The organism is Crossiella sp. CA198 (assembly GCF_052078295.1).
Taxonomy (GTDB): Bacteria; Actinomycetota; Actinomycetes; order Mycobacteriales; family Pseudonocardiaceae; genus Crossiella.
In genome coordinates, this window is record NZ_JBQJIM010000007.1 from 54,118 (window position 1) to 110,716 (window position 56,599).

Genomic DNA, 56,599 nt, shown 5'->3' on the forward strand with positions numbered 1-56,599 from the left:
AGTTCGGCCAGCACCAGCAGCGCGGCCTCGATGGAACCGGTCACCGGGCCCGCGGTCCACAGGTTGCCGTCCCGGACCACCTGGCCGCCCTCGACCGGGATCGCGCCGACATGTGGCAGCAGGTCGGTGAGGTGGAAGTTCGTGGTGGCCCGCTTTCCGTTGACCAGTCCGGCCAGGCCGGGCAGGAACGTGCCGCCGCAGATCGCGATCACGTGCTTGGTCCTGGCCGCCGCGGTGGCGAAGAAGTCGATCACCTCCGGGTCGGTGAGGACCTCGCCGGGGATCGCGCCGACGGCCAGCACGTCCAGTTCCGCCGGGCAGTCGGCGAAGGCGGTGGTGGGCACGGTCGGGAAGGTCGGCAGGCCCAGCACCGGCTCGCGGTCCTTCCACAGCAGGTGCAGCTCCACCTCCGGCTGCATGCCGAACACGGTGTGCACGCCGAGGATGTCGAACACGAAGTAACCAGGGGAAACGAGGATGCCAACGGTGAGTTTCGCGGACACGCGGTCCTCCAAAAGCCGACGGATCTATCAGTCAGACTGTAAGTTAGCCTGAAAGTGGGCTCGCTGGCACCCCCGGTAGTCGCTAGCCTCGGGACACCGCCTTCCGGGAGGTTTCATGCGCAGGCTGACCGTCCCGATCCTGTTGCTGTTCGCCGCGGCGGCCTGCTCGGATTCCGCGCCACCCGGCCCCACCGCCGGCTCGACCAGTGCCGCGACCGAGGCCCCGTCCCCGCTCACCGGACTGCCGGCGCCTGCCGGGAAACCAGTGCTCGCGGTCAAGATCGACAACCTGGCCGCGGCCCGGCCGCAGACCGGGCTCACCCAGGCCGACCTGCTCTACCTCGAACCGGTGGAAGGCGGGCTGACCCGGTTCGTCGCGGTGTTCAGCTCCCGGCTGCCTGCCTCGGTCGGGCCGGTGCGCAGTGCCAGGGAGACCGATCTCGAACTGCTGCAACACTTCCAGCGGCCCGCGCTGGCCTACTCCGGCGCGGCGGCCGAGGTCGCCCAGCGGATCGCCGCCGCCCCGCTGATCCCGCTGTCGCCGGACAAGGCGCCCGGCGCCTACACCCGCGACTCCCGGCGCGGCGCCCCGCACAACACCTACGCCGATCCGGCGAAACTGCTCGCCGCCGCCCCGGGCGTGGGCGCGGTGCGGGACATCGGGTTCCGGTTCGGCCCGGCGCCCGAGGGCGGTACGGACACCACCCAGCACGTGGTGCGGTACCCGGCGGCCGTGGTGGCCCTGGACTACAACCCGCAGGACCAGCGCTGGCGGGTCGGCCTGGACGGCGCGCCGCTGGCCGCGGCCGAGGGCGGGGCGGTCACCGCGCGCACCGTGGTGGTGCAGAAGGTGATCGTGCGCGACTCGGGGTCGCACGACAGCCGGGGCAGCGGATCGCCGTTCGCCCAGACCGTCGGCTCCGGGGAGGCGATCGTATTGCGGGACGGGCGGTCCTATCCCGGCCGGTGGTCACGCCCCGCCATCGACGGCGGCACCACGTTCACCCAACCGGGCGGTCAGCCACTGCCCTTCGCTACTGGACCAATCCTGGTGTTGCTTGTACCAGCATGAACGGTGTGACGCAGCACCTATGAGGCCGATCGGGCGATGACTTGCCGGTAACTGGGGGCTGGCGGGTAGATGTGTTGTCCGGCAAGGGAAGTCGGGGCGGCCGGTGGAGGATGGGTAGGTCGTGATGCAGCACAGTGTGGCCCAGCAGGATGGGATGGCCACCCGCGAGGATCTCCTGGCCGCGGCCAGGAAGGTGGTGGAGTTGTTCGTGCCGGACACCATCGCCGAGATGCTGGAGGAGATCCAGCGCCGCCCGCGCAACCCGGTCGTGCCGAGCCAGGCCACGGCTGTGGACTGACCCGGATTCCGTTGCGGCGCAACGGTCAGCGCAGCGTCGCGTAGGCCGCCGCGAGCCGCCGCACCCCCTCGCCGAGTACCTCGGGCGCGGCCGCGCCGAAGGTCAGCCGCAGGTGTGGGGCCGGTGGTTCCGCCGGGTACCAGGGCCTGCCGGGGAACACCACCACGCCGTGTGCCGCGGCCGCGGTGGTCAGCGCCTGGTCGTCCACCCAGTCGGGCAGCCGGGCCCACAGGTGCAGTCCGCCGCGCGGCACCACGGCCAGGGTGAACTCGGGCAGGTGCCGGGCCAGTGCGGACAGCAGCGCGTCCCGGCGGGCCAGCAGTTCGGTGCGCAGGGTGCGCTGGTGCCGGGCCCAGGCGGGGGAGGCGACGAACTCCAGCGCGGCCTCCTGCAGCGGACCGGAGACGAAGAAGTCGTCGGCGACCCTGGCGCTGCGGATCCGCGCGCCCGCCGCGCCGCGGGCGCCGATCGCGGCCACCCGCAGACCGGGCGCGCCCGCTTTGGTCAGTGAGCGCAGGTGCACCACATGGCCGTGCAGGTCCTCGGCGACCAGGGGCGGCGGGTGTTCGCCTTCCAGGACCAGGTCCCTGGCCCAGTCGTCTTCCAGGATGAACGCCCTGGCGGCGCGGGCGGCGGCGAGCACCTCGGCGCGGCGGTGCGGGGCGAGCACGGCGCCGTGCGGGTTGGCGTAGGCGGGCTGGCAGTAGAACACCCTGGCGCCGGTGCGCTCGAACGCGGCCGCCAGGAGGTCTGGTCGCACGCCGTCGGCGTCGACCGGCACGCCGACCACGCGCAGGCCGAAGGTGCGGGCGGCGGCCATCACGCCGAGGTAGGTGGGGGCCTCGACCAGCACGGTGTCGCCGGGCACGCACAGTGCGCGCAACGCGGTGCCCAGCCCGGACTGGCCGCCGGGGCAGACCACCATGTCCCCGGCACGCAGCGCGCCACCGGCCTGCCGGGCGAACCAGGCGCGTAGTTCGAGCCTGCCCTCCACCGGGCCGCGTTCCCAGGCCGAGGGCCGCCGGGCCGCCCGGGACAGGGCCGCGCCGAGCGCGTTGACCGGTTGCAGTGCGGCGTCGAGGTAGCCGGCGGTGAGTGTGATCAGTTCGGGGCGGGGCATGGCCAGGAGTTCGGGCAGCGCGTCCTCGCCGGAGCGGCGTTCGCCCAGGGCCACCGCCTGCCAGGACAGGTCGGCCACCTCGGTAACGCCGGCGACGCGCGCGGCCACGTAACTGCCCTTGCCCGGCCGGACCTCCACCAGCCCTTCGCTGGCCAGCTGACGAATCGCCCGTTGCGCGGTGACCGGCGAGATGTGGTGCCTGGCCATGAGATCCCGCACCGAGGGCAGCCGCGCGCCCGGCGCGGCGGCAGTGACGTGCGCCCGCAGCTCTTGGATAACACGACGCGCGGCGTTATCGTCATTCATGAGGGACAAGAGTAACGTTATCGGCCAGAATCGGATAACGGGCGGCTTCCTGCTCGGCGCGCTGGGTGTGCTGGCCTTCAGCCTGTCGCTGCCGATGACCCGGCTCGCGGTGGCCGAGTTGAACCCCTGGTTCGTGGCCTTCGGCCGGGCCGCGGTGGCCGGGACGCTGGCCCTCGGCTACCTGTGGATCACCGGCTGGCAACGCCTGAACCGGCAACAGGTCAAGCGGTTGTTGCTGGTCGGACTCGGTGTGGTGGTCGGCTTTCCGCTGTTCACCTCGCTCGCGCTGACCGTGCAGACCGCCTCGCACGGCGCGGTGGTGATCGCGGTGCTGCCCGCCGCCACCGCGGTGTGGGCGGTGCTGCGCGCGGGGGAGCGGCCGACCGGCCGGTTCTGGCTGGCCAGCGGCGCGGGGCTGCTCGCGGTGCTGGTGTTCGTGGCCACCGCGGGCGGTCTCAGCGGCGGCTTCGAGGCCGCGGACCTGTTGCTGCTGGCCGCGGTGGTGTTGTGCGGACTGGGTTACGCCGAGGGCGGCGCGCTGGCCCGTGATCTCGGCGGCGCGCGCACGATCTGCTGGGCCCTGGTCGTCTCGCTGCCGCTGACCGTGCCGGCCACCGTGTTCGCCGCGCTGCCGATCGTGCCCGCTGCGGTGAGCTGGCAGGCCTGGGCGAGCTTCGGTTACGTCAGCCTGGTGTCGATGTTCCTCGGCTTCTTCGCCTGGTACGCCGGACTCGCCCGCGGCGGGGTGGCCAGGGTCGGTCAGGTGCAGCTGGCCCAGCCGGTGCTCGGCCTGGGCTGGGCGGCCTTGCTGCTGGGTGAGGAGATCGGCGTGTTCACCGCGGGCATGGCGGTGGTGGTGCTGTTGTGCGTGGTGCTCACCCAAAGGAGCCGCGCGGTTACTCCTCCGGTGCGGGTCGATCGACCGTCACCACAGGTGGCACAACGGTTCTAGGGTTGCTCTCAGCGGGTGGGGGGCGAAGAGGCGACTGGGGGTTTTCTTCGCCGAGAGCCGCTGAGACGTCGTGGGTCCGGGCGGGACGCACGACGAGACGGTGGCGGTGGCCGCGTGTGCCCACTCAACAGGCACACGCGGCACCATCCACCGGGTTCGGCGCCGCGGCCGGCTTCCGGGTCAGCTTCGGGCGTGAGGTCGGCCTCACTCCCAGCGGCTACCGGCGTTCGCGGCTGGCTCCCAGGGGCTAATCTGCACAGTCATGGAGGGCAACCGGCCGGGTCCGGCCCCGGACTGGGCGATCGAACGCGAGTTCCGCCGCTCGGCCCTCCGGTTCTCCTTGCTTGTGCGCACAGTCGTGCTGGCCTGCGCCGGGGTGCTCGCCCCGCTGTCCGCGCCCGATGACCTCGCCGCCACCATCGCCGCCGTCCTGGTCGTCAACGCGTGGAACCTGGTGCTGTGGCGGGCGCGAGGTCGCTGGGTGCTGCCGGTGGACCTGGCGGTGCTGACCGCGCTGTGCCTGGCACAGGGGCGGATCGAGCCGGCGGCCGCGCTCTCCGACGGGACCAGCTGGGTGCTGGTCATGGTGTCGGTGGTCGCGGTCAGCTGGCAGTGGCGGGTCCCGCCCGCCCGCGGCGCGCTGGCGGCGGCGGTGCTGGTGCTGTTCGTGGCCTACTCCGGCGGGGTCGCGCTGGTCGCCGACTGGGAGACCGGGATTCCCTACGGGCTCTGGCTTTTTGTCGAGGCCGGACTGGCCAGGCTGCTGTTCGTGCTGGTGTGCCGGGGCGCGCGGGCGGCCGACACGGCCACCGCCCTGGCCGCGGCGGCGCAGCGGGACGCCGAGGTCGAGGCGGCCCGCAACCGGGAACACCGCGAGTACCTGGCCACCCTGCACGACACCGGCGCGGCCACCCTGCTGATGGTCGGCATGGGCGTGGCCGACCGGCCCGAACCCTGGCTGGCCGAACAGGCCGCCAGGGACGTCGCCGCGCTGGCCACCCGCCCCGAACCCGACCAGGAACCGGTCCAGCTGGCCGCGGTCCTGGTGCGCGCGGCGGAGGCGGCGCCGGTGGCGGTGGACGTGCGGTTCGAGTACCAGCCGGTGGTGACCGCGGCGGTGGCGGCGGCACTGGAAGGCGGGGTGGCGGAGGCGTTGCGGAACGTGCACCGGCATGCCGGAGTGGACCGGGCGGCCCTGGTGGTGGCCGGGGACGCGTCCCGGGTGGTGGTGGAGGTGCGGGACGAGGGGGCCGGGTTCGCGGTGGGGGAGACCTCGGCGCAGCGGCGCGGGCTGACCGGGTCGGTGGTGGCGCGGATGCACCGGGCAGGCGGGCGGGGGAGTGTGCGTTCGGCGCCGGGGCAGGGCACGACGGTGCGGTTGGAGTGGCCGGGATGAGCCGCCGCCCGCGAACAGTCGAGTTGGCCCAAGTCGTACGACCAGTTGGGCCAACTTGGCGTACGACTTTGGCCAACTCGACGTTGGTGGGGTGGCGGTGAGCGGGCGGGCGGGCGCGGCCGCGGTGTACCTGCGTGGGTTGCGGCTGGCCACCGTGCTGATCACCTTCGCCGGGCTGCTCGGGCTGGCGCTGCCGGTGATCATCGCGAACGCGGAGGTCTACCGGTCGCTGACCCTGGAGCTGGTCGCCTTCGGCATCCTGTTCGCGGTCGCGGTCTTCTGCGCCCTCCGCGCCGATCCCGGCCGCTGGCGCTGGCCGCTGCTGGTCCTGGTGTTCGGCGCGGCGCTGCTCGCGCTGACCGGGGTGCCGCCGGAGCTGATCGTGAGCCGGGCCGAGTGGTCCTTCATGCTGCTCGGCTGGTTCGGCGTGCTGTTGTTGCTGGACAAGGGGATCGGCGCGGTGCTGGCCTTCCTGCTGGTGCACGCGGTGCTCAACCTGGCGCAGCTGGTGCTGGTCGGGCAGGCGGACCGGGCCGCGCTGGTGGGGTTGCTGATCGCGGGGGTCACCGTGTTCGGGTATCAGCTCGCGGTGGCCTTCGCCGCCGCGATGCTGCACCGGATCGCCGCCGGGGCCGCCCGGACCGCGCGGGCGGAGGGCGCGCGGCGGACCGCGGCCGCGATCACCCGGGAACTGCAACGTGATCACGAGGAGCGCTACGCGGCGCTGTCCCGGACCGCGTTGCCGCTGCTGGTGGACCTCGCCACGGGCCGGGCCGATCCCGGCGACGAGCGGGTGCGGCGGCTGGCCGCGGTGGAGGCGGCGCGGATGCGGCGGCTGTTCGCCGAGGGCGATGACGTGGACGATCCGCTGCTGCACGAGCTGGCCGCCTGCATCGACAGCGCGCAGCGCGGCGGGGTGAGCGTGCAGCTGGCGGTGCGCGGGCCGCGGCCGCCACTGGAGCTGGCGGTGCGGCGGGCGCTGACCGAACCGGCGCTGGCGGCGCTGGTGGCCGCGGCCAGTACCGCCAGGGTGACCGTGGTCGGTTCGGCTAACGCCGTTACGGTAAGCGTGGTCGCCGACGCGCCGGAGCCCGTTCCGGTCGCGCAGGCCGACGGGGTCGTGGTGACGAACCTGGTGAACGCGGATCGGGTGTGGGTGGAAGCCAAGTGGCGAGCGCAGAACTGATCACCGCGGTGGTGGTGGACGACCACCCCGCGATCGTGGCCGGCGTGCAGGCCTGGTGCAGCCTGGCCGACCCGCCGATCGAGGTGCTGGCGACCGGGCCGACCCCGGCCGCGGCCTGGACCGATCCTGGCGCCCAGGCCGATGTGGTGGTGCTGGACCTGCACCTGGGCCAGACCGCCCAGCCCGGCTACGGCGACCTGACCCGGCTGGTCGACGCGGGCCGCCAGGTGATCGTCTACACCATGCGCGACGACGCGGAGACCGCACTGTCCTGTGTGGACATCGGCGCGTTCGCCTACCTGACCAAGGCCGAGGGCCAGACCCACCTGGTCGCCGCCATCCGGGCCGCGGCGAACAACCTGCCCTACACCCCGCCCGCGCTGGCGGGCGCGATCGGCGCGGACACCCGCAGCAGCCGCCCGAGACTGGCCCCGCGCGAGGCGGATGTGCTGATCGAGTGGTTCACCTGCGAGTCCAAGGAGATGGTCGCGCAGAAGCTCGGGCTCTCCGCGCGTACGGTGAACACCTACATCGACCGGGTGCGGATCAAGTACGCCAACGTCGGGCGCGCCGCCCCGACCAAGGCGGCACTGGTGGCCCGCGCCATCCAGGACGGCCTGGTTGCCTTGGAGGACCTGTGATCCAGCGTTGGAACCCCGCGGTGATCGGCCCGCCGGTCGGCCAGTACAGCCACCTGGCCAGTGCCCCGGCCGACCACGAGCTGCTGTTCATCGCGGGCCAGATCGGCTCCCGGCTGGATGGCACCATGGCCGCTGACGCGGAGTCCCAGACCCGGCAGGCGCACGAGAACCTGGCCGCGCTGCTCGCCGCGGCCGGCGGCGGTCCGGAACATCTGGTGAAGATGTTCACCATGGTCGCCGGGACCGAGCACCTGCCCGCGGTGCGCGCCGGGCGGGTGGAGCTGTTCGAGAAGTGGTTCCCGGACAAGGACTGGCCCGCGCACTCGCTGATCGTGGTGGCCGGGCTGGCCGCGCCGCACATCCTCATCGAGGTGGAGGCGGTCGCCGCGATCCCGCGCGGGTGACCCGGCCGCACCAGCGCTACCGGCCGCCGCCGCGGTCCAGCGGGCCCCAGTCGGCGTGGAAGTCCGCGACCGTGCGTTCGGCCGCGATCAGGACCTCCTCGGCGATCCACGCCAGTGGCCGGTCGCAGCGGGCCAGCGGTTCGTTGTCCGGGCCGCGCCCCACTTCGACGCCCTCGAACAGCCAGGGGCGCACCTGTGGACCGCGCTGTTCGCGCAGGTGGCGGTAGTCGTAGAGCCTGCGGGCCACCCACACCGGCAGCGGCCGGTCCGCCCACCAGTCCTCCACCGCCAGCGGGCTGGCGGACAGGCCGGGCAGCTCGACCCCGGTCAGCTCGTCCCTGCTGACCGAGCCCTGATCGGTCGCCGGACCCCGCGACCAGCGCAGGTACAGCTCGCCACGGTGCCGCTCGACCACCTTTGCCAGCTCGTCCAGGCTGGTCAGCACGGGTAGTTCAGCCTCCATGCGCAGAGGAGTTGCCCGAGATCGGGGTGGGTACTCCTGGCCGGTGGATCCCGTTCGGGCACTGCGCCAGATCGCCTTCCACCTGGAGCGGGCCGCCGAGCCCAGCTACCGGGTGCGGGCGTTCCGGCGTGCCGCGGCCACCGTCGAACCGCTGACCGGGGAGGAACTGCGGGCCCGGGCGGCGCGCGGCACGCTGACCGAGCTGCCCGGCATCGGCAAGGTCACCGCGGGCGTGATCGGCGAGGCGCTGGCCGGTCAGCGGCCCGCCTACCTGACCGCGCTGGCCGGGACCGCGCCGGAGATCGGCGGCGGCACGGAGTTGCGGCGGGCGTTGCGCGGGGACTGCCACACGCATTCCGATTGGTCCGACGGCGGCAGTCCGATCGCGGAGATGGCCGAGGCCGCCCGCGATCTGGGGCACGAGTGGATCGCGCTCACCGATCATTCGCCCCGGCTGCGGATCGCCAACGGCCTCTCCGCGGACCGGCTGCGGGAGCAGCTCGCGGTGGTGCGAGGGCTCAACGAGCGGCTGGCGCCGTTCCGGATCCTCACCGGCATCGAGGTGGACATCCTCGAGGACGGCTCGCTGGACCAGGAGCCGGACCTGCTCGCCGAGCTGGATCTGGTGGTCGGCAGCGTGCACTCGAAGTTGCGCATGCCCGCGCCGGAGATGACCGAGCGGCTGTGCGCGGCGGTGGCCGATCCGCACCTGGACGTGCTCGGGCACTGCACCGGACGGCTGCTCACCGGCCGGGGCCGCCCCGAATCGGAGTTCGACGCCGAACGGGTCTTCACCGCCTGCCGGGCGCACCGGGTCGCGGTGGAGATCAACTCACGGCCGGAGCGGCTGGATCCGCCGCGGCGACTGCTGCGGGCGGCGGTGGAACTCGGCTGTGAGTTCGCCATCGACTCCGACGCGCACGCGCCCGGCCAGCTCGACTGGCTCGGCTTCGGCTGCGCGCGGGCGCTGGAGTGCGGGGTGCGCGCGGACCGGGTGATCAACACGCGGACGGCGCGGCAGCTCACCCGGTGGCGCGGTCGTCTCTAGAGGTCTTCCTCATCCAGCGGGACCGGCCGGTGCTGGTCCAGGACATCGGCCGGATCGGCTTCCAGCGGGTGCACCTCGATGAGCGGATCCGGCTCTTCCGGGACTACCCCGGTGTGCTGGGCCACGGCGTCGGCCTCGGGGACTTCCCCGGTGGGGTGGTTCATCGCCTACCTCCCGTCCGCGGTTCTCGACCCTGTCCCCCAGGGCGGTTCCCGATCATGCCGACCGGCAAACACCAGGTGCTGAACCCCGCCAACTCGGGTAAGCATGCAAGATGGCGACCGAAACGCGGGAGATCGAGCGCAAGTACGAGGCGGCGGAACCACTGGCCCTGCCCGATCTGGGCGGCCTGCCAGGGGTCGCCGCCCTGCTGGGTCCCGACGAACTGGCCCTGGACGCCACCTACTTCGACACCGCCGACCGCCGCCTGCTCGCCGAGGGCGTCACCCTGCGCCGCCGCACCGGCGGCGACGACGCGGGCTGGCACCTCAAGCTGCCGCTGGGCCAGGACACCCGCGAGGAGATCCGCCTGCCGCTGGGCCGTAACCGCAAGGTCCCGGCCGCCCTGGCCACCCTCGTCCGCGCGCACACCAGGGGCGGCGAGCTGACCCCCATCGGCCGCCTGCGCACCACCCGCCGCCGCTGGCACCTGGTCGACACCGAGGGCGCGGTGCTGGCCGAGGTGGTCATCGACGACGTCAGCGCCCAGACCATGGGCGAGTCCGCCACCCTGGACACCTGGCAGGAAGCCGAAGTGGAACTCGTCGACGGCGACCTGACCCTACTGTCCACAGTGGACGAACGCTTCGCCGCGGCAGGCGCCCGCCGCAGCACGTCCAAGTCAAAGATCGGCCGCCTCCTGGGTACCCCGCCGCACCCGGTCTTCGCGCACACCCCACCGCGCCCCCTGACCAAGAAGTCCGCCGCCATCACCGTCGTGCTGGCCTACCTCCGCGCCCAGGCCGCCGCCCTGGTGGCTGGCGACATCCTCATCCGCCGCGACAAGCCGGACGCCATCCACCAGATGCGGGTCGCCACCCGCCGCCTCCGCAGCACCCTGCGCGCCTACGGCAAGGTCATCGACCGGGAACAGACCGGCCGCCTCTCCGACGAGCTGAAATGGCTGGGCGCGGTCCTTGGCGAGGCGCGGGATCTGGAAGTCCTGCACCACCGCATCAGCCAGCACATCCAGGACACCCCGGATGACCTCGTCCTCGGCCCCGTCAAGGCCAGGGTCGAGGGCCACTACCGCCAGGAGTTCGCCGCCGCCCGCAAGAAGGTCCTCGCCGAACTGGACGGCCAGCGCTACCTGGACCTGCTGTGCCTGCTGGAGTTCGCCCTCTCCGAACCCCCGCCCACCCGGCTGGCCACCCACCCGGCGAAGGACGTCCTGCCCCAGCAGGTCCGCCGTGCCTACCGCAAGCTGGACCGGGCGATGACAGCGGCCGCGACCAAGGATGGCCCGGAACAGGAACTGGCCCTGCACGAGGCCCGCAAAGCGGCCAAGAGAGCCCGCTACGCCGCCGAAGCGCTGGAACCGGTGTTCGGCAAGAACGCCACCCGCTTCCGCACCCGAATGAAGAAGCTGCAAACCCACCTTGGCCACCACCAGGACGCGGTAGTGAGCCGTCAAGCCCTCCGCGACCTGGGCAGCCAAGCCCACCTGGCCACCGAGAACGGCTTCAGCTACGGCCTGTTCCTTGGCCGCGACGAGGCACGAGCGGCACAGTCCCGCACCGAACTCCCGGCACTGTGGCGCAAGGCTTCGGCGAACAAGCTCCGGAAGTGGCTCCGCTAGCAGCGCCTGAAGAGCAACCCCAAGCTTGTCCAGGATTGGACCCTGGACATTGTATCCAATCGGTGCCAGGATCCGGCCACACCGGATCCCGTCCGCCGTTGGCCGGGATCGGACCTGGCAGCGGGCTGCCCGCCGGTGGCCCGAGATGGGAGTCATTGGTGACTCGTCCGAAACCCCGCTGGTCGCGACTGGCCGCACCAGCCGTCTGCGCCCTACTCCTGACCTGCGCCTTACCCATCTCCGCCGTGGCGGCCGAGGCCGTTCCGCTCCGCCTCTACGCCAAGCCCGGCGGCGCCACCACCGGCGACTGCGGGCAACTCGCCACCGCCTGCGGCCTGGACCGGGTGCTGGCCCGGCAGCGAGAGCTGACCCCCGCCCTGACCCAGGACCTCGTGGTGTATTTCGACGGCGGCCGCTACCAGATAACGGAGCCCAAGACACTCGGCGCCGCGGACTCCGGCAAGAAGGGCCACCGGGTCATCTGGCGCAACCTGCCGGGCACATCACCGGTGCTCAGCGCGGGCATGCCGATCACCGGGTGGACCAAGGACCAGGACGGCCTGTGGCGCGCCGACGCCAAGGGCCTGGACTTCCTCCAGCTCTACGGGCTCGGCCAGCGGTTCACCCGGGCTCGCAGCCCCAACACCGGGTTCGTGCGGTCCAGCCTGATCCGGGTCAAGGACCAGCGGGCACTGCGGATCAGCGTCCCCGGCGCCGCGCTGCCGGCCGGGGATCCCGGCGGCCTGGACGGGGCGCACGCGGTGGTGCAGTTCACCTGGCGCCAGCTGCGCTACCGGATCGACTCCGTCGCCACGGCCCCGGACGGATTCCGGCAGGTCGTGCCGAAGTCTCCGGAAGGGATCACGAGCCCCGTCGGCACCGGCGGCACCCTCGAGGTCGCCCCCCATGATGAGGTGTGGTACCCCGAGCAGCGGTACGCGACCTTCTTCGAGGGCGCCAAGGAGTTCCTGGACGCCGACAACGAGTGGTGGCTGGACCGCAAGGCCAACCGGGTGTACCTGAAGTCGGCCCAGGATCCCAGCACCCTGGGCGTCATCGCACCGGTGGGACAACAGCTCCTGCGGCTGGACGGGGCCTCGGACATCCAGTTCCACGGCCTGCAGTTCGCGCACACCAGCTGGCTGCTGCCGAACCAGCAGGGCAACCTGCAACGGCAGGGCGGGGTCCATTTCGAGGCCGTGCCGCCGAGCAAGACGAGTGATGGCTTCCCGGTCTGGGAGGTCAACCCCGGCGCCGTGCACATCGAGAACTCGCGGAACATCTCCTTCACCCGCAACGCTTTCCGCCACCTCGGCGCGACCGGCGTGGTGCTGGGCCCCGGCACCAACCAGGTGTCCTTCGACGGCAACGTGTTCACCAAGATCGCCGACAGCGGGATCTTCATCGGCACCCCCCCAGGACCCGGCCGTCCCCGAGCAGGCGCAGAACCGCGGCACCACGGTGCGCAACAACTACTTCGACGACATGGGCCTGGACTACCACACCGATTCGGCCGTCACCGCGACCTACCCGAACGGCCTGACCATCGAGCACAACACCATCACCAACGTGCGCAACATCGGGATCAACCTGGGTTGGATCCACGACCTGGCAACGGACCGGGTGTCCGCGCTGCGCGACGTGCAGGTGCTGAACAACCGGCTGGAGCGCAACTGCCTGGTGGCCATCGACTGCGGCGCCATCCACACCAAGGCGAACTTCCACTACGACGCCGGGGTGCCGCGTTCGACCATCAGCGGCAACTACATCACCCAGGTGAAACGGCAGCCCACCGCGGTGGTCCAGGTCAAGGTCGCCGCGATCTACCTGGACGACCGGACCAACCGGCTGCTGGTGCAGCGGAACCAGTTCGACTCGGTCGACGAGGGCTTGTACACCCATAACATCGGCAAGGACAACACCATCGAGGAGCAGCTCACCGGCGGCCAGCAGGTCAAGGACAACGCCGGTCTGCTGCCGGCGAACAAGTGGCTGGCCACGTTCGACTTCGCCAGGGACAGCATCGGCGGCAAGGACGGTCCATACCCGAATCCCGCCTGACCACAAGGAAAACCAGAACCGGAGCCCACCCGCCGACGGTAGCGGGTGGGCTCCGGTCTGCCCGGGGGAGGACTCAGTCCGTCCCGTCGCGGCCGGGCTCGATCCAGATCGGGCTGCTCCACGCGGTCGCCTTGCGGCCGCGGTAGCTCGTGCGCTGCCGGACCCGGAGGTAGTAGAAGGTCCGCTCCGCGGGCGCCGCCGCCGACCAGGTCCCGCTGAAGTCCAGGCCCGTGGGCAGCCAGGCCGCGACCACCTTGGTGGACTCGCTCGCCCCGACCCGGCCACTGAGGATCTGCACCGTGTCCAGCTCCTCGGTGCCCGCCACCCTGATCTCGAACCGGAGCGGGCCCTCGGCGGTGCTGGACTGGCCCATCGGCGTGCCGTTGACGCTGAAGTCCAGCAGCATCCGCGCGCCGGTGGTGCCGTAACTCTGGCGGTCGTGCAGGGCGTCGAAGACCGCGCCGCGCTCCAGCTCCGGCGCGAACACCGCGGCCAGGCCCAGCTCGCCGCGACCGGGCTGGGCGCGGTGGTTGTCCGAGGAGCCGATCACGCCGAGCTGGTGGCCGAGTTCCCAGGCGTCCCGCGCGTAGTGCGGGCCGTTGCGCGAGGTGTTGGTGGAGAAGTCGGAGTTCTCATAGGACAGGTCGAAGGAAGGGTCGTAGAACTCCGACTGGCCGTGGCCGGAGTAGATCTCCACGGTCCTGCGCAGGTCAGGCTGGTGGTACTGCCAGTCCACCGCGGGCGAGGTGCTGCCGGGGATGCTGCCCGCGGTCTTGGGGGAGAAGGCGACGCCGGTGTGGTGCGGGATGGTCAGCGCCCGCCTGCCCTTGAGCGCGCGCCACAGGTCCAGCACGGTGCCCTGGTCCGCGCCGAGCACGAGCGCGTCAGCCGGGTCGCGGAAGTAGACGTTGTGGTGTCCCCACGGCTCGTGGAAGGTGGCCTCGTAGGCGAGGAAGGTGACGAACCGGCCGGGGTCGTGGTACTTCGCGACCCGCTCGCACAGGTTTTCCCAGTCCCCCTCCCGCCAGCGCTCGCAGTGCTCGGTGAGCGCGTAGAAGTCCAGGCAGGAGACGTCCCTGGCGTACTCGTAGGGGAAGTGGCCGACCCCGTCGAAGCTGTGGTCGGAGTGGGAGTGCAGGTCGCCCCAGTACAGTCGCTGCCGCGGCGCGGCCGGGCTCACCCAGCACGGGTTGGTCAGCCCCGCCGGCAGGGCGGGCAGGTACACCGACACCCGCACCACCCCTGGCGACCGCGCGGTGAACCCGATCTCGAACGTCCCGCCCAGCTCGCCGGGCACCGGGTCCTCCAGCAGCACGTCGCCGTCGCGCACCCGCGGCACCGGCAGGCCGCCGATCGAGTTGACCCGGTTGCCCTCGGCGTCCACCACGACCACCCGGATCCGGCCGGACTCGCCCGCGCCGAGCAGCGAAGGGCCGTAGCAGAGCAGTTCGGCCGGGGCGCAGGGCTGGACCTCCAGCACCGGCGACTGCTCGGCCAGCAGGATCCGGGCGTACCCGGAGCCGTCCGGGTCCACCGCCACCAGCACCTGCTCCGGGCCTTCCGGGTGCAGTGCGGCGGCGAATCCCCTGCTGCCGCCGGAGACATCGCCGAAGCGGATCTCCACCAGGTCGCCAGGCGCCAGCCTGCCGCTGACCACGGTCAGCCTGGTGACGTAGACGTAGCGGCCCGCCCTGCCGTCGATCCCGGTCCGGTTGCTCTTCACCACGTCCTCGGCCACGCCGCCCTCGACCTCGCAGCGCACGCTCGCCGAACCGGAGGCGACCCGGCCGGTGACGTGGTTGTCGGCGGCGGGCTCGTGCGACTGCACGCCCTTGGCGCCGTTGCGCCGCCAGGCGTGCCAGCTGTCCGGCAGCTGCACCCGGATGGTGCCGCCCTGCTCCAGCGGCTGGTCACCCACCCGGAAGCGGAACAGGTAGCTGCCCCACTCCGCCGCGGTGATCAGTTCTGGCGTGAACCAGGCCCTGTCGGTTGTCCTCGGATCGGTTGTCATCGGGTTTTCCTCACCATCCCCCAGCGCACGACGGTGCGCCGCTCGATGGGCCGCAGCAGCAGGCGGTCCATGGCCAGCCACAGCAGGCCGACCACCACGATCGCCACCACCACGACCTCACTCTGGTAGTTGCGGGAAGCCGACAGGGTCAGGAAACCCATGCCGGAGTTGGCCGCGATCAGCTCCACCGCCACCAGCGCCCGCCAGCCGAAGGCCAGGCCGGTGCGCAGGCCGGCCAGCACGCTGACCATCGCGCCGGGCAGCAGGACCTCGCGCAGCACCTGCCACCGGGTCCCGCCCAGGGTGCGCACGGCCTGCGGCAGCACCCGCTGGATGCCGTGCACGCCGAGCAGCGTGTTGTACAGCACGATGAAGAAGATCGCGTTGGCCACCACGAACAGCACCGGGCCGTCGCCGAAGCCGAACCACACGATCGCCAGCGGGATCCAGGCGATCCCGGCGACCGCCTGGAAGAAGGCCACGATCGGTTCGAGCAGCAGGGTCAGCACCCGGCTGGCTGCCATGGACAGGCCGAGCAGCAGGCCGAGACCGGCGCCGATGAGGAAGGCGACGGCCAGCCGCAGCAGGCTCGCCCCGATCGCCTGGGCCAGGGTGCCGTCGACGAGCAGGCGCCATCCGGTGGCGGCCACCTCGGCGAGCCGGGGCAGCTGGTAGGCGGGCAGGTCCACCAGCACGGGCAGCAGTGCCCAGCCGAGCAGTAGCAGCAGCACCGGGACCAGCCACAGCGCGCGGCCGGCCAGCAGCCGGGCGGTGATGACCGCGCGGTGCGCCGCGGCCCTCACCCGGCGCTCCGGATGACGCCCCAGCGCTGCACGGTGGCCGCCTCGACCGGCCGCAGGTAGCACCGGTCGATGAGCAGCCAGAGCAGGCCGATGACCACCATGCCGACCACCGTGCGCGAGGTCTGCATGTCCTCGCGGCTCTGGAAGATCAGGAAGCCGAGGCCGCTCTGCGCGGCGATCATCTCCGCGCCCACCAGGGACCGCCAGGCGAATCCCGCGCCCAGCCGCACCCCGGTGAGCACCGAGGGCAGCGCGCCGGGCAGCAGCGCCTCCCAGGTCACCTGCCAGCGGCCCGCGCCCAGCGTGCGCAGCGCGCTGACCACCGAGGGCGGCACCTGCCGGATGCCGGTCAGGGTGTTGTAGAGGACCAGGAAGAAGACCACGTAGCCGATGGACAGCTCGATGGTCAGCGTGCTGTAGCCGAACCACAGCACGAACAGCGGCAGCCAGGCCAGCTCGACGATCGCGTGGAAGAAGTCCAGCAGGGGCATCAGCATCCGCACGGCCGTCTCGCTCAGCGACAGCAGCACGGCCAGCGGGACCGCGCACAGGATGCCCGCGAGTACGCCGATCAGCCAGCGCTGCACGCTCACCTCGACGAAGGCGGGCAACAGGCCGTGTGACCACAGCTCGCCCGCGGCCAGCCAGACCGAGGCCGGGGTGGGATAGAAGCGCTCGTCCTGCCCGGCCAGCGCCGCCGATGCCTGCCACACCGCCAGCAGCAGCGCGAAGGCCAGCAGCGGCGCGGCCCCCCGGCGTGCCGGCGCGGTCACCGCACACCGTCGAGGGCGCGGGCGGCGTGGATCTCGTGCAACAGCTCGGCGGCCACCTCGGCCTGGGCCGGGCCCGCGGCCACCGCCCTGCGCTCCGGCCTGGGCACCCGGCCCTCGACGATGGTGTGCACCCGGCCGGGGTGCGGGGCCAGCACGACCGTGCGATCGGCCAGGAACGCGGCCTCCTCCACCGAGTGGGTCACGAAGACCACGGTCTTGCCGCTGTCCTGCCAGACCCGCACCAGCTCCTCCTGCAGCCCGGCCCTGGTCTGCGCGTCCACCGCGGCGAACGGCTCGTCCATCAGCATCACCAGCGGATCGGCGGCCAGGGTGCGGGCCACCGCGGCGCGCTGGCGCATGCCACCGGAGAGTTCGTGCGGGTAGCTGTCGGCGAAACCGGCCAGGCCCACCCGGTCGAGCTGCTCGCGGGCCAGTTCGCGGCGGCGTGCCTTGCCGACCCCGGCCAGCTTGGGGCCCAGCGCCACGTTGTCCAGCACGGTCCGCCAGGGCAGCAGGGCGTACTCCTGGAAGACCATGCCGCGGTCCCTGCCAGGGCCGCGCACCACGACACCGTCCACGCTGACCGTGCCCTCCTCGGCCCTGACCAGGCCCGCGATGATGTTCAGCAGGGTGGTCTTGCCGCAGCCGGAGGCCCCGGCGAGGCAGAGGAACTCGCGCGGCCGGATATCCAGGTCGATCCGGTCCAGTGCCCGGACCCGTTGCTTGCGGTCCTGGTCGATGTAGGTGTGCCCGACGCCGCGGATGGTGATGCGACCGGTCTGTTCGCGCACTGCTCACCTCCGTTCGTGGATGGATCGCACCCAGTGCAGGCCCGCGATCTCGCGTAGTTCCGCCTCGGTCACGCCGAGCAGGTCGACCACCGTGCCGCGCACGCCGACCAAGCTGCCCCGCTCGGCCAGGAACGCGGTGTTGAACTGCTCCGGCGGGAAGTTCAGCTCGACCCGGATGTCGGCCCAGCCCCGCTCCCGCGCCACCTCGGCCAGTCCGGCGGGCAGCACCTGCTCCGCCCGCACCGCGCCGTAGACCGCCTGCGCGCCCAGCAGGGCCAGCGCGACCGCGGTGGCCAGCACCGGCGCCCGCCACACTTTTGTCGGCACCGCGACTCCTATCCGGGTAGTTCCTGCTCGGCGGACAACGGCGGCAGATCCGCGAAGTACTCGGGATGGCGATGCCGGACCGCGGCCAGGTACCGGTTGTCGATGGCCGAGGCCACCGGGTAACCGGCCGGGAACCCGGTGGAGCGCACCAGGAACGGCACGGTGTACCCGGTCAGGCCGGCCAGCACCGGCTTGGCCAGGCGCGGGTCGAAGCGCATCCGCCGGATGGCCTGCCCGGCGATCTCCTGGGACAGTCCGTTGATCCAGTGGGTGGCCACCTCGGCCAGTACGTCCGGCTGGGCGCGGCCGAGCTGGGCGGTCCGCGCGATCCCGGTCAGCACCGCTTCGGTGACCCCGGGATGGGCCGCGGCCCAGGCGGTGTTCGCGATGACCACGCCGGGGTCGTTCCACTCCCGCGCGCCGCCCCTGGCCACCGCCACCGAGCCGGCCACCTCCGCCAGCGCGCGGCTGGTGATCGGCTCGAAGGTCACGAACGCGTCGATGGAGCCTTGCCGCAGCGCGCTGGTCATGTCCGCGGGCGCGATGTTCTGCACCGTCACCTCGCCGAGGGAGAGGCCGTGCTGGCCGAGGATGCTGCTGAGGTAGGCGTGCGGGCCGGTGTTGACCGAGACGCCGACCTTCTTCCCGCGCAGGCTCGCCACGTCGCCGGCCCGGATCCCCGAGCGCGGCCCGGCCACGATGGTCTGGTTGACGTTGTAGGCGCTGCTGGTGGCGTCACCGTGGCTGATCGCGAGGATGCTGATCGGCAGGCCCTTGGCCTTGGCGGTCAGCGCCACCGAGGCGGCCAGCAGGCCGAACTGGGCGCCGCCTGCGGCGACCTGGTTGGTGATCTCCACCCCGGTCGCGTGCAGCCGCACGTTCGCCCTGATCCGGTTGTCCAGGAAGTGGCCCTGTTCCAGCGCGGTGAACACCGTGCTGTGGTCGATCGCGGCCGCGCAGGCGAACTGGACCTTCGTCAGCGCGTCACCGTGGTGGTCAGGCCCCGCGCAGCCGGTCAGGGCCAGTGCCGATGCGGTGATCGCGGCCAGTGCCCGGTGCGGAAGTCCCTTGCCCATGTCCGCGCGCTCCCGTCGAACGGCCTCGGCCATCCGGGTGGCTGGCCGTGCAGCCGGATGCTGGCACACATTGGATTTAATGTCCAGAATGCAGTAAGCTGGTGGCATGGCCGACGACACAGCCGGACAGGCGCCGAAGATCCCCCGCATCCGGCGCACCATGCTCGGCGACGAGGTGTATGAGTCCCTGAAGGCGATGTTGATGGACAACGCCTTCCCGCCGGATTCCCGCCTCACCACGGATTTCCTGGCGCAGGAGCTGGAGGTGTCCCGGACTCCGGTGCGGGAGAGCCTGGCCCGCCTGGAGACCGAGGGCCTGCTGGTCAAGCGACCGATGGCCGGGTACTCGGTCGCGCCGCCACTGGACCAGCGGGCCCTCGGGGATCTCTACACCGTGCGGCTGGCGCTGGAACCCATGGCCGCCCGGCTGGCCGCGGTCCACGCCACCGACGAGCAGCTGGCCGCGCTGGCCCCCACCGAGCCCAGGGCCGCGCCGAGGGACCGGAGCCGGTACGCCGACTACCGGAGCTTCGTCGCGCACGACGCGCTCTTCCACGACGGGGTGGCCGCCGCGGCCGGGAACGAGCTGCTGCGCCGGTCGATCCAGCGGCTGCACAGCCACCTGCACACCTATCGGCTGTGGTCGCACGGCACCGACCAGCCGATCGAGGCGCTGCGGGAACACGCCAAGATCGCCGAGGCGCTGCGTGCCCGTGATCCCGAGGCCGCCGAGGCCGCCATGCGCGCGCACCTGGAAGGCGCGCTGGCGAGGTTGAACACCGCGTTCGGGTAACGCGGGCCAAGCCCTGCCGGGCCACCCCAGCCCCCCACCCGGCAGGAGGCCGTCCCGGCCTCGGGTCCCCTGCTCACGGGGCCGGGACGCGCTGGGGCACAACGGCCTGGTGGCAGGCCGGGAGGTTTCCGTGCCCACATCCTCGATCAGTGCGATCCGGCCCGCCGGGGTGGCCGCCTGGCTCGGCGTTCACCGGCGCACCTGGCTGGCCGTCCTGCTCGCGACGGTGTTCACCACGGCGTACACCCTGTTCGCGCTGGGCAGGCACGCGGCGTTGCGGACCAACGGGTTCGACCTCGGGATCTTCGAGCAGGCCGTGCGCGGCTACGCCAGCGGAGAACTCCCGGTCTCCACCATCCGCGACCCGCACCTCATCCTCTTCGGCGACCACTTCAGCCCGGTCATCGCCTTGATCGCGCCGCTGTACCGCCTCTTCCCGGCCGCGGAAACCCTGCTGGTGGCCCAGGCCGTGCTCTTCGGCGTCTCCATCATCCCGGTCACCCGGGTCGCCACCCTCCTGCTGGGTCCGGTGGCCGGGCTGGTCATCGGGGGCTGCTACGGCCTGTCCTGGGGCTTGCAGGCGGCGCTGGCCTTCGACTTCCACGAGATCGCCTTCGCGGTGCCCCTGCTGGCTTTCGCGCTGGAGGCGTTCCTGTCCGGCCGGTACGGACGGGCCGTCGCCCTGGCCGCCCCGCTGGTCCTGGTCAAGGAAGACCTCGGGCTCACCGTCGCCGTGCTCGGATTGCTCATCGCCACCCGGACCGGCCACCGGAGGCTGGGCCTGGTCACCGTGGCAGGTGGCCTGGTGGCCGCGCTGCTCACCGTGTTCGTGGTGATCCCCCAGTTCAGCGTGGACGGCGGCTACCGCTATCTCGGCGTCGGCGGGCTGCTGCCCACCGGCGAGATCTTCCGCGGCGAGTATTTCGACCCGCGGAAGCTGGAGCTGGTGGCGCTGTTGTGCGCGCCCACCCTGTTCCTGTGCCTGCGTTCCCCGCTCGTGCTGCTCGCCCTGCCCACGCTGGCCTGGCGGCTGGCCGGCACGAACCTGCTGTACTGGGTTCCGGGCTTCCACTACGACGCGATCCTGATGCCCATCCTGTTCTTCGCCCTCATCGACGCGGCGGTCCGGCTCCGGCCCGTGGCAAGCCGGTGGTGCCGGCGACTGGACTTGCCCAGACGGCTGCCCGCCGCCGCGCTCGCCCTCGCCCTGCTCGGCACGGCAGGCGTGATCACCGCGCATTTCCCGCTGCGCGAGCTGCTGACCCCCGGCTTCGGCGCGCAGACCAGCGAGGCGGCCGCGGCAGGCCGGTTGATGGACCGGATCCCGGACGGCGCGTCCGTGGCGACGGAGAACCGCCTCGCGCCACACCTGACCAACCGGACGCTGGTCTACCCGATCGGCACGGCGGACAGTCCTGAATGGACACTCGCCGAGGTAAGCAGGCGGGCTGAACTCTCCGTGGCCATCGCGATGGCGGACTCGGTGCGGCAGGACGGCGAGTTCCTCCTCATCCAGCACCACCGGTAGCGGTCACCGGAGCCGGGCCAAGGACGTGCTGCCACAGCAGGTCCGGGGCTGAGGAGGAACTGGCGTTGGCCAGCGGAGTGGCGTTGCGCGAACCCGGCGTGCAGGCCCACCCGGCAGGCGAGAACGCCTTCACCTACGGCCTGCTCCTGGGCCGAGACCAGGCTCGCACCCACCAATCCCGCGAGTGTTGGCCGTTGTCGTACGCCGAGTTGGCCGCTATGGACGCCGAGTTGGCCGCTATGGACGGCGAGTTGGCCCAACTCGTACGCCACGTTGGCCGTTGTGGGACAGGGCGGGGGCGGGGCGGAGGGGTGAAACCCCCACGACGAGGGCTCTCGCGTGTTCTCCGTACGGCCTGGAGCATGCAGACCACACCCCGATGAGCGGCCCCTGCAACACAAACCGCCGCCCGGCCAACCCAACGTGACGGGGGCCGCTCATCGGGGTGTGGTTGGCTGGCGGAAGGCCGTACGGAGAACACGCGAGCCCTCGGAGCCACGCTGGAACCGGCCCCGGCAGCCCAAACCCCGCCCCGCAACCTGCTCACCCGGGTGTTGATCTGCCCCACCCCTCCGGTGGTCTGCCCGGCCGGCGAGGCCATCCCTTTTTGATCTTCGGGTTTTGATCTAAACCAAAGATCAAGATCAAGTGCGTCCTCGCCGGACGGGCAGAAATCAAAGGATGGGGGGAAGAACAAGAGCAAAGACGAAGAGCAAGAGCAGTGCTCGTGTGCGGTTCCCCATCCCCGTCAGCCCTCCGATACCAAACCACATCTCACCGAGCGGCCCCCGTCGCGTTGGGTGGGTTTGGCGGCGGCAGGTTGCAGGGGCCACTCGGTGAGATGCGGTGTGTCCTCTCCAGGCTGACGGGGATGGGGAACCGCTCGGATTGGGTTTTCGAAAAGCCAGCCCGGCCACCGGTTTTCGGGCTTCGCCCGGTCGCAGCTGCCTATGGCGTACGACAACGGCCAACGTGCCGTACGACAACGGCCAACTCGGCGTCCATAACGGCCAACTCGGTGTACGACAACGGCCAACACGCGCGGGGGTGGGGGTTAGGTTAGGAGGTCGTCCATCGCGCGGTAGATTCGCTTGTCTGACACCGGATAAGCGGTGCCCATGGATTGGGCGAAGTAGCTCACTCGGAGTTCTTCGATCATCCAGCGGATCTTGGCGAGGCCGGCCGCGGCCTGGGGGGCTTCCTTGCGGAGTTCCAGGAATGCCTGGTGGACCTCGGTGATCTGGGCTTCGAGTTCGGCGTCTCGGCGGGGGTTTTCGGGGAGCTTGTCCAGGCGGTGTTTGGCTGCCCGTAGATAACGGGGCAGGTGGGCCAGGCGGGACCAGCCGGTGGCGGTGACGAAACCCTTGTACACCAAGCCCGTTACCTGCTTGCGGACGTCCGGCGAGGGCACGGTTTCCAGTACGGCTTCGACTTCGTGCCAGGCCAGCAGGGTGGCCTCTACGTGGCCTACTACCTCGAAGGTGGCCAGTTGCAGGCCGGAGCGCACGCCTTCGCGCAGCTTGGTGAAGCCGGGTTCGTCCCAGGCTGGGCCGCCGCCTGCCGCGATCAGTTTGTCCGACGCGGCGTTGATGCAGTCGGTCAGCAGGTCGGCCACACCGCCGTGGGGGTTGCGGCTCAAGGTCAGCTTGGCCTGGTTGGTCAGGCCGCGTTGTAGCTGTTTCACGGGGGACGGCACGGTCAGCAGGAGCAGGCGGCGGGTGCCGCGCCACATCGCGCGGCGTTGTTCGGCCGCGCTGTCCAGCATTCGGACGGACACGCTGTCGGTGTCGTCCACCAGGGCGGGGTAGGCGGTGACGGTGAAGCCGTTTTGCTGCTGGGAGAAGGTTTTGGGCAGGGTGCCGATGGTCCAGTCGCGCAGGCCCTTGCGTTCCAGCTCGTTGCCCGCCGCGGACAGGGTTTTGCGGACCTGGGCGGTGAGTTTCCGCTTGAGCGCGGACAGGTCTTTGCCTTCGGCCAGGACCTTGTCGTGCTCGTCGAGGACTCGGTAGGTGGTTTTGAGGTGGTCGGGGACCTGGTCGAGTTGCCAGGCTTCCCGGGGGACCTCGATCTTGGTGAGTTCGTAGAGGATGTCCTCGACCGCGTCGAGCAGGTTGCCGTCTTCGGCGGTGATACGGGAGAGGAGGGCTTCGGCGACGTCCGGTACTGGGACGAAGTTGCGGCGCAGGTTTTTCGGCAGCGACTTCAGCAGGGCTACCACGATATCCTTGCGTAGCCCGGGAATGTGCCAGGCGAAGCCGTCGCCGCCGACCTGGTTGAGCACGCCGACCGGGATGTGCGCGGTGACGCCGTCGTCGCGGGTGCCGGGCTCGAAACGGTAGGTCAGCGGGAGTCGTACGCCGCCCTGCCGCCAGTCGTCGGGGTAGTCCTTCTCGGTGATGGCGCCCGCGGTGGCGTTGATCAGGGCTTGTTTGTCGAAGGTCAGGAGTTCCGGGGTGTCGCGGCGGGTTTTCTTCCACCAGCTGTCGAAGTGCCGGCCCGAGACGACTTCCTTGCCGATGCGTTCGTCGTAGAAGGCGAACAGGGTTTCGTCGTCGACCAGGATGTCGCGGCGGCGGGCCCGGTCCTCCAGGGCCTCGACTTCGCCGAGCAGGGCGCGGTTGGCGTGGAAGAACTTGTGTGTGGTCTGCCAATCACCTTCGACCAGGGCGTGCCGGATGAACAGTTCGCGGCTCAGGTCCGGGTCGATGCGGCCGTAGTTGACCTTGCGGTCGACGACCAGGGGGATGCCGTAGAGGGTGACCCGCTCCACGGCCATCACCGCGCCCTGTTTCTTCTCCCAGTGCGGTTCGCTGTGCGTGCGCTTGACCAGGTGGCCCGCTAGGGGTTCCACCCATTCGGGTTCGATCCGGGCCGCGATCCGGCCCCACAGCCGGGAGGTCTCCACCAGTTCGGCGGCCATCACCCAGCGCGGCGGCTTCTTGAACAGCGCGGAGCCGGGGAAGATCGCGAAGCGGGCACTGCGCGCGCCCAGGTATTCCTTCTTGCGTTCCTCCTGCAACCCGATGTGCGACAACAGCCCGGACAGCAGCGCGATGTGCACCTGCTGTTCCGGCGCGGGGTTGCTGTTCGGGGTGATGCCGAGCTGTTTGACCACCTGGCGCAGCTGGCTGTGGATGTCCTGCCACTCCCGCACCCGCAGGTAGTTCAGGTACTCCGCCCGGCACTGCTTGCGGAACCGGTTGCTGGACAACTCCTGCTGCTGTTCGCGCAGGTATTCCCACAGCTTCAGGTAGGCCAGGAAGTCCGAGGTCGGATCGCTGAAGCGGGCGTGTTTGCTGTCCGCGTCCTGCTGCTTGTCCACCGGGCGTTCGCGTGGGTCCTGAATGGACAGTGCGGCGGTGATCACCAGCACCTCGCGCACGCAGCCCAGGTCGTCGGCGGCCAGCACCATCCGGGCCAGCCTGGGGTCCACCGGGAGCTGGGACAGCTTGCGCCCCAACGGGGTCAGCCGCTTCTTGTGATCGTCCTGCTCCGGGTCCAGCGCGCCGAGTTCCTGCAACAGCTGCACGCCCGCGGTGATGTTGCGCGCACCTGGGGGGTCGATGAACGGGAACGCGGCCAGATCACCGAGGCCCAGCGAGGTCATCTGCAGGATGACCGAGGCCAGGTTGGTGCGCAGGATCTCCGGATCGGTGAACTCCGGCCGCGCCTCGAAGTCCTCCTCGCTGTACAGCCGGATGCAGATGCCCTCCGACACCCGGCCGCAGCGGCCCTTGCGCTGGTTCGCCGAAGCTTGCGAGACCGGTTCGATCGGCAGCCGCTGCACCTTGGTGCGGTGGGAGTAGCGGGAGATCCGCGCGGTGCCGGGGTCGATCACGTACTTGATGCCGGGCACGGTCAGCGAGGTCTCGGCCACGTTGGTGGCCAGCACGATCCGCCGTCCGGTGTGGGACTGGAACACCCGGTGCTGCTCGGCCGCGGACAGCCGCGCGTACAGCGGCACCACCTCGGTGTTGCGCAGCTCCCGCTTCTCCAGCGCGTCCGCGGTGTCCCGGATCTCCCGCTCGCCGCTGAGGAAGACCAGGATGTCGCCGGGCCCTTCCCGCAGCAGCTCGTCCACCGCGTCGGAGATCGCGGTGACCTGGTCCCGGTCGGTGTCGTCGGCCTCGCTGTCCGGGTCGATGATCGGCCGGTACCGGGTCTCCACCGGGTAGGTGCGGCCGGAGACCTCGATGATCGGCGCGTCGCCGAAGTGCCGGGAGAAGCGCTCCGGGTCGATGGTCGCGGAGGTGATGATCACCTTGAGGTCGGGGCGGCGGGGCAGCAGCTGGGCCAGGTAGCCGAGCAGGAAGTCCACGTTGAGGCTGCGCTCGTGCGCCTCGTCGATGATCAGCGTGTCGTAGCGGGACAGCGTCCGGTCGTTCTGGATCTCGGCCAGCAGGATGCCGTCGGTCATCAGCTTGACCAGGGTGTCCGTGCTGGACTGGTCGGTGAAGCGGACCTGGTAGCCGACGGTCTCGCCGAGCGAGGTGCCCAGTTCCTCGGCGATCCGCTCGGCCACCGTGCGCGCGGCCAGCCTGCGTGGCTGGGTGTGCCCGATCAGGCCCTGCACCCCGCGCCCCAGTTCCAGGCAGATCTTGGGCAGCTGGGTGGTCTTGCCGGACCCGGTCTCGCCGGCGACGATCACCACCTGGTGGTCCCGGATCGCGGCCAGGATCTCGTCCTTGCGCTGGCTGACCGGCAGCAGCTCGGGATAGCGGATCTTCGGCCGGGCGTTGCGCCGGTTCTCGATCCGGATCTCCGCGGCGGCGATCTCGGCGGCGAGTTCCGCGGTGACCGCGGCGCGTTTCCCGGTGTCCCGCAGCTTGCGGGCGTTCTCGACACGACGGCGCAACCGACGCTGATCGCGCAGCATCAGCTCGGGAAGGCGGTCGTGGAGTTCGGTGAGCGAAGCGCTCACAAGCGGCGTACCCATACTGGGACCCAGTTTAAGTGCCCGGCAAACGGTTTTCCCCGCTCACCCGGCGCACGGTGGCGAAACCCACGCGACCGGGTAACCCGCACGTCACGTGGCGGGCCCAGGATCGGGGCATGGAGGACATTCCGGCCCCGCGCCGCACCGGCCGCTGGCCGTTCCGCCGTGGCTCGCCACCCCCGATCGCCGAGACGCTGTGGCGGATCCGGGTCACCGTGCCGGACACCCCGGGCGCGCTGGCCCGGCTCACCGCCCGGCTGGCCAGGCTGCGGGTCAACATCCTGGCCCTGGACGTGCACCCGCTGGCCGAGGGCGCGGTGGACGAGCTGGTCCTGCGCGCACCCGCCGACGTCGAGGAGAACGCGCTGGTCAACGCCCTGATCGAGGGTGGCGGCGCGGATGTGCGGGTGGCGCCGGCCGCGGTCAGCGCGCTGGCCGACGAACCGACCAGGGCGGTGCTGCTGGCCACCTGGCTGGCCGAGGATCCCGACGACCTGCCCAGGGTGCTGCACCAGCTGCTCAGCGGCGCCGAACTGAGCTGGGTGGAACACGAGCACACCGAGGTCCTCGACGGCGGCAGGCTGGCGTTGCGGCACCCCGACGGCGGCACCTTCCTGGCGCACCGTCCAGGACTGGCCTTCACCCCGGCCGAGTTCGCCAGGGCCCGCGCGATGATCACGCTCGCCCACCGGCTGCCGCCCCCGCCGGGGGAGATGGTGCAGCTGGGCGAGCGCACCGCGGTGCTGCGCCGGGCCCGCCCGCAGGACCTGGACGGCCTGCTCGACCTGCACGCCCGCTGCACGCCGGAGACCCTGCGCCGCCGCTTCCTCGGCGCGCCGCAGACCAGCGGGCGGGCGCTGCGCACCCTGGTCAGCCGCTGGTCCACGCACACCCTGCTGGCGTTGTGCGACACCGAGGTGGTCGGCACCGGCAGCGTGTTCTGGGACGGGGACACCGCCGAGGTGGCCTTCCTGGTCCGCGACGACTGGCAGGGCCGCGGCCTGGGCCGGGAACTGCTGCGGCGGCTGGTGGCCACGGCGGTGGCCAGGCAGGTGCGCACGATCTGCCTGCACACCTACGCCGACAACACCGCCGTGCCGCACCTCGCGCACGCGCTGGGCCACCCGGTGCGGCGCAGCATCGCCGACGGGGTGCTCACCCTCGAACTGGCCCCGGCGGCCGCGGTCACCAGGTGACCGGCAGCTCCGCCACCCCGTACACGCCCTGGTGCGGCTGGAACCGGATCTCCTCGGCCGGCACGGCTAGCGCCAGGTTCGGGAAGCGGGTCAGCAGGGCCCGGAAGGCGGTGCGCATCTCCGCCCTGGCCAGTGGCGCGCCCAGGCAGTGGTGCGCGCCGTGGCCGAAGCCCAGGTGCGGGCGGGCCGGTCCCGGCCGGTCCAGGAGCAGCTCGTCCGGCCGGTCCAGCAGCTCCGGGTCCCGGTTGGCGCTGGAGAGCACGAACATGACCATGTCACCGGCCCGGATCTGGTTACCGTGCAGCTCCAGGTCCTGGGTGGCGATCCGCGGCACCCCGGCGGCCACCACGCTGAGGTAGCGCATCAGCTCCTCGACCGCGCTGTCGGTCTTGTCCAGGTTGGCGCGCAGCCAGGCGAGCTGCTCGGGGTGGGTGAGCAGCGCGTAGGTGCCGATGCCGAGCATGTTCGCGGTGGTCTCGTGCCCGGCGAGCAGCAGCAGCGCGGCGATGTTGACCAGCATGTCGTCGTCGACGGTGGCGCCGTGCTCGCGGATGAGCATGCCGATCAGGTCCTCGCCGGGATCCACCCGCGCCCTGGTGACCAGCGAGTGCATGTACGCCTGGCTCTGCCGGGTCAGCTCGACCCGCTGCTCGACCGGCAGCACCGCGTTCATCTGTTGGGTGGAGCGGGCCTGGAAGTCGGCCCGGTCGGCGTAGGGCACGCCGAGCAGTTCGCAGATCACCAGCGAGGGGATGGGCAGCGCGAAGTTGGCCACCAGGTCGGCGCCGGGGCCGAGCTTCTCCAGCTGGTCCAGGTGCTCCTCGACGATCGAGGTGATCCGGTCTTCCAGGCGCCGCATCCGGCGCATGGTGAACTCCGGCATCAGCAGCCTGCGCACCTGGGTGTGGTCCGGCGGGTCCATGATCAGGATGTTGCCCCGGCGCATCCGGGCGGCCTCCTCGGCCGTCATCCCCATCGGCAGCGTGTACCGATCGCCCCTGGACCGCGGGTCGTTGCTGAACCGGGCGTGATCGGCCAGCCCAGCCCGCACGTCCTCGTGCCGGGTGACGACCCAGGCCTCACCCCGGACCCCGAACACGTCCATCTGGATCTTGCGCACCGCCTCGCCCGCGCGCACCCCGGTCAGCTCGGCCGAGGGTGCGAGTCCGTCCCGTGCCATGAACAGCGGGATCTCCACCGCGTTGGTCATGTCCTGCCCCCAAGTCATTACGTTGTCTGACTACCCAAGTTAGCCACGTTTGGGGGAGTTGTCTCTCCATCTCGGGAGGGAACGGTGTCGCGCCCGTGGGTGAGCCCCGGCCGCCGGAACCGCGACACCGTGGCGGAGACACCACGAACACACTGGGAGAAGTCATGATCCGCTGGTCGGCCACCCTCTGGTCAGCGCTGTACGGACTGGTCGCTTTGGGCTGGTTTTTCGGCGCGCCCGGCTACCCTTTCGGCCCGGCCGACCCCGCCGCGCAGCTGTCCCCGCTGGGCGGGATCCCCGCCACGACCAGCGCTCCGGTGCTGGCCATCGGCCTGGTGGCGGCCACCGCGGTCGCCCTGCTGATGGCCCGCGGCGTGCGCGCCGGTCGCCCGGTGCTGCTCACCCTGGCCTGGCTGATCACCGCGGTGCTGGCGCTGGTCCTCAACGACGGCCGGGTGCTGATGCTGATCGGCTACCTGCCGATCGTGCTCGTCGGCGCCCCCTTCGGCCTGCTGTCGATGGAGACCTACCTCAGCAAGTTCGACGGCCCGAACCTCAACCAGTTCGCCCTGGTCCTGGGCGTGCTGCTGTGGCTGGCCGCGACCCTGAACTACCAGCGCCGCACCGCGGAGGCCTGCCTGAGCTGCGGGGTCGGCCCGCGCTCGATGCCGCGCTGGGCCAGGCCGGCGGCCGCCGCCCGCTGGGGCAAGTGGTTCGCCTACCTGGCCTTCCTGGTGCCGCTGGCCTACGCGGTGACCCGGTGGGCCTGGTTCGGCGGGTTCAGCCTGGGGCTGATCAGCGAGGAGTTCCTGCGCGAGGGGCAGCAGAACGGGGTGTGGATCGCCGGGGCCGGGCTGGGCACCTTCGCCGCGGCAGGCGGATTGCTGACGCTGGGACTGGTGTACCGGTGGGGCGAGGTCTACCCGTTCTGGCTGCCGGGGCTGCGCGGCAAGCGGGTGTCGCCGCTGACCGCGATCATCCCGGCCAGCCTGGTCGCGGTGATCGTGACCGCGGCGGGGATGGGCGTGTTCACCGGACTGGTGGGGCGGGTCGGGCTCACCGAGTTCATCGTCAATCCGATGACGTTCTTCCCGTTCTGGGGGCTGGCGCTGGGCGGGGCGACGGTGGCGTATTTCCTGCGGCGGCGGGTGGAGTGCACTCGTCATGAAGACCGTGTTTTGGTTGGTCGGTGATTTCAGTGTCGATTGAAATAGATCGGATCGAGGCAACAAACTGACAAGCGCCTGGAGGGCGGCCGGGATGCCGGAGCGCCCTTTCGGCGGGTGTCGCCGGGTTCGCCCGCTTAGCCTTTGCGCTATTTAGCTCCTGTGCTAAAAAGGAATCATGTCCCCCCTGGACCCCGACACCGAGGCCAGCGTGTTCCGCGCCCTAGCAGACTCCACCCGCCGCCAGATCCTGGAAGACCTCCGCGCCGGTGAACTCACCGCGGGCGAGATCACCGCCCGGTTCACCATCAGCGGCCCGTCGATCTCCCGGCACCTGGGTGTGCTCAAGGCGGCCGGGCTGGTCCGGGAGCGGCGGCAGGCGAACCGGATCTTCTACGCCCTGGTCGAGGAGCGGCTCGCCCTTGGCGTGAACCGGTTTCTCAGCGCGGTGTGCCCGGAGCAGGCGCTGGTCCGCCATCGCCGATCGAGCAGGGGAGACCAGCCATGAGGATGGCCAGTGTGGTGGCGCGGCGGTTGCTGGTGAACTACCGCGTCGATCCGGCGGTGCTGGCCCGGCTGCTGCCCGATCCACTGCGGCCGCGCCTGGCCGGGGACTGGGCGGTGGCGGGGATCTGCCTGGTCCGGCTGACCCAGGTCCGACCGGTGGGACTGCCCGCGGTGCTGGGACTGCGCTCGGAGAACGCGGCGCACCGCTTCGCCGTCGAGTGGGACACCCCCGGCGGCGTCCGCACCGGCGTGTACCTCCCGGAGCGGCACACCGATTCCACCATCGCCGCGCTGGCCGGTGGCCGGCTGTTCCCCGGCAGGCACCGGCTGGCGAGGTTCACCGTGCGGGAAACCGCCAGGGAGCTGGAAATCCGCTGTGTCAGCGGGGATCGGCGGACCCGGGTGTGGGCGGACGTGCGGTTGTCCGGCCGGTTCGGGCGCAGCGAACTGTTCGACGAACTCGACCAGGCCGCCGACTTCTTCACCTGCGGCAGCGGCTATTCCGCCACCCGCGACCCGCACCGCCTGGACGGCGTGGCCGTGCACGCCGAGCAGTGGCGATTCGAGCCGGTCGACCTGATCGGCGCCCGCTCCACCTTCTTCGACAGCCTGCCAGCGGGTTCGGCCGTCCTGGACCACGCCCTGCTGCTGCGCGACACCCCGGCCACCTGGACGCCGCTGCCCTCGCTGCGGGTCAGCTCAGCCGGACAGCCGGTGCAGGCGTAGCGCGAGCTGGATCTCCAGGGCGCGGGCGGGTTCCGGCCAGTCCGCGCCGAGCAGGTCGGCGACCCGTTCCAGGCGCTGGGTGACCGTGTTGACGTGCACGTGCAGGGCTTCCCGGGTTCGCGCGGGCGAGCAGCCGTGCGCGAAGTACTCGGTAAGCGTGCGCACCAGTTCGGTGCCGCGGCGCGCGTCGTAGTCCAGCACGGCGCCCAGGGTGTCCCGGACGAATCCGGCCACGTCGGCCCGGTCGCCGAGCAGCACGCCGACAAAGCCCAGTTCGCCGATGGCCGCGCCCTCGCCCCGGCGGCCCAGCGCGGTCAGCGCGGTCAGGCACCGCCCGGCTTCCTGGTGCGCGGCCGCGATCCCGGCCAGGCCGTCGCCGTTGGCCGCCCGCGCGCGGTCGCCCACCAGCGCCACGGGTCCGGCCCCGCCCACGGTCACCGGTCCGCCCACCGCCGTGCCCAGTTCCGCCGCCACCGCCCTGGCCACCGCACCCGGATCGGCCCCTGGCACCAGCAACACCGCGCCCGCCGCCAGTCCCTGCGCCGCCCGCGCCACCCGGGCCGCGGCCACGCCCAGCCGGCCGCGCGGGCTCTCCGCCACCAGCAGCACGTGCCCGCGGCCGAGGTCCACACCCAGCCGGGCCGCCCTGGCCAGCAACGCGTCCGGATCCGCGGTGGCGGTAAGGAGATCCGTCAGCAGCTCGCCGCGTACCCGGTTCTCCGCCTCGGCCACCGACCGGCGCAGCAACAGCACCAGCGCGGTCACCACCCCGGCCCGCTCGAACAGTCGCTGATCGGCCTCGGACAGCTCCGGCCGCCCGGTCAGCACCACCGTGCCCAGCAGCTCCGACCCGGCCAGCACCGCGCACACCCAGCGCCGCCCGCAGCGCACCGCCCGTCCGCTGGACCTGGCCTGTGCCACCGCCTGCGCGGGCACCCGGGGTGGGGAGGTGCCGGTACGGGCCAGCACCGCGCCCTCGGCGTCGCGGACCGCGATGCCGCCGCCGAGCACCTCGGCCACCGCGATGGCCACGTCGTGCACGTCGCCGCCGCGCAGCACCAGATCGGTGAGCCGGTCGTGCGCGGCCTCGGCCCGGCGCAGCGACTCGTGGTGGGCGCGGGTCTCCTCCAGCAGCCGGGCGTTGTCCAGCGCGATCGCGGCGTGATCGGCCAGGCTGGCCAGCAGCGCGATCTCCTCCGGGGTGAACGAGCGGGTGTCCCGCTCACCCGCGTACAGCACGCCGATCACGGTGTCCGCCAGGCGAAGCGGCACGCCGAGGATGGACACCAGGCCCTCGTCGGCGACCGCGGCGTCGATGGCCGCGGTGTGCGCGAACTGGGTGTCGCCGAGGTAGCCGGAGGTGGCCGCGGGCTCGGCGGTGTGCGCGACCCGCCCGCCCAGCCCCTCGCCCATGCCGAGCCGGACCCGTTGGAAGGCCCGGGAGATCGAGCCGTCGGTGACCCGCATGTAGGTATCGCCCACGGTCTCGTCGTTGAGGCTCAGGTAGGCCAGATCGGTGCCCAGCAACAACCTGGCCCGCCGCACGATGGAACGCAGCACCGCGTCCACATCGCGCAGCGCGGCCAGATCACCCGCGGTGTCGAACAACGCGGCCAGTTCGGCCTCCCGTCGCCGGTGCTGGCCGAGCGTGCGGTGGATGCGCAACGCGTGCTCGGTGGCCTCGGCCAGCACCCGCAACTCGGCCGCGGGTAGTCCGGCTTCCCTGGCCAGGGCAAGGGGTTCGGTGAGTTGCCCGGCCTCGGCGTGACTTGCCAGCAGGCCGAGCAACCGCGCCAGGGCGGAGCCGCTCACCCGAGTTCTTCGCCCCTGGTCTCACGGGAGAGCAGCACCGCGCCGGTGGTGAGCACCGCGGCCAGGAACAGGTACACCGAGATCGGGAAGGAGGTGCCGAACTGCTGCAGCAACGCGGTGGCGATCAGCGGGGCCAGCGCCCCGGCGAAGATCGAGGCGAGCTGGTAGCCGATCGAGGCCCCCGAATAGCGGACCCTGGTGCCGAAGAGTTCGGAGAAGAACGCCGCCTGCGGCCCGTACATCGCGCCGTGCAGAATCAGCCCGATCGTGGTGCCCAGGGTGATCAGCCAGAACGATCTGGTGTCCAGCAGGGCGAAGAAGGCGAAGCCCCACAGGCCGGTGCCGATCGCGCCGAACAGGTACACCGGTTTGCGCCCGAGCCGGTCGGACAGCGCGCCCCACAACGGGATCGAGATGAAGTGGATGGCCGAAGCGATCAGCACCGCGTTGAGCCCGGTGGACTTGGGCAGGCCCAGTGGTCCGGTGAGGTAGACCAGGATGAACGCGGTCAGGATGTAGTAGCAGACGTTCTCGGCGAAGCGGGCGCCCATGGCCACCAGCACCTCGCGCCGGTGCTCGCGCAGCACTCGGATGATCGGCGGCGCCTCGCGTTCCCCGGTCTGCTCGGCCTTGGCCTGGGCTTCCAGGAACACCGGCGACTCGGACACGGCCAGCCGGATCCACAGCCCGACCGCGACCAGCGCGCCGGAGAGCAGGAACGGGATCCGCCAGCCCCAGTCCAGGAAATCGGCCTCCGGCTGCACCGCGGCCAGCACCGCCAGCACCGCGGTGGCCAGCAGGTTGCCCGCGGGCACCCCGGCCTGCGGCCAGGACGCCCAGTAGCCACGCCGTTTCGGATCGCCGTGCTCGGAGACGATCAGCACCGCCCCGCCCCATTCGCCGCCCAGCGCGAAGCCCTGGACCAGGCGCAGCAGGGTGAGCAGCAGTGGCGCGGCCGCGCCGATGGTGGCATAGGTGGGCAGCAGGCCGATCAGGAAGGTCGCGCCCCCCATCATCAGCAGGCTGATCACCAGCAGTTTCTTCCGGCCCAGCCGGTCACCGAAGTGCCCGAAGACAATGCCGCCCAACGGCCGGGCGATGAAGCCGATGGCGTAGGTGACGAAGGCGAGCAGGGTGCCGGTGAGCGGGTCGGAGGTGGGGAAGAACAGCGTGTTGAACACCAGCGCGGCGGCCGAGCCGTAGAGGAAGAAGTCGTACCACTCGATGGTGGTGCCGATCATGCTCGCGCCGACGATCCGGGTGATCGAGGAGCGCGCTGGGGCAGCGGTGGGGACGGACATCGTGTACCTCACGTCATCGGGAGGGCAGGGAGATTAGCGGGCGGTCCAGCCGCCGTCGATGGGAATCGAGATGCCGGTGAGATGGCCGCTGTGTTGCTGGCAGAGCCACAGCACGGCTTCGGCGACCTGCACCGGTTCGAGGAGCCGTTTCACCGCGGTCCGGTCCAGCAGGATGTCGGTGAGCACCTCCTTCTCGCTGATCCGGTGCGCCCGCGAGAGGTCGGTGACCTGCTTCTCCACCAGCGGGGTGCGCACGTAGGCGGGGTTGATGCAGTTGCTGGTGACCCCGTACGGCGCGCCCTCCAGCGCGACCACCTTGCTCAGGCCCTCCAGCGCGTGTTTGGCCGCGACGTAGGCGGATTTGAACGGGCTGGCGCGCAGGCCGTGCACCGAGGAGATGTTGACCACCCGGCCCCAGCGGCGGGCGTACATGTGCGGCAGCACCCGGCGCAGGATGAGGAACGGCGCGGTGACCATGACGTCCTGCATCAGCCGGAACATCTCCGGCGGGAACTCGCTGATCCCGGCCACGTGCTGCATACCGGCGTTGTTCACCAGAATGTCCACTGTGGACGGAAGGGTGTCGATCGCGGCCGGGTCGCTGAGGTCGATCTCGTGCGCCACCCCGCCGTAGTCCTCGGCCGCGGTGTGCACCGCTGGTCCGTTCTTGTCGACCAGGTGCACGGTCGCGCCCGCGCCGGCCAGCATCTTGGAGATGGCCAGTCCGATGCCGCTGGCGGCGCCGGTGACCAGTGCGGTGCGCCCGATCAGCCCTGGTTGAGTGGTCATGGACTCCGAAGGTAGGCAAGTCCGGGGCCGCTGACCATGTGCTGGCGCACCACACCTCCGACCGAAACAGTGGATTCCACCCACATGCGCGGTCGCGGTCGCTGTCCGTCACGGTCAGGGCCCGGCCGTGTCCCGTGGATCTCACACGCGATCGCCGGGCCCAGCCCGCCCCTGACGGCACCGTCGGGACGACCACGTACAACACCGGTACGCGGCCATCCCGGCGGCACCCCCAGGAACGACCTGGACTCCGGCGCTCACGCGCGGGATCCACGGGACATGGCCTAGCGTGGGTGACATGCCTCGCCGTGGTCTGCCGTTGCGGTTGCTGTCCACCCCAGCCTGGCCGGACCAGGAGCCGACCTGGCGCGAGGCCAAGCCCGGCCTGATCGCCGCCGCGCTCAAACGCGCCCAGGCCCGCCCGGCCGGGAACTGGTTCGTCCTGGCCGCCAGCGGCGAGATCCTGGCGGCCAAGCCGTTCGGCCGCACCATCGCCGGGGTCGAGGTGGTGGCCTGGCGCGGCGCCGACGGCAGCCTGTACGCCGGTCCCGGTTCGTGTCCGCACCTGGGTGCGCCGCTGTGCCAGGCCGCGGTGCACGGCGGAAAGCTGTTGTGCCGCTGGCACGGCCTGGCCCTGGGACCGGCGGGATTCCCCGGCTGGCAGCCGTTTCCCGCGCACGACGACGGCGTGCTGGCCTGGGTCCGCCTGGATTCGGTCGGCGGCGAGGAACCGCTGCCGGAACCCGTGCTGCCGCAACGCCCCGCGCCCGGTTCCCTGGCCGCGGTAGCCACCATGATCGGCCGCTGTGAGCCGGAGGACGTGCTGGCCAACCGCCTCGATCCCTGGCACGGCGCCTGGTTCCACCCTTACTCCTTCGCCAACCTGCGGGTGGTCTCCGCGCCAGAGCAGGACACCGACGAGGACCGGTTCCTGGTCGAGGTGACCTTCAAGCTGGGCGGGCGGTTCGGCGTGCCGGTGCTGGCCGCGTTCACCTGCCCGGAACCGCGCACGGTGGTGATGCACATCGTCGAGGGCGAGGGGCAGGGCAGTGTGGTGGAAACCCATGCCACGCCACTGGGTCCGGGCCGCACCGCGGTGATCGAGGCGACCATCGCGCACTCCGACCGGCCCGGTTTCCGGTTCGCCAAGGCCGCCGCGCCGGTGGTGCGGCCGCTGATGCGGTGGGCGGCGGAACGGTTGTGGCGGGACGATCTGGCCTACGCCGAACGGCGGTATGCGTTGCGCCGCAAGGGTCCCATCCGTGGTTGAACGACACAGCCCCGGCTGAACCGGTCAGCGCAACCGGCGGGCCAGCGTGCGCAGCAGTGGGCTGCGGCCCTGGGTGGGCACTGTCCACAGTGTCCGGCCCTGCACATCCCAGTTGCCCAGCAACGCGTTCGCGGCCAGGAATCCGGCGGTGGCGGCCCGTTCCATCAGCGCCACCGGCAGTCCGGTGCGCACGTGATCTCCGGCCACCACCAGGAAATCCTCGGGTGTGCGCACGGCTAACCGGTCCTGGTAGGCGCCGGGCAGGAACAGCGGGCAGTCCGAGCGGATCTCGAAGCGCTCGTCCACGATCCGGGCGTCCACCGTCTCCGGGTACACCTTGCCCAGCTGGGCGAGGAGTTCCGCGCGCACGTCGCCCAGCACCGCGTCCACCGGCAGCGCGTAGGCGTGCAGTTCGACCACCGCGCCGTCGTGCCGGATGGCCCAGTCGCGGGCCTGGTGCTCGTAGCGGTCCAGCACGCTGATGTTGTCCAGCGGTCCGAAGCCCGCGGTGCCCAGGAATCCGGCCCGGTCCGCGCGCACCGGCCGGTCCAGCCACAGTCGCAGCACGCCGAACCGGGGTGCGGTGCGCAGCCTGCTGACCGCGCCGCGCCAGTCGGCGGTGGCGATGCCGGGGGAGTCGCCGACAATGGTGCGCAGGCCGCCGACATCGGTGGCCAGCACCACCGCGTCGGCCTCCAGGGGGGTCAGGGAATCGGCCAGGTGCACGGCGTAGCGGCGGCGGGCGCTGGGTTCCACCGCGCTGACCCGCACGCCGGTGCGCAGGTCCACACCGCGCCCGGACAGGTAGCGGCCCAGTGGTTCCCACAGGCCGTGCGGGAACGGGTCGGCGGCCACGTCGAAGACCAGGCCCTCGCTGGAGCCCAGGAAGTAGATGTGGAACATCACCGCCAGTTCGGCCGCGGACAGCAGCCTGGGGTCGCTGAAGAAGCTGCGGGAGAACACCTCGAAGGCCAGATCCCTGGCCGCGGCGGGGAATCCGATGCGGTCCAGGAACTCCACCGCGTCCAGGTGGTCGAGTTCGGCGTAGGTCTCCGGCACCCGCACGTCCAGCAGCGTCATCGCCCTGCGCGCGTCCACTGTGGATAGTTCGGCCCAGGAGAAGGTGGGGCTGCGCAAGACGAACGCGGCGGCGTTGAGCGGCGGGGTTCGGGGCAGTCCGGCGAAGGTGTCGGCGTGGCCGTTGCTGTGCAGCAGCGGGTAGTCGGTCAGCGGGGTGAGTGCGCGCAGATCCGGGTCGGCGCGGCGGAGCAGCTGGCGCAGGTTGTAGTACTGGCGGAAGAAGGCGTGGAAGCCGCGGGTCATGGTGACCCGGCTGCCGTCGGTGAGGGTCACCGGCCAGCCGCCGACCCGTCCGCCGAGGTAGTCCTCGCGTTCCAGCAGCACCACCTCGACGCCGCGGTCGGACAGCGCGGTGGCCGCGGCGAGTCCGGCGATCCCGCCGCCGATCACCACCACCCTGGGCGGCGCGGACAGGTGCCGGACGTCGGGGCGGCTGCCGCGCGGCAGGTGTTTCACCGCGCGGCGGTCGGTGCCCAGCGGGATCATGCGGTGCCTCCGTCGAGTTGCCTGCGCCCGCGCACGGTGTGCGTGATCCCGCGTTGCCAGCCCCCGGTGGATCCGGCCCTGACCTCGGTGAACCCGTTGTCGCGCAACCGGTCCTGGAGTGCGCCGACCCGGTCGAAGTCCAGCACGCTGCGCCACAGGTAGCGGTAGAGCCCGGTGCGGCCGGTGGCCAGCAGCCCGGCCGGGATGATCACGCCCCAGCAGACCGCGGTCCACACCGCGCGGCTGAGCGGGCGGCCGTCCAGGGTGTAGTCGTGCAGCACCAGGTGGCCGCCGGGACGCAGCAGCGCGCGCAGGTCGGCCAGCACGGCGTCCGGTTCGGCGACATTGCGCAGCAGGTACCCGGCGAAGATCGCGTCGAACGGCCCGCGTACCCCGGCCGCGGCCAGCCGCTCGGCCCTGGCCTGGACGAAGGTCACGCTGCCCGGCCATGGTTTGCGCCGCGCGGCCGCGAGCATGCCGCCGGAGGCGTCCGCGCCGACCACGGTGGCCAGCGGGTAGGCGGCCAGGATGGCGGCGGTGGAGGCGCCGGTGCCGCAGCCCAGGTCCAGCACCCGCTGCCCGCCGCCCTGTTCGCGCAGGCCGAGCCGGGCCGCGGCGCGGCGCAGATCGCGGTGGTAACCGAGGTTGGCGCTGACGAGGAGGTCGTACCGCCGGGCGTGCGCGTCGAACTCGCTCTGCAGTTCATCGGCGTCCAGCGCTCGGTTCATGAATTCAACCCTGCCGGAGCAACCCCGCCCGCGCACGCCGACGCCCGGACTCTGCCACGATTTGTTCATGGTCGAAGCCCAACCCATGCGCCTGGTGATCCGGTGCGCCGCCGCGGCTGCTGTCGGCGCCTCGGTGGTGCTGCTGTGGCTGGCGGTGCTGCCGCTGCTGCCCTCCTCGTGTCCGGAACAGCCCTGTGACCAACCGAGGGGCTGGGTGCCCGTCGAGACGCTGACCAGCCCCGGCGTGGTGGTCGGGGTGGTGGCGCTGCTGGCGGTGACGGTGGGCTGGTGGCTGCTGGGGCTGCTCCAGATGGCGGGCAACGGCCTGATCGCGCTGCTCGGTCCCGTGCTGGTGCTGGGCCTGATCCGGATCGGCGGCCTGGTCGGCTACACCCCGGCGCTGCCCTCGGTGGAAACGGCGGTGCTGGCCGCGGTGTCCTACCTGCTGGCCGCCCTGCTCACGGAGAAGACGGTGCCCTGGCTGTTCCGCGCGATCGCCGCCGCGGTGCTGGTGGTCGCCGCCGCCCTGGGCGGCTGAGGCCCGCCGGACAAACAGCAACCCCCGGACCTGCTCCCACCGGTAGCTTGGTGGGCCGAGTCGGACTGTACTCGGAGGTCCGGGGGCCGGGTAGCTGTCTGGAATTCGCTCAGTGAAGCCGAAGGCGGTCCTAGCGGACAGCCACCTCACGAGTCCTGTTGATATCCAACGCTGGACCACCTCCTCTCTCGTGTGCCGCCACGCTAATCCGCCGGGATCGCGGCCCGCAACGGCATTTTCGAGACCTTCAGCGATGGCTGCCCGCGTGCTGCGCCGACTTGGCGATGTGCCAGCACTCATCGCAGGTGGTCCACAGGATCCACTCGCGTTCGGAGGCGGTGCGGGTGAGGACCTGGCGGCCGCAGAGGGTGTCGGCGGGCTGGCCGGGGTGGTGCGAGCCGTGCGCGCCGCGGATGGCGTGCCGGCGGCCGTCCACCGGCATCCAGTAGAAGAGCAGCTGCTCGGGAGTGGGATTGCCGAAGCCGATGGGCTCGTCGAGCGCTCCCGGGTCGCCGAGTGCGGTGGGCGGGCCGGGCTCCGGTGCGATGGTCATGACTGCTCCCGGGTCGCGGCGAGGGGGGCGTGCGCGGGTGCGGGTGGGAAGCCACCCAGTGCGGTCTCCACGGCCCTGGCCACCCGCAGACACAGGTCGTCGCGGTGGTGCGGGCCGACGATCATCATGCTCACCGGCAGCCCGTCCACCCGGCCCGCCGGCACGGCGATCGCGGGGTGGCCGCTGGCGTCGAACGGGGCGACGTTGGGCACCAGGCCCAGCGCGGCGATCACGTACTCCTCGCGGCTGGCCGCCGGGCCGGGCAGCGGGGTGGCCACGTGCGGGGCGGTGGGCAGCACCAGCACGTCGACCTCGGCCAGCGCCTGGTCGTAGCCCTTGATCAGGTGCGGCACCAGGTTCTGCGCCATGCCGTAGTGCGCGCCGTGGTACTTGCCGAGGGTGTAGCCGCCGTTGAGCGTGACCAGCTTGACCGTCTCGGAGAAGGCGTCGGCGTGCTCGGCCCGGCCGCGCCCGAAGTGCGCGATCAGCTCCGGGTCGTAGCGCCCGGCCCAGTTCCGGCCGATCGCGTTGCCCTCGATCATCTGCCAGGCGATGCCGTCGGTGGCGATGACCTTCCAGACGTCCATGCCGGTGCGATGCCAGGGCACCGAGATCGTGCTGACCCGCGCGCCTGCCTGTTCCAGCGCGTAGGCGGCGTTGCGCACGCTGTCGTCCACGCAGGCCTGGGACAGGCCGGGGATGTCGAAGCCCTCGGCGAGCAGGCCGATCCGCAGGCCCTTGACGCCGTCGTCGAGGTGTTTGAGGTAGTCCCGCGGCCGCAGCGAGGCGTCCTGGCGCGGGTCGTCCGGGTCGTGCCCGGCCAGCGCGGTCAGCATCAGCGCGGCATCGCGCACGGTCCGGGTGATCGGGCCGAGGTGGTCCAGGGTGTTGTCCATGGAGAACGCGCCGGTGCAGGGCACCAGGCCGTAGGTCGGCTTGTGCCCGACCACGCCGCAGAAGGCCGCCGGGATGCGGATCGAGCCGCCCTGGTCGCCGCCGAGGCCCAGATCGGCCTCACCGGTGGCCACCAGCACGGCCGGGCCGGAGGAGGAGCCGCCGGAGGTGCGGGTCGGGTCCCACGGGTTGCGCACCGGGCCGGAGATCGCGGTGTGGCTGCCCGCGGAGTAGCAGAGGTCCTCGCAGGTGCCCTTGCCGACGATGGTCGCGCCCGCGTCCAGCAGGCGGCGCACCACCGTGGCGTCCTCGCGTGGCACGAAGCCCTGTAACGAGCGGGATCCGTTGCCCATCGGCACGCCTGCCACCGCGATGTTGTCCTTGACCACCACGCGCCGGCCGGCCAGCGGGCCTTCTGCCTGGGTGGACAGCTCGGTGTAGAGCTGCCAGGCGTTGAGCGGGTTCTCCGCCGGGCTGGGCACCGCGTAGTTGCGCGCGGGCATCGGCGGGGCGTGCTCGGCGTAGAGCTTTTCCACCACGTCGTAGGAGGTCAGCGTGGGGATCATCAGCCCGCGGAAGGAGGCCAGCGCGGCGTCGTCCAGGGTCAGGTTGTAACGCTCGGCCAGGGCGCGGAGATCTTCGATAGTGGGAGGGACTGTTCCCATGGCCGAAAATCCCCTCCAGCGTGCGATAGTGGAAAATCCGAGTTACCGAAGCGTATTGACCTTCCCGTTACGTGTCAATGGATCTTGACGCGAACGTCTGTCCAGTCTGCTCCGGATGAGTGGCGGAGAATCACCCACTCGTCTTGCCGCTTTCCCGGTGGATCGCCTACAGTGATCAAATTGGGGCGGTCGTGGGGGCCGAACGAGCTTGGTGGGTGGTTGCTGTGGGCGGTGGTGCGTCCGCATTTGACGCGTTGGCCGACGACACCCGTCGGACCGTGCTCAGCCTCCTGCGCGAGCACGGCGAGCTGACCGTGACCGAATTGGCCGGGCACATCGAGCACATCGGCCGCACCGCGGTGTCGATGCAGCTCAAGGTGTTGCGCGAGGCCGGCATGGTGCAGGAGCGCCGGGCGGGCAAGTATCGCTATTAACTCCCTGCGGGTCGAGCCGATCAATGACGTGGTGGCGTTCCTGAGCACCCTGTACGGAGCGTCGCTGGACGGACTCGCTACGATTTCGGCGAAGCACCGCGATCCGGAGGCGGAACAGCGCAGGTGGGGAACCTCGTACTGACTCAGCAGCGGGACGTCGCCCTGCCACCGGGGGACGTCTTCGGACTGCTGGGACAGGACAAGGAAGCCGGCTGGCTCTTCGGCGCCGACTACGACGCGTTCATGGTCGGCGGCCTGGTCCGCTTCGAGCTTCCGGTCAACCCCTCCGATCCGCAGAGCCCGACCATCGAGGCCGTGGGTCGCATCGCCTACCTCAACCCGCCGCACAAGATCGTCATCGAACAGCAGGTGCCCTGGCCCGGCCGGGTCTCCTGCACCATGACGCTGACCAACGGCGGTCGCGGCACCACCGTGCGGCTGGGCGTCGAGGTGCCCGATGACGCGGTCACCTGGTTACTGCGGCAACGTGGCTATGACCCCCTTGAGGAGTTGGCCGGACCGAGCACGATCCGGATCGGGGTACTGGTCAGCAAGTCCGGCCCGGCCAGCATCTTCGGCGGCACCACCGAGAACCTGGCCCGGATGGCCGCCGACGAGGTCAACGCCGACGGCGGCGTGGACGGCTGCCGCCTCCAGGTCGTCATCCGCGACGACGCCAGCTCGCCGGACATCGGCGCCGAGCAGTTCCAGCGCCTGGTCCGCGCCGACGGTTGCCGGGTCGTGGTCACCAACTGCACCTCCGCGGTGTTTCCGGTCCTGGCCAAGTGGGCCAGGAAATTGGGCGTTCTCCTGGTGCACACGCCGATCAACGAGGGCGGCCGGTTCTCACCCAGCGTGGTGCGCCTGGGCGAACGACCCTCCGCCCAGCTGCGCGCCGCGCTGCCCTCGCTGGTCGCCGAGACCGGCGGCCGCACCTTCCTGTGCGGCGATGACTACGTCTGGCCGCGGGTGTGCAACCGCGAGGCCCGCCGGATCATCGAACAACTCGGTGGCTCGGTCGTGGCCGAACGGTACAAACCCCTGGGCACCAAGGACTTCGCCGACATCATCGAGGAGATCATCAGCACCGGCGCCAGCCTGGTGATCTCCACCTTCGTCGGCTCCGACGAAGCCCACTTCGAGCGCCAGAGCCATGCCGCGGGGCTACGGTCCCGCTGCCGGACGCTGTCCATGGCCTTCGACGAGTCCACCCGGGAGCTGACCGGCGGCATCGCCGCGCAGGGCGTGTACAGCGCCTTCAGCTACTTCCAAGAGGTCGACTCCGCTACCAACACCGCCTTTCTCCATCGTTACCGGGACCGTTTCGGGGCCGGCGCCGCTCCGCTGTCCAGCATCACCGAATCGGTCTATGAAGCCATTCACATGCTCGCCTCCAGCGGTGCCCTGCGCCGGGAGTTCGACCTGGGCGCGCTGTCGGCGGCGATGCGTGAACAACGTGAGTCCACCCTCTGGCGGTCCGCACGTCCGGCCCTGGGCAAGGCGCCGCTGTTCCTCGCCAAGGCCGTGCCCCACGGTTTCACCATCGTCGAGCGCTGAGCAACCCGCGAAACCCCGCCCTGTGGATAACTCGGGCCTGTGGATAACCCATGGGCCTTTTTTCGATGATCCTGCCAAGGTGGGCCCCACCCCTGGCCGCAACCCTGGAAACCCCCGGTCCCCGCCACCTGACAAGGGGGCCTCAACCCACCACTGGAGACGCTCAGCCGCACAAAGAAGGCGCCCACCTACGCGAAAGAAGCGCCCAACCGCAGAGAGGAGGCGCCAAATCCCGCGGATCCCAAGCCGCCCACCAACCGCAGCCAACTGCAACCAACCGCCCCACCCCAGCCCAAGCCCGGCCTGAATCCCGCTTCACCTGCCCTCACTGCCGAATCCCGCGCGGACCCGCTCGCCGCGCGCCGACCGGCGGAGACGATCAGCCTGGCCGGACCAGTGGCCGGTTCAGTGACCGGTCAGTGGCGGCCGGAACCTGGCCGCCTGCCGGAGCCACAGGCTGACCAGTTCCCGGGTCGCGGTGGCGAAGCGGGACCGGTCGGTCAGCAGGGCCTTGGCCGTGGGTTCGGCGAGCAGGTCGTGGGCGACCAGGGCGGAGATGCCGGTGCGCAGGGCGGCGGCGGGGTCTTCGGGCTGGCGGCGCAGGGCTTCGTGCAACACGGCCAGGACCGTGTCGTCGGTGTCGGTTGTGTTGTCCTTGGTCAGGTTGGCACCGTGCAGATCGGCCCTGGCGTCCAGCCCATCCTGGCTGGCGGAGGTCGAGAGCAGGGTGCGGCGCGGGCGGCGGCCCAGTGGGCGGTCGATGTAGCGGTCCCACCAGGTGACGTGGTCGGGCCTGTCCCTGGTGCCGATGTTGACCCGGGGCCCGGACCGGCAGTGGCGTTCGATCAGCGCCAGGCCGGCGGTGACCCGGGGCAGGTGCTGCTCGCTGCTGCCGCCGAACTCCTGCGCGCAGCGGTGGGACAGGCGGTGGATCAGCTCGGTCTGGTTGTCCAGCGGGGCCATCGAGCCCGCCTCGTCGACCAGGTACTCCAGCAGGGCGCGGTGGAACTCGTCGGGCAGGGTGCGGGCCCTGGCGCCGATGCGGATCCGGTCGACCCTGGCCTGGGCGCCCATGGCGGTCCGGCGGCGGCGGATCCAGTCCGGGGCGGCGCGTAGGCGCATGTGCACCCGGGCCGCGCCGAGCGGGTTGCGGAGTTCGGCGGCCCGGTCGGCCAGGGCCTGGTCGCACTCGACGAGCATGTCGACCAGGAAGTCCCGGCAGGCGCAGTCGCCGTCCAGGCCGAAGCCGGGGGAGCGCAGCCGCAGATCGCACCGGGTAGTGGCCAGGGCGCGGTGGATCGCGGCACGGTGTGGGAGCGCTTCATGCCAGATGGCAGCCAGCACCGCGGCAACGTCAACGCAGGCGGGTACGCGCTGCGGTGGTCCGTCACTGGGTTTCATGACTCGTAATCCTACGGGAACGAAAAAAGTCGCGAGCGACTGAGTACGAATCACCGTGTCGTAAGATCCACAAGGTGCTACCCGAGTCAAGGAGTGCGGATGGGCCTGCTTCCCGCCGAGATCCCGGACATTCCCGAGGTCAGGTCGGAGATCGTCCCGGCCCGGCTGGCTCGTAAACTCGCCCCGCTCTTCGGCGTTCCCTGGACCCGCGGACCCTTCGGCGCCCGCACCTGGGTCTGCGACTACAACAAGCTCACGCTGTCCGAGATCGCCCGCGGCGCGCCGATGCCCGGCAGGCGGGCGGACACCGCGGTGGACGGCGAGGCGGACTGGGCCATCGTCGACCGGGTCGCGATCACCCGCCCCGGCGGCGCCCTGCCCAACGAGATCCCGAACGCCACCCTCAACCGATTCGGCCCCGACACCAAGGCCGCCGTGGTGCTGACCGCGGCGAACCGGCTGCTGGACCCGGTCGCCGACGCGATCGAGGCCGCACTCACCCTGCTGGTGGCCGCGGACGGCACTCCCCTGCCCGCCCGGTTGCGGGTGGTGGCCTGGGCGGCGCTGGTGCTGGAGGCGTTCCGGACCCAGCCCGCACTGGTCGCCGCGGCGATCCGGGCCCGCACGATCCAGCGGGAACTCCTGGTCGAATGGCAGTTGCCGCTGGCCGAGTCGATCGCCGCGCTGCCGCTGACCCGGAGCGAGGTGGGCAGGCCGCAGGCCGATGGCGCCGGTTCCCGGGCAAGGGAGGATGGCGCGGCCCCGGAGAGTGCAGCGACCGCTCGGTCGGGGGAGCGGGCGAGCGCCGTGGGGTCGCGGGCTGGCGGCGGGGCGTCCGGAGCGTCGGATCGTGGCGGGGTGGTGACCGGAGCGTCGGATCGTGGTGCGGTGGCGCGTGGCCGGGACACCGGGTCGGCGTCGCGGCCGCGGGAGCTGGATCTCGCCGACCGCACCGTCCGCGGGCTCGGGCTCAGTGCGCCCGAGGACATCGTGGACCGGTTGCTGCGGCAGCTGATGGCCATCGGCACCCGGCAGAGTTCCAGCCATCTCTGGCTGAGCGAGCGCGCCCCCGGCCAACTCGCCGTCGAAGCCCTGGTGCCCCCCACCGAGGTGCTGGGCCGCTACGTCGAACAGCTCGGGCACCTCCTGGATGGCGAAGCCGACGGCGTCGACGTCCTGCCGCGCATCCCCCGCGCCACCGACCTGAGCGGGTTGCCGGTGCCCGCGCGGCGGTCGGTGGTGCTCGGGTTGCTCGCGGTGCTGCGGCAGGTCCGGTTCGACGTGCGGGCGCGGGAGCGGACCAGGGCGGGGATCGTGCCGTTGCTGGCCCAGGTGGCGTTGCTGGCCACCGAGAGCCTGGGGGCGGACGATCCGGTGACCGTGCTGGGACGCTGCCGGGTGGCCGACATGACCGTGCACACCCTGCGGCACGACCGGCGGCACGACCTGGCCGAGCCGCTCGCCGAGCTGATGAGCCAGGTCGAGCGGTGCGTGGAACTGGCCGAGGCCGGGGTGGTGGACCGGGGGGCGGCCGCGGAGGCGATCTCCTCGGCCAACGTGGAGATCAACATTGTCCGGCGGACGAACGCGACCGATCCGGACGGCAAGTTGCCGCCACCGGCGGAGCTGGACGACTGGTTGCAGGAGACCTGGGCCGCCTACCGTCGGGTGCTCGAACCCGTTGGCGGCGAAGGGGATGCCGACCTGTCGGTGGGGCATCACCTGCACAACTACGCCTCCTACCTGACCACGCATCCGGACCGGGAGGCCGACCTGGTCGCGGGGGTCGAGCTGTTCGCGCAGACCGTGATCCCGGCCAGAACGCGGTACTGGCAGCGGACCCGGAGTTTCCTGCCGTTGCGGCAGTCCCTGCAGATCGCGTCCCGGGCGACGACCACGCTGAGCGCGCTGGCCGCCGAGAGCGGGCGGGCGGAGCTGGCCCGGCAGTGGGCGGGAATGGGGTTCGACTGGATCTCGCGGGCGCTGTCGGAGGAGGACACCGGCACGCTGCTGGAACAGGTGAGCGAGCCCGCGGCGCACTTCTGCCTGCTCGCGGCGCCCGCGTTGCTGACCGCGGTGGAACAGGGGGTCGCGGGGGCGGGCGAGGTGGCGTTGGCCGGGCGGTTGCTGGGGATCGCGGAGCAGTGGGCCCGGCAGGTCACCGATGGGGACGAGAGCAGTTACAGCCACCACGATCGCCTGATCGGGTTGCGGGCCAGGCTGGAATTGCTCGGCTAGGGCCACAGCAGTTCGGGCCAGGGGCCTTGGTAGCGCCTGAGTTGCTGGCGGGCGGCGTCGCCGCTGCAGTCGATCGGTCGGCCGAGGGTGTGGTAGTTCTCTACCCGGCCGACCTCGCCCCACGGGCGGTGCGGGCAGACCTCCGTGTCCGGGACCGGTTCCCGGGGGCGGTCACCGGGCTCCGGCTGGGGTTCCGGGCAGCACGGTTCTTCCTGGAACAGCAGGGATTTGAACACGAACTGCTGTGGCGCGCGCACCCCGTGCCCGGCCACCAGGGCGGCCTGGATCTCGCTGCCGGGGCGGGTGCCGAGCTGGACCCGGAGGTGGGCGCAGACCAGTTCCCTGGCCGGGCGCCGATCAGTCCACAATGGAGGGAGTGTGGCCAGCGGGACGTAGCGGGCGTCCACAGTGGACAGTCCGGTGAGCTGGCCGGGGTCGATCCGGGCGGTGAGCTGGGCGAGCAGGGACTGGAAACGGCTGGGGGACAGGCCCGCGGGGCGGGGTGGGGCGGCTTCCGGGACCTGTTCCAGGATCTTGATCGCGATGCGCAGCCGGCGCACCAGCAGGGGCAGATGCCTTGGCTCGTCGGGGGTTTGCTTGCCGTCCAGCCAGTTCAGCAGTGGGCCGCGGGCTTCCGGGCCCGCGCCGCGGAACAGGCCCGCGATCAGCCAGCCGACCAGGTGTTCGGCCTCCAGCCGGCGCGCCGGGTGTTCGGCGGCGGGGGCGGGCAGATCGCTGAGGTCGGCCAGGGACTGGTGCGGGGGTTCGGCCAGGCCGAGACGGTGGTTGAGCACCGCGTGCACCGCCCGCACCGCCTCGCGGGCCGCGGTTCCGGCGACCGCGCCGAGGTGTTCGGCGTACCGGTTCAGCGCGATGGCCACGTCCGGTTCACCGGCGCTGCGGCGATTGGGCCGGTCCTCGACCGTGGTCATCGCCTTGCGCAGCACCGCGGACAGCTCGGTCACCGACTCGGCCAGCGGCGCCGGTTCCTGGCCGTGCTGTTCCTGGATGGCCACCCGGTAGGCGGCGACGCGGATCAGGAAGTCGGCGTTGCCGAGCACCGGTAGCCCGGGTTCACCGGCGCCGGCGCGGCGGCGGGCCAGCAGGTGCGCGGCGGCCAGTTCGGCGCCCCGGTCCAGCACGTCGAGGGCGACCTCGGTCAGCCTGTCCTCGGCGGGATGGGCCGGGCCCAGGGCGGCGACGATGGCGGGCAGCACCATGTTGAGGATCAGTTCGGGCTCCTGACCGGCGGCCGCCTCACTCACCCTGGTGCGCAGGCACAGGGTGCGGGCCAGCACCGAGATCACCCGGTCGTCATCGGGCACGGTGCGGTCGGTGCGGACCAGGATTTCCAGCGGCAGCTGGGCGAATCGCCGGTAGCGCCGGAACTTGCGGACGGCGTTGGCGGTGTTGGTGGCGATCCCGGCCTGGTTGCGGCCCCAGGTGAGACAGGCCGCGATGAGCAGCGGACCCTCGCCCGGCCGGACCTCCTCCGCGCTGCCCGCGAGCTTGGCGAGCAGCTTGTCCGCCCGGCGGACCACCTTGTCCCGCAGCTTCGCGCGTGGGCCGCAGCGGGCCAGCAGGGTGTCCAGATCGGCGCGGTACAGCGCGTCGAACACCCCCTCGGCACAGTCCGCCAGCCTCTGTCGACCCGGCGTCGGATCCCCGGCCGCACTCATCCCAACCCCCTGCTCTCGGACCGAAATCGCACACTCACCGGCTCACCCGCACCGGTCAGCCGCGCCCGCGGCTCGCCGCCTTCCCCTGCGGTGAAAGAGATCCACCGCTGCGCGCCGTCGTCCAGACCCGCCTGCAGCACCGCTGCGCCGGGTGGCCCGGTGCGCCGGGCCCGCAGCTCGATCTCGAACTCCTCGCCCGTCAGCGGCCGCACCGTCCAGCGCACCTCGGGCGCCACCCCGACCGCCACGGCCAGTTCCGCGGGCAACTGCCAGGTGCCTTCCACCGCGGTGCGCTCCGGTCGCGCCGGCTCCGGTTCGCCCGTGCCGCGGACCTCGACCGTGGGTGGCGGCGCGGCCAGCGCCCGCAGCACCTCGCGCCAGTCGGGCAGGCCCAGGCAGGTCCACAGCTCCCCGGCCCACGCGCCCAGCGCCCCCCGGCTCTCCCGGACCGGCTGCTCGGCGGCGAGGGTGACCCGCCGGTAGGGCGCCCAGGCCGCGGCCAGGCCGTCGATCTCGCGGAGGTCGAGTTGCAGCCAGCGGCCCGCCCGGCCGGTGGCGATCAGCTCGGCCACCGCCGCGGCCACCCGCGGGCCGAGGAGTTGCGCGATGTCCGCGGGCAGCCCGCCCTCGCGGATCTCGACCTCGACGTACGCGGGCGGCCCCTGCCGGTCGACCGTGACGAACCCGGCCCGCAACCCGCTGCGCAACCGCAGCTCGGTCGCGGATTCGACGGTGACCAGGGTCAGCGCGACGGTGGCCTCCTCGGCGAGGTGGTCGATGCGCAGGTGACCGTCCCAGGTGGTCAAAACCATGTGAGCCTCCGGCCTCCTCGACTGCTTGTCCCCGCACTGACGGACCACCGCGCTGTCCACGAGTCGGCGACAACTCGGCGTGCGGGTGTCCGGCTCCGGTGACCAGCTCGGTCGCCGCAGTCCGCCGGGCCGAACCCGAAGGGAGCGGTCATGGCCGGTGGCTCCGACGACAACCCGTAGCTGAACACGGCTGTCCCGGGAACCTTCCCGCGACCATTCGCCAAAACTGCCGCCTGGCGGCTCCCCGTCCGTCATGGGTTGAGGCACAGAACGTGTCGAAGCAGGTCGAACGCGCACAGCGAAGGGGTAAGGATGCTCGCAGCAGCTAGGCCGCGGTGGCTCGCCGCGGCTCTGGCCGCGCTCCTGCTGGTCACAGCGGGATGTTCGGGGCCGGAGCAGACAGACCGGGACACCGCGGCGGAGCTGACGGTCTCCTACCGGGCCAGTACCGAAGCGCTGGCCGCGCTCGACGGACCCGAGGTCACCGAGCAACTACGCGACTGGACGCGGCTCGGACTGGCCGCCGCACTCGGCCTGGGCGCGGACCGGACCGCGGCCGCCACCTACGAGTCCCCGCCGATCCGGGACGGGGCCTTCGCCGAACTGCTCGACCAGCAGACCGGCCCCGGCCGGGGCCTGTTCGACGGCAGCACCCTGCACGTGCTGGTGCCCCAGGAGGATCCGCACCGGCCGCGCACCATCGGCCTGGCCCTGGACCAGCACCGCGCGGACGCCGGATCCGATCCGGCCAAGGTCCAGGTGCACCGTTACCGGATCGCCCAGGAACAGCAGCGGATCGAGGTGGTCAGTGAACCCTCCGCCGGTGCGGGGGAGGTCCGGGCGGCCAACGGCTGGCGGGAGTCCAGGGTCGACCGGCCGGAGTGGCTGGCCGGTTTCCTCGGTGACACCAGCCACCTGGCCCGCCTGGAGAAGCGGGGGGAGGAGGTCTGGGCGTCCGGGTGGCACTGGTCGGGGGCACCCGGCGGCCGGGTCTCGCCCGCGGACGTGGCGGTGCTGCAACGCGGCTACCTGCGGACCGACGGCCCGCTACCAGGTTTCTCACTGGACCCGAAGCCGGTGGCCGGTCCGGCGGATCTGCGGGCCGTGGTGCCAGGACTGGATCCCCGGCTGGTGGCGGCGATCTTCTCCGGGAAGTGGTCCGGCACCGGCTACGCCTCGGCGGCCCAGCTCCGCGGGGCGGTCTCGGTTCGGCTGTTCCAGCCCGCGGCGGAACGCGAACCGGCGCCCGGTCTGCCCACGGACCGGACCCAGTTGTGGGCGCTGCGCAGTGTGCTGGACGGCGGGGCGGTGTACGCACAGGCCCGCTACGACGGCGGCCTGGCGGGAACCGAGGCGGGTTTCACGCTGTTTTATGTTGATCTTGTGGCGAAGTCCTGGACGACCGGGGTCGGTCAGGGTGTGCCGGTGCGGGCGGTGCCCGGCTTCGTGCCGAACCCGAAGGCGCCGGTGCCGCCCAGCCTCTGCGCGGGGCAAATCCAAGGACGAGACCGGTCGCCTGTGGTTCGGCGCCAACGACGCGGCGGTGTCCTATTCGCCGACCGGGCTGGCCATCGGGGCCAGGGCCACCCGCCTGTTCTCCCGCGCGGACGGGGCGGGCGGCACCGAGGTGGAACCCAGCTACTCCTTCGCCAGGGGCCTCAACTGGTGGGACCGCAACTACCTCCAGGTCGCCGATTACGAACCCCAGTTCACCAGGGCCGATCAGCTGATGCGGTGGTCGGCGGCCCTGGAGTGGCTGACCACTCAGGGACGTGGCCGGATCGCGATGAGCGCGCCGGAGATCGAGCCGGGCAGCTTCGCCGACTGGTACGCCCGGCACGACGAGTTGCGGGAACGCGGTCCGCTGGCCGTGGTCGCCCCGCCGTCGGCGGCAGGGGAAGCGGTGCTGCCGATACCCTCGGAAACCACCGAAAGCTGTGGCCTGTACCGGATTTCCGGCGGGGTGTCGCTCGCCGACGGGCTCACCCGCAGCCGCGGCAAGCCAGCCGGGACCGAGGCGCTGCCCGAGGGCATCCGGCGGGCGAGCCCCCTGGATCCGGCCAAGACCCAGGTCGACCCGGCCACCGGCTCGGCCCGCTTCGACCGGGTCAGCCGGGACAACCAGGGCGAGATCGCCGACCGCACCACCGTGGACCTGCGGCGCGGCCCGGACGGCAGTTCGGTGCGGATCACCGGCACGCCAAGGGAATCGGTGCCCTTCGCCGAGGCCCCGCTGCGCGGCGAGTACCCGAACCGCGAGTACCGGACCACGTTCCAGACCGAGGGCAAGGACCTGGTGGTCGGCGGTTCGTACCAGCAGGTGTCCACCGGCACGGTGCGGGTGAAGGAGACGCCGAGCAGTGGCGCCCGGCCGGAGCGGGAGATCATCGCCTCACCCGGTCAGGCCGCGCACCTGCGCGAGGCGATCAAGCGGGTGGGCAAGGATCCAGCGCAGGGCCTGACCGGAGCGCCCGGGATGCGCTACTCCTACCTGGGGCCGGACGGGCAGACGATTTACCGCTACGGCAACGGGTGGATCGAGGTGGGCAGCGGTCCGACCTCCTCGCGGGTGCTCGCCGAGTCCACTGTGGCCACTCCGGCCGGACCGCGGCAGGTGCGTCTGGTGGTACCCGCTCGACTGTCCTCAGTGGACGTTGCGGCGATCAGGGTGGTGTCGGAGAAGACGGGCACGATCAAGGATGTCCAGCCCGCCGACGCGCTGGTGTATCAGGCCGATACGGCCGCTTTGGTGGGCACGGACAAGCCGGGTGCGCCACCGGCCGCGATCCCGGTCGAGGCCAAGATCCGGATCCGGGTGGTCCAGCTGACCGGCGAGGCGGGCGCACCGGGATTGCCCGGCGGGTCGAACCGGACCTGGAAGCTGAGCAATCAGGAACGTCCCGGTCCCGCGGGCGCCGGAACCGGCAGCGGCTTCCGCGTCGAGGACGACTGGCGTGGCATCGGCGGGCTGCTGGTGTTGCTCAGCGTGTGCCAGGAACCCAGTGAGCGGGAATCGAACGCGGAGAGCTGCCCATGACCGCGGGGCCGGGCGGGGAGTTCACCGTCGACTCGGATTCGCCGTTCGCGCTCGCCTTGACCGCGGCCCGGGAGGCGGTGGACCGGGTGGCGCTGGACCAGGCCTACCGGTGGGCGGTGCAGCTGGCCGACACGGAGTCGGCGGAGCTGCGGACCGCGCTGGCCGCCGAGCACGTCAGCCGGTTGCGCGAGCTTGGCGACAGTACGGCCGCGCTGACCTGGTGCGCGGACTACCTGACCAGGTACGGCGCGCAGCCGACGTTGTTGTTGCTGCGGGCGGAGACCAACCTCAGTCGTGGTGACTACCGAACGGTCGGTAGGGACCTGGTCGAGGCCCGCCGGAGTTGCACCGCCGCGGTGGACCACGCGTTGCTGTGCCGGCTGGAAGGCCTGGTAGCCAGCCAGGAAGGCCGGTACGAACGAGCCAGGGAGCGGTTGCGGTCCGCGCGCAAAGCCTATGCGGCACTGGGGAACACGGCGGTGATGGCGATGCTGGCGGAGGATCTGCGGATGCTCGCGCTGAGCGAGGGCAGGCCGGTGGTGCTGCGGCGAACGGGCGGGGCGCGGTCACCGCGGGACCGGCTGAGCCGGGCCGAGGAACTGCGGATCGTCGGGCGGTACGAGGAGGCACTGGCCGAGTTGGCGCCCGCACTGGCCGGGCCCCTGGACGCGGCGTTGCGCTACTTCTACCTGGAGGCGCGGATCCGGTTGCTGCGGCTGGTCCGGGCCGATGAAGAGGCGACGGCCGCGCTGCCGGAGTTGTTCGCGGCCGCGGCGAATTCGGCCCGTCCGGACGAGAATAGTATTGCTGCGCAACGATTCGCCGATGGTGACACGTTACCGGTCGAGTTGCTGGCGGCGGGGGAGCACTGGTTGTTCCGGGTGCGCTGGCTGATCAGGACAGGCGAGTTCGCCGAGGCCGAACAGTTGCTGCTGACCGGAGCCGAGAACGCCGAATGGCAGCTGGCGATGGCCGAGTTCCTGCTGGCCACCGCCCGGAACTCCGGTGACGCCTCGGTGGCGGGGCAGGCGGTGGCGCACAGCCGGGACTGCCTGGCGGCCGCGGATGCGGTGCCAGTACTGCGGATCGCCGCCTGGCGGGTGCAGGGGCACGCCTACCTCGAACTGGATCCCCGGCTGCACCAGGACCGGGCGGCCAGGGCCCTGGCGCGGGCACACCGGGCCGAGGAGGAACTGGCGGCCCGGCAACCGACCGACGCGGTGCGGCTGCGGATGCTGCACGCCGCCGCCACCGAGTTCGACGAGCAGATCCGGTGGGCCGCCGAACAGGGCGGCCGGGTCGACGACCTGGTGGCGGTGGCGATCGAGGCGGCCAGGGGCGCGGCGATCCTGCCCCAGCTCAAGTGGGGCGCCACCCGCGCGCTGCCCGCACCAGGGGACCGCGCGGGGGCGCGGCGCTGGATCCGCCGGGCGGTCCGCGGACTGCCGAGGGACCAGTGGATCTGGTTGCTGCACGCCGCTCCGGACACCGTGCACTCCGTCCTCATTGGACGAACCTGGCGCGGCGTGTCGACTGAGTATTATTCCGTTGGCTGCCAACGGACCCGGCTGATCAGCACGATCGACGCGCTGGCCGGGTGCTGGCGGAACAAGGGCGCACGACGGCTGGCCGAGGCGACGCCGGGAACCATCGACCTGGACCGGCTGCTGCCCGAACTGGCGCAACTGCTGGGGTTGCCCGACAGGACAGCGCTGCCCGCGCACGTCCGGCGGATCACGGTGGTGGCCGGTGGTGAACTGGCCGAGATTCCGTTCGGGTTGCTCAGCTACGGCAAGTCGGAGACCGTGCTCGGCCGCCGGTACGCGCTGTCCACCCTGCCCTGCCTGGCCGCACGCGCCCCGCTGCACCGGCGATCCCGCGGGCAGCGCGGCACGCGACCGGCGGACATGCTGGTGCTGCACGGCCCGAACCTGCCGGACCTGCCGGTGACCCCGGCCGCCCCGATCACCGGCCGGATGATTCTCGGCGGTGCCCGGGCCACCGCGACCGAGCTGCGTGCGGCACTGGCCGCGGGCACGTACCGCGTGGTCCGCATCGACAGTCACGGCGACTACAGCGGGGACCCGGCCAACGCGGCCATGCTGCTGGCCGAGGGCCGGGTGAGCCCGGCCCAGTGCCAGGACCTCGACCTCAGCCGCACCGGCACGATCGCGCTGGGCGTGTGCGAATCGGCCATGGGCAAGCGGATCGGACGCGATGAGCACCTCGGGTTCGTCCGGGTAGCGCTGGCCGCCGGCGCCTCGGCGGTGCTCGCGGCGCGCTGGGAAACCGTGGATCTGCTAGCCACCCGGACCATCGACCGATTCGAGCAGCTGCTGCGGCGGTATCCGCGGGATGTCGCCCTCTTCCGCGCACAACGCGAGCTGGACTCCCCGGACCAGCACCCCACCCGATGGGCCGCCCTCAGTCTCTGCGGCGACACCGGCTACCAGACCCGTCGCGGACCGCTGCTGCGATGGCTGACCCGTATCCCCCAACCCGAGTCGACACCTGGAGCACAGCGATGAGCACGCACCGATGGGCCGCCTGGACAGTGGCGATCATCCTTGCGCTGTCCGGCTTCTCACCCCTTCCGGCCGCCGCGCAGGAACCGCCACCGGAGTTGCGGCCGGTACGGATCGTGGTGCTGGTGGACGAGTCGGGCAGTCTGTCCGAAGAGGACATCGCCAGGGAACGCGACGCGGTGCGGGTCATCGTGCAGGGCGAGCCCGCGCCGAAGTCCACGGTGTCGGTGATCGGGTTCGCCAGTGCGGACGCCTCCGGGCAGTCGCCGATCGACCCGGTCTGCCCACCAACCACAGTGGACACTCCGCAGAAGCACCAGGCACTGGCCGACTGCGTGGGGAAACTCCGCCGCCGGGCCAAGAACGAGGGCGACGGCACCGACCACGTCACCGCGTTGCGAGCCGCGCTGAGCCACCTCAACACACCCGGCGCCGCGGACGAGCGCAAGATCGTCTACCTGCTCAGCGACGGCAAGCTGGACGTCAGCGGCAGTCCCGCCTACGGCAACAGCCCCGAGGCACGCGACGCCGCGGCCAGGGGACAGCTGCCCGGACTGCTGGCCGAGCTGAACCAGGCCAAGATTTCGGTGTGGCCACTGGGTTTTGGTCAGGCGGATCTCGCCCAGCTCAACGCGTTGGCCACCGGGGCGAGTCAGGATCGTTGCGGGGCGAGGACTTCGCCGCCGAGTGCGACGGTGATCACCACCTCGGCGGATCTGCTGCGGGCCATCGGCGCGGCCTCCCGGTCCGCGCGCTGCGCCGGGGTGAGCGATCCGGTCACCGGCGACCTGCCCGCGGGCGGCAGCCTGGATCTGCCGCTGACCGTGCCCGCGATCGCCAGTGAGGGTGCTTTTGTTGTGCACAAACGGGATCCGCGGGTGGTGGTGGCCTACCACGATCCGCAGGGCCGACCCGCGCCCGCACACGGGACGCTCGGCGAGTCGAGGTTCGAGATCAGCGGGCAGGGCACCGAGGCCGAGGTGCTGCGCATTGTCAACCCCGAACCGGGGGACTGGACCGTGCGACTGTCCGCGCCACCCGGGGTGCGGCCGCGCAACGTCAGCGCGGTGGCCATCTTCCAGGGCGCGGTGCGCGCGGTGATCGGGGTGGCCCCGCCCGCGCCACAACCCGGCAGCACGGCACAGGTCACCATGCAGGTCCGCGGCTCTCGTGGCGCGGTCACCAATCCGGCTCAGTTGCGCGGACTCAGCTTCCTGGCCGAACTGACCGGCGAGGGGTTCGGCCCCCAGCCCGCGGTGGAACTGACCGATCAGGACGGCGACGGCCAGTACACCGGCGGCGTCGCGGTGCCCGGCAGTGCGAGCGGGCGACTGGACTTCTTCGGCAGTGTCACCGGAATCGGGGTCAGCGGCGACCGGCGGCCCTTCCCGACCCGGATCGCCCAGGGCGCGGCCGGGATCAGCGGCGCGCTGACCCTGGACGGGGTGGACACCGAGGTGACCGTGGGTGACTCGCTGTCCGGCCAGGCCCAGGTCACCAACTCCACCGGCCAGCCGCGCACGCTGAGGATCGAGGTCGCCGAACCCAGTCCGGGCGCGGTGATCTCGGTCGAACCGTCCAGAGTGGACGTTCCGGCGGCGGGCGCCAAGGAACAGGACTTCGCACTGCGTTTCGCACCTGGCACCGCGATGGGGCCCAACCAGGCCAGGCTGCGGCTGGTCGACGAGACCAACGGCACGGTCGCCGGG

Annotated in this window: 47 protein-coding genes (2 of these 47 running past the window's edge); 24 read left to right on the top strand and 23 right to left on the bottom strand. The window is 71.7% G+C overall.

Going from position 1 to position 56,599, the window contains the following annotated elements; genetic code table 11:
* Positions 1-503: the 5' portion of a DJ-1/PfpI family protein gene (locus tag ACTOWY_RS13325; protein WP_441309919.1), read on the bottom strand. Its footprint begins 181 nt before the window's first position; 503 of the gene's 684 nt are visible here — the first part of the coding sequence; the start codon lies at positions 501-503; its stop codon lies off the left edge, out of view.
* A gap of 115 nt (positions 504-618) precedes the next feature.
* Here ACTOWY_RS13325 and ACTOWY_RS13330 point away from each other — a divergent pair, with 115 nt between their 5' ends.
* Together ACTOWY_RS13330 and ACTOWY_RS13335 are read left to right on the top strand one after the other, a co-directional pair.
* Positions 619-1,575: a DUF3048 domain-containing protein gene (locus ACTOWY_RS13330; RefSeq protein ID WP_441309920.1), complete on the top strand. Its 957-nt coding sequence runs from the start codon at positions 619-621 to the stop codon at positions 1,573-1,575.
* Positions 1,576-1,696: 121 nt separating this feature from the next.
* Positions 1,697-1,873 (top strand): hypothetical protein, encoded by a 177-nt coding sequence (locus ACTOWY_RS13335; protein ID WP_441309921.1) that lies wholly within the window; start codon positions 1,697-1,699, stop codon positions 1,871-1,873.
* 25 nt (positions 1,874-1,898) lie between these two features.
* Here ACTOWY_RS13335 and ACTOWY_RS13340 read toward each other — a convergent pair whose 3' ends face one another.
* The gene (locus ACTOWY_RS13340) at positions 1,899-3,299 is read right to left on the bottom strand and encodes an aminotransferase-like domain-containing protein (protein ID WP_441309922.1); all 1,401 of its coding nucleotides are present in this window, start codon (positions 3,297-3,299) and stop codon (positions 1,899-1,901) included.
* On the opposite strand from ACTOWY_RS13340, the gene ACTOWY_RS13345 reads away from it, so the two are divergent.
* From ACTOWY_RS13345 to ACTOWY_RS13365, 5 genes are all read left to right on the top strand, one after another.
* Entirely contained in the window at positions 3,298-4,251 is a 954-nt protein-coding gene (locus ACTOWY_RS13345) for a DMT family transporter (RefSeq protein WP_441309923.1), read from the top strand. The genes ACTOWY_RS13340 and ACTOWY_RS13345 overlap by 2 nt on opposite strands.
* A 262-nt stretch (positions 4,252-4,513) precedes the next feature.
* Entirely contained in the window at positions 4,514-5,647 is a 1,134-nt protein-coding gene (locus tag ACTOWY_RS13350; RefSeq protein WP_441309924.1) for a sensor histidine kinase, read from the top strand.
* 97 nt (positions 5,648-5,744) lie between these two features.
* Entirely contained in the window at positions 5,745-6,833 is a 1,089-nt protein-coding gene (locus ACTOWY_RS13355) for a hypothetical protein (protein ID WP_441309925.1), read from the top strand.
* Positions 6,815-7,474 carry a DNA-binding response regulator gene (locus ACTOWY_RS13360; RefSeq protein ID WP_441309926.1) on the top strand — a complete coding sequence of 220 codons (660 nt, stop codon included), beginning with the start codon at positions 6,815-6,817 and terminating at the stop codon, positions 7,472-7,474. The genes ACTOWY_RS13355 and ACTOWY_RS13360 overlap by 19 nt, the downstream gene beginning before the upstream one ends.
* Positions 7,471-7,878, top strand: a complete 408-nt coding sequence (locus ACTOWY_RS13365) for a RidA family protein (protein ID WP_441309927.1) — start codon at positions 7,471-7,473, stop codon at positions 7,876-7,878. Before ACTOWY_RS13360 ends, ACTOWY_RS13365 begins: the two co-directional genes overlap by 4 nt.
* A gap of 16 nt (positions 7,879-7,894) precedes the next feature.
* Here ACTOWY_RS13365 and ACTOWY_RS13370 read toward each other — a convergent pair whose 3' ends face one another.
* A complete protein-coding gene (locus tag ACTOWY_RS13370; protein ID WP_441309928.1) occupies positions 7,895-8,341 on the bottom strand; it encodes a DUF6098 family protein in 447 nt (148 codons plus the stop codon).
* Positions 8,342-8,384: 43 nt separating this feature from the next.
* On the opposite strand from ACTOWY_RS13370, the gene ACTOWY_RS13375 reads away from it, so the two are divergent.
* Positions 8,385-9,389, top strand: coding sequence for a PHP domain-containing protein (locus ACTOWY_RS13375; RefSeq protein ID WP_441309929.1), 1,005 nt, complete (start codon positions 8,385-8,387; stop codon positions 9,387-9,389).
* Here ACTOWY_RS13375 and ACTOWY_RS13380 read toward each other — a convergent pair.
* Positions 9,386-9,553, bottom strand: coding sequence for a hypothetical protein (locus ACTOWY_RS13380; protein ID WP_441309930.1), 168 nt, complete (start codon positions 9,551-9,553; stop codon positions 9,386-9,388). The genes ACTOWY_RS13375 and ACTOWY_RS13380 overlap by 4 nt on opposite strands.
* Before the next feature lie 110 nt (positions 9,554-9,663).
* Here ACTOWY_RS13380 and ACTOWY_RS13385 point away from each other — a divergent pair, with 110 nt between their 5' ends.
* Together ACTOWY_RS13385 and ACTOWY_RS13390 are read left to right on the top strand one after the other, a co-directional pair.
* Positions 9,664-11,187 carry a CYTH and CHAD domain-containing protein gene (locus tag ACTOWY_RS13385; RefSeq protein WP_441309931.1) on the top strand — a complete coding sequence of 508 codons (1,524 nt, stop codon included), beginning with the start codon at positions 9,664-9,666 and terminating at the stop codon, positions 11,185-11,187.
* Positions 11,188-12,648: 1,461 nt separating this feature from the next.
* Positions 12,649-13,248: a hypothetical protein gene (locus ACTOWY_RS13390; protein WP_441309932.1), complete on the top strand. Its 600-nt coding sequence runs from the start codon at positions 12,649-12,651 to the stop codon at positions 13,246-13,248.
* A 73-nt stretch (positions 13,249-13,321) separates the two neighbouring features.
* Here the strand turns inward: ACTOWY_RS13390 and ACTOWY_RS13395 are convergent, their stop codons facing one another.
* From ACTOWY_RS13395 to ACTOWY_RS13420, 6 genes are read right to left on the bottom strand one after another with little or no spacing between them, the layout of a single operon-like run.
* Entirely contained in the window at positions 13,322-15,259 is a 1,938-nt protein-coding gene (locus tag ACTOWY_RS13395; protein ID WP_441309933.1) for a CehA/McbA family metallohydrolase, read from the bottom strand.
* The gene (locus tag ACTOWY_RS13400; protein WP_441309934.1) at positions 15,256-16,062 is read right to left on the bottom strand and encodes an ABC transporter permease; all 807 of its coding nucleotides are present in this window, start codon (positions 16,060-16,062) and stop codon (positions 15,256-15,258) included. Before ACTOWY_RS13400 ends, ACTOWY_RS13395 begins: the two co-directional genes overlap by 4 nt.
* Positions 16,059-16,835 carry an ABC transporter permease gene (locus ACTOWY_RS13405; protein ID WP_441309935.1) on the bottom strand — a complete coding sequence of 259 codons (777 nt, stop codon included), beginning with the start codon at positions 16,833-16,835 and terminating at the stop codon, positions 16,059-16,061. Before ACTOWY_RS13405 ends, ACTOWY_RS13400 begins: the two co-directional genes overlap by 4 nt.
* Entirely contained in the window at positions 16,832-17,626 is a 795-nt protein-coding gene (locus tag ACTOWY_RS13410; RefSeq protein WP_441309936.1) for an ABC transporter ATP-binding protein, read from the bottom strand. The genes ACTOWY_RS13405 and ACTOWY_RS13410 overlap by 4 nt, the downstream gene beginning before the upstream one ends.
* A 3-nt stretch (positions 17,627-17,629) precedes the next feature.
* Complete coding sequence (locus tag ACTOWY_RS13415; protein ID WP_441309937.1) at positions 17,630-17,953, bottom strand: hypothetical protein; 324 nt, start codon at positions 17,951-17,953, stop codon at positions 17,630-17,632.
* An 8-nt stretch (positions 17,954-17,961) separates the two neighbouring features.
* Positions 17,962-19,029: an ABC transporter substrate-binding protein gene (locus ACTOWY_RS13420; RefSeq protein ID WP_441309938.1), complete on the bottom strand. Its 1,068-nt coding sequence runs from the start codon at positions 19,027-19,029 to the stop codon at positions 17,962-17,964.
* Between the two features lie 106 nt (positions 19,030-19,135).
* Here ACTOWY_RS13420 and ACTOWY_RS13425 point away from each other — a divergent pair, with 106 nt between their 5' ends.
* On the top strand, positions 19,136-19,822 hold the full coding sequence (locus ACTOWY_RS13425; protein ID WP_441309939.1) for a GntR family transcriptional regulator: 687 nt from the start codon (positions 19,136-19,138) through the stop codon (positions 19,820-19,822).
* Between the two features lie 130 nt (positions 19,823-19,952).
* Positions 19,953-21,350, top strand: coding sequence for a DUF2079 domain-containing protein (locus ACTOWY_RS13430; RefSeq protein ID WP_441309940.1), 1,398 nt, complete (start codon positions 19,953-19,955; stop codon positions 21,348-21,350).
* Positions 21,351-22,404: 1,054 nt separating this feature from the next.
* Here the strand turns inward: ACTOWY_RS13430 and hrpA are convergent.
* Entirely contained in the window at positions 22,405-26,286 is a 3,882-nt protein-coding gene (gene hrpA, locus ACTOWY_RS13435) for an ATP-dependent RNA helicase HrpA (RefSeq protein ID WP_441309941.1), read from the bottom strand.
* Positions 26,287-26,402: 116 nt separating this feature from the next.
* On the opposite strand from hrpA, the gene ACTOWY_RS13440 reads away from it, so the two are divergent.
* Positions 26,403-27,482, top strand: a complete 1,080-nt coding sequence (locus tag ACTOWY_RS13440; protein WP_247764489.1) for a GNAT family N-acetyltransferase — start codon at positions 26,403-26,405, stop codon at positions 27,480-27,482.
* Here ACTOWY_RS13440 and ACTOWY_RS13445 read toward each other — a convergent pair.
* Complete coding sequence (locus ACTOWY_RS13445; protein ID WP_441309942.1) at positions 27,472-28,692, bottom strand: cytochrome P450; 1,221 nt, start codon at positions 28,690-28,692, stop codon at positions 27,472-27,474. The two genes, ACTOWY_RS13440 and ACTOWY_RS13445, sit on opposite strands and share 11 nt — an antisense overlap.
* 164 nt (positions 28,693-28,856) lie before the next feature.
* On the opposite strand from ACTOWY_RS13445, the gene ACTOWY_RS13450 reads away from it, so the two are divergent.
* The 3 genes from ACTOWY_RS13450 (at position 28,857) to ACTOWY_RS13460 (ending at position 31,091) form a co-directional block, all read left to right on the top strand.
* The gene (locus ACTOWY_RS13450) at positions 28,857-29,885 is read left to right on the top strand and encodes a hypothetical protein (RefSeq protein ID WP_441309943.1); all 1,029 of its coding nucleotides are present in this window, start codon (positions 28,857-28,859) and stop codon (positions 29,883-29,885) included.
* Positions 29,886-30,036: 151 nt separating this feature from the next.
* The gene (locus ACTOWY_RS13455; protein WP_441309944.1) at positions 30,037-30,366 is read left to right on the top strand and encodes a metalloregulator ArsR/SmtB family transcription factor; all 330 of its coding nucleotides are present in this window, start codon (positions 30,037-30,039) and stop codon (positions 30,364-30,366) included.
* A complete protein-coding gene (locus ACTOWY_RS13460; protein WP_441309945.1) occupies positions 30,363-31,091 on the top strand; it encodes a DUF2071 domain-containing protein in 729 nt (242 codons plus the stop codon). The genes ACTOWY_RS13455 and ACTOWY_RS13460 overlap by 4 nt, the downstream gene beginning before the upstream one ends.
* Here ACTOWY_RS13460 and ACTOWY_RS13465 read toward each other — a convergent pair.
* The 3 genes from ACTOWY_RS13465 to ACTOWY_RS13475 are packed head-to-tail and all read right to left on the bottom strand — an operon-like array spanning position 31,065 to position 34,993.
* Entirely contained in the window at positions 31,065-32,903 is a 1,839-nt protein-coding gene (locus ACTOWY_RS13465; RefSeq protein ID WP_441309946.1) for a helix-turn-helix domain-containing protein, read from the bottom strand. The genes ACTOWY_RS13460 and ACTOWY_RS13465 overlap by 27 nt on opposite strands.
* Positions 32,900-34,204, bottom strand: a complete 1,305-nt coding sequence (locus tag ACTOWY_RS13470; protein WP_441309947.1) for an MFS transporter — start codon at positions 34,202-34,204, stop codon at positions 32,900-32,902. The genes ACTOWY_RS13465 and ACTOWY_RS13470 overlap by 4 nt, the downstream gene beginning before the upstream one ends.
* A gap of 33 nt (positions 34,205-34,237) precedes the next feature.
* The gene (locus ACTOWY_RS13475; protein ID WP_247764482.1) at positions 34,238-34,993 is read right to left on the bottom strand and encodes a 3-hydroxybutyrate dehydrogenase; all 756 of its coding nucleotides are present in this window, start codon (positions 34,991-34,993) and stop codon (positions 34,238-34,240) included.
* Between the two features lie 298 nt (positions 34,994-35,291).
* Between ACTOWY_RS13475 and ACTOWY_RS13480 the strand changes: the two genes are divergently transcribed.
* Positions 35,292-36,263 carry a DUF5914 domain-containing protein gene (locus tag ACTOWY_RS13480; protein ID WP_441309948.1) on the top strand — a complete coding sequence of 324 codons (972 nt, stop codon included), beginning with the start codon at positions 35,292-35,294 and terminating at the stop codon, positions 36,261-36,263.
* A gap of 24 nt (positions 36,264-36,287) precedes the next feature.
* On the opposite strand, the gene ACTOWY_RS13485 is transcribed toward ACTOWY_RS13480, so the two are convergent.
* Together ACTOWY_RS13485 and ACTOWY_RS13490 are read right to left on the bottom strand one after the other, a co-directional pair.
* Positions 36,288-37,829, bottom strand: coding sequence for an FAD-dependent oxidoreductase (locus tag ACTOWY_RS13485; protein ID WP_441309949.1), 1,542 nt, complete (start codon positions 37,827-37,829; stop codon positions 36,288-36,290).
* Positions 37,826-38,557, bottom strand: a complete 732-nt coding sequence (locus ACTOWY_RS13490) for a class I SAM-dependent methyltransferase (RefSeq protein WP_441309950.1) — start codon at positions 38,555-38,557, stop codon at positions 37,826-37,828. Before ACTOWY_RS13490 ends, ACTOWY_RS13485 begins: the two co-directional genes overlap by 4 nt.
* A 67-nt stretch (positions 38,558-38,624) precedes the next feature.
* On the opposite strand from ACTOWY_RS13490, the gene ACTOWY_RS13495 reads away from it, so the two are divergent.
* A complete protein-coding gene (locus ACTOWY_RS13495) occupies positions 38,625-39,095 on the top strand; it encodes a hypothetical protein (RefSeq protein WP_441309951.1) in 471 nt (156 codons plus the stop codon).
* 247 nt (positions 39,096-39,342) lie between these two features.
* On the opposite strand, the gene ACTOWY_RS13500 is transcribed toward ACTOWY_RS13495, so the two are convergent.
* A complete protein-coding gene (locus tag ACTOWY_RS13500) occupies positions 39,343-39,648 on the bottom strand; it encodes a zinc finger protein (RefSeq protein ID WP_441309952.1) in 306 nt (101 codons plus the stop codon).
* A complete protein-coding gene (locus tag ACTOWY_RS13505) occupies positions 39,645-41,207 on the bottom strand; it encodes an amidase (RefSeq protein ID WP_441309953.1) in 1,563 nt (520 codons plus the stop codon). The genes ACTOWY_RS13500 and ACTOWY_RS13505 overlap by 4 nt, the downstream gene beginning before the upstream one ends.
* 224 nt (positions 41,208-41,431) lie before the next feature.
* Between ACTOWY_RS13505 and ACTOWY_RS13510 the strand changes: the two genes are divergently transcribed.
* Together ACTOWY_RS13510 and ACTOWY_RS13515 are read left to right on the top strand one after the other, a co-directional pair.
* Positions 41,432-41,641 carry an ArsR/SmtB family transcription factor gene (locus ACTOWY_RS13510; RefSeq protein ID WP_441309954.1) on the top strand — a complete coding sequence of 70 codons (210 nt, stop codon included), beginning with the start codon at positions 41,432-41,434 and terminating at the stop codon, positions 41,639-41,641.
* Between the two features lie 123 nt (positions 41,642-41,764).
* On the top strand, positions 41,765-43,198 hold the full coding sequence (locus ACTOWY_RS13515) for a substrate-binding protein (protein ID WP_441309955.1): 1,434 nt from the start codon (positions 41,765-41,767) through the stop codon (positions 43,196-43,198).
* A 405-nt stretch (positions 43,199-43,603) separates the two neighbouring features.
* Here ACTOWY_RS13515 and ACTOWY_RS13520 read toward each other — a convergent pair whose 3' ends face one another.
* On the bottom strand, positions 43,604-44,599 hold the full coding sequence (locus ACTOWY_RS13520; protein ID WP_441309956.1) for a hypothetical protein: 996 nt from the start codon (positions 44,597-44,599) through the stop codon (positions 43,604-43,606).
* Between the two features lie 99 nt (positions 44,600-44,698).
* On the opposite strand from ACTOWY_RS13520, the gene ACTOWY_RS13525 reads away from it, so the two are divergent.
* Complete coding sequence (locus ACTOWY_RS13525; RefSeq protein WP_441309957.1) at positions 44,699-46,837, top strand: hypothetical protein; 2,139 nt, start codon at positions 44,699-44,701, stop codon at positions 46,835-46,837.
* On the opposite strand, the gene ACTOWY_RS13530 is transcribed toward ACTOWY_RS13525, so the two are convergent.
* The 3 genes from ACTOWY_RS13530 to ACTOWY_RS13540 form a co-directional block, all read right to left on the bottom strand.
* Positions 46,834-48,516 carry a hypothetical protein gene (locus tag ACTOWY_RS13530; protein WP_441309958.1) on the bottom strand — a complete coding sequence of 561 codons (1,683 nt, stop codon included), beginning with the start codon at positions 48,514-48,516 and terminating at the stop codon, positions 46,834-46,836. The two genes, ACTOWY_RS13525 and ACTOWY_RS13530, sit on opposite strands and share 4 nt — an antisense overlap.
* Positions 48,513-49,328 (bottom strand): hypothetical protein, encoded by an 816-nt coding sequence (locus ACTOWY_RS13535; protein WP_441309959.1) that lies wholly within the window; start codon positions 49,326-49,328, stop codon positions 48,513-48,515. The genes ACTOWY_RS13530 and ACTOWY_RS13535 overlap by 4 nt, the downstream gene beginning before the upstream one ends.
* A 492-nt stretch (positions 49,329-49,820) precedes the next feature.
* Positions 49,821-50,243, bottom strand: a complete 423-nt coding sequence (locus ACTOWY_RS13540; protein WP_441309960.1) for a hypothetical protein — start codon at positions 50,241-50,243, stop codon at positions 49,821-49,823.
* Positions 50,244-50,871: 628 nt separating this feature from the next.
* On the opposite strand from ACTOWY_RS13540, the gene ACTOWY_RS13545 reads away from it, so the two are divergent.
* The 3 genes in view from ACTOWY_RS13545 to ACTOWY_RS13555 are tightly spaced (each overlapping or abutting the next) and all read left to right on the top strand, a layout consistent with a single transcriptional unit that may run on beyond the window.
* Positions 50,872-52,365, top strand: coding sequence for a hypothetical protein (locus ACTOWY_RS13545; protein WP_441309961.1), 1,494 nt, complete (start codon positions 50,872-50,874; stop codon positions 52,363-52,365).
* Positions 52,362-54,893, top strand: a complete 2,532-nt coding sequence (locus tag ACTOWY_RS13550; RefSeq protein WP_441309962.1) for a CHAT domain-containing protein — start codon at positions 52,362-52,364, stop codon at positions 54,891-54,893. The genes ACTOWY_RS13545 and ACTOWY_RS13550 overlap by 4 nt, the downstream gene beginning before the upstream one ends.
* Positions 54,890-56,599: the 5' portion of a VWA domain-containing protein gene (locus ACTOWY_RS13555; RefSeq protein ID WP_441309963.1), read on the top strand. 474 nt of this gene lie beyond the right edge of the window; the window shows 1,710 of its 2,184 coding nt (coding positions 1-1,710); the start codon lies at positions 54,890-54,892; its stop codon lies beyond the right edge, outside the window. Before ACTOWY_RS13550 ends, ACTOWY_RS13555 begins: the two co-directional genes overlap by 4 nt.

Excerpts from the sequence above, each read along its gene's own strand:
- ACTOWY_RS13330 (WP_441309920.1), top strand. The coding sequence starts at position 619 with ATGCGCAGGCTGACCGTCCCGATCCTGTTGCTGTTCGCCGCGGCGGCC.
- ACTOWY_RS13345 (WP_441309923.1), top strand. The coding sequence starts at position 3,298 with ATGAGGGACAAGAGTAACGTTATCGGCCAGAATCGGATAACGGGCGGC.
- ACTOWY_RS13340 (WP_441309922.1), bottom strand. The coding sequence starts at position 3,299 with ATGAATGACGATAACGCCGCGCGTCGTGTTATCCAAGAGCTGCGGGCG.
- ACTOWY_RS13350 (WP_441309924.1), top strand. The coding sequence starts at position 4,514 with ATGGAGGGCAACCGGCCGGGTCCGGCCCCGGACTGGGCGATCGAACGC.
- ACTOWY_RS13370 (WP_441309928.1), bottom strand. The coding sequence starts at position 8,341 with ATGGAGGCTGAACTACCCGTGCTGACCAGCCTGGACGAGCTGGCAAAG.
- ACTOWY_RS13380 (WP_441309930.1), bottom strand. The coding sequence starts at position 9,553 with ATGAACCACCCCACCGGGGAAGTCCCCGAGGCCGACGCCGTGGCCCAG.
- ACTOWY_RS13385 (WP_441309931.1), top strand. The coding sequence starts at position 9,664 with ATGGCGACCGAAACGCGGGAGATCGAGCGCAAGTACGAGGCGGCGGAA.
- ACTOWY_RS13395 (WP_441309933.1), bottom strand. The coding sequence starts at position 15,259 with ATGACAACCGATCCGAGGACAACCGACAGGGCCTGGTTCACGCCAGAA.
- ACTOWY_RS13420 (WP_441309938.1), bottom strand. The coding sequence starts at position 19,029 with ATGGGCAAGGGACTTCCGCACCGGGCACTGGCCGCGATCACCGCATCG.
- ACTOWY_RS13425 (WP_441309939.1), top strand. The coding sequence starts at position 19,136 with ATGGCCGACGACACAGCCGGACAGGCGCCGAAGATCCCCCGCATCCGG.
- hrpA (WP_441309941.1), bottom strand. The coding sequence starts at position 26,286 with ATGGGTACGCCGCTTGTGAGCGCTTCGCTCACCGAACTCCACGACCGC.
- ACTOWY_RS13440 (WP_247764489.1), top strand. The coding sequence starts at position 26,403 with ATGGAGGACATTCCGGCCCCGCGCCGCACCGGCCGCTGGCCGTTCCGC.
- ACTOWY_RS13445 (WP_441309942.1), bottom strand. The coding sequence starts at position 28,692 with ATGACCAACGCGGTGGAGATCCCGCTGTTCATGGCACGGGACGGACTC.
- ACTOWY_RS13450 (WP_441309943.1), top strand. The coding sequence starts at position 28,857 with ATGATCCGCTGGTCGGCCACCCTCTGGTCAGCGCTGTACGGACTGGTC.
- ACTOWY_RS13455 (WP_441309944.1), top strand. The coding sequence starts at position 30,037 with ATGTCCCCCCTGGACCCCGACACCGAGGCCAGCGTGTTCCGCGCCCTA.
- ACTOWY_RS13460 (WP_441309945.1), top strand. The coding sequence starts at position 30,363 with ATGAGGATGGCCAGTGTGGTGGCGCGGCGGTTGCTGGTGAACTACCGC.
- ACTOWY_RS13470 (WP_441309947.1), bottom strand. The coding sequence starts at position 34,204 with ATGTCCGTCCCCACCGCTGCCCCAGCGCGCTCCTCGATCACCCGGATC.
- ACTOWY_RS13475 (WP_247764482.1), bottom strand. The coding sequence starts at position 34,993 with ATGACCACTCAACCAGGGCTGATCGGGCGCACCGCACTGGTCACCGGC.
- ACTOWY_RS13480 (WP_441309948.1), top strand. The coding sequence starts at position 35,292 with ATGCCTCGCCGTGGTCTGCCGTTGCGGTTGCTGTCCACCCCAGCCTGG.
- ACTOWY_RS13485 (WP_441309949.1), bottom strand. The coding sequence starts at position 37,829 with ATGATCCCGCTGGGCACCGACCGCCGCGCGGTGAAACACCTGCCGCGC.
- ACTOWY_RS13490 (WP_441309950.1), bottom strand. The coding sequence starts at position 38,557 with ATGAACCGAGCGCTGGACGCCGATGAACTGCAGAGCGAGTTCGACGCG.
- ACTOWY_RS13495 (WP_441309951.1), top strand. The coding sequence starts at position 38,625 with ATGGTCGAAGCCCAACCCATGCGCCTGGTGATCCGGTGCGCCGCCGCG.
- ACTOWY_RS13500 (WP_441309952.1), bottom strand. The coding sequence starts at position 39,648 with ATGACCATCGCACCGGAGCCCGGCCCGCCCACCGCACTCGGCGACCCG.
- ACTOWY_RS13505 (WP_441309953.1), bottom strand. The coding sequence starts at position 41,207 with ATGGGAACAGTCCCTCCCACTATCGAAGATCTCCGCGCCCTGGCCGAG.
- ACTOWY_RS13520 (WP_441309956.1), bottom strand. The coding sequence starts at position 44,599 with ATGAAACCCAGTGACGGACCACCGCAGCGCGTACCCGCCTGCGTTGAC.
- ACTOWY_RS13525 (WP_441309957.1), top strand. The coding sequence starts at position 44,699 with ATGGGCCTGCTTCCCGCCGAGATCCCGGACATTCCCGAGGTCAGGTCG.
- ACTOWY_RS13530 (WP_441309958.1), bottom strand. The coding sequence starts at position 48,516 with ATGAGTGCGGCCGGGGATCCGACGCCGGGTCGACAGAGGCTGGCGGAC.
- ACTOWY_RS13535 (WP_441309959.1), bottom strand. The coding sequence starts at position 49,328 with ATGGTTTTGACCACCTGGGACGGTCACCTGCGCATCGACCACCTCGCC.
- ACTOWY_RS13550 (WP_441309962.1), top strand. The coding sequence starts at position 52,362 with ATGACCGCGGGGCCGGGCGGGGAGTTCACCGTCGACTCGGATTCGCCG.